General features: G+C 43.9%; 56 protein-coding genes, 1 tRNA gene and 1 riboswitch (2 of these 58 only partly in view). Of the genes, 53 read left to right on the forward strand and 4 right to left on the reverse strand.

Annotated elements, in window-relative coordinates; translation table 11 throughout:
• Positions 1 to 1,341, forward strand: partial view of a bifunctional 4-hydroxy-3-methylbut-2-enyl diphosphate reductase/30S ribosomal protein S1 gene (locus tag DXB91_RS08795; RefSeq protein WP_055222594.1) — the 3' portion only. Its footprint begins 609 nt before the window's first position; only the last 1,341 of its 1,950 coding nucleotides appear in the window; the start codon falls outside the window, past its left edge; the stop codon is at positions 1,339 to 1,341.
• A 71-nt stretch (positions 1,342 to 1,412) separates the two neighbouring features.
• Here DXB91_RS08795 and DXB91_RS08800 read toward each other — a convergent pair whose 3' ends face one another.
• Positions 1,413 to 2,471, reverse strand: a complete 1,059-nt coding sequence (locus tag DXB91_RS08800) for a ribonuclease H-like domain-containing protein (protein ID WP_118017567.1) — start codon at positions 2,469 to 2,471, stop codon at positions 1,413 to 1,415.
• A gap of 202 nt (positions 2,472 to 2,673) precedes the next feature.
• On the opposite strand from DXB91_RS08800, the gene ruvA reads away from it, so the two are divergent.
• From ruvA to DXB91_RS08850, 10 genes are all read left to right on the forward strand, one after another.
• Positions 2,674 to 3,276: a Holliday junction branch migration protein RuvA gene (gene ruvA / locus DXB91_RS08805; protein WP_022216514.1), complete on the forward strand. Its 603-nt coding sequence runs from the start codon at positions 2,674 to 2,676 to the stop codon at positions 3,274 to 3,276.
• A gap of 25 nt (positions 3,277 to 3,301) precedes the next feature.
• A complete protein-coding gene (gene ruvB / locus DXB91_RS08810; protein WP_022216513.1) occupies positions 3,302 to 4,309 on the forward strand; it encodes a Holliday junction branch migration DNA helicase RuvB in 1,008 nt (335 codons plus the stop codon).
• A gap of 13 nt (positions 4,310 to 4,322) precedes the next feature.
• Entirely contained in the window at positions 4,323 to 4,724 is a 402-nt protein-coding gene (locus DXB91_RS08815; protein ID WP_015534892.1) for a cell division protein ZapA, read from the forward strand.
• On the forward strand, positions 4,714 to 7,068 hold the full coding sequence (locus DXB91_RS08820; protein WP_118017569.1) for a peptidase U32 family protein: 2,355 nt from the start codon (positions 4,714 to 4,716) through the stop codon (positions 7,066 to 7,068). Before DXB91_RS08815 ends, DXB91_RS08820 begins: the two co-directional genes overlap by 11 nt.
• A 23-nt stretch (positions 7,069 to 7,091) precedes the next feature.
• Complete coding sequence (locus DXB91_RS08825; RefSeq protein WP_118017571.1) at positions 7,092 to 8,591, forward strand: FtsW/RodA/SpoVE family cell cycle protein; 1,500 nt, start codon at positions 7,092 to 7,094, stop codon at positions 8,589 to 8,591.
• On the forward strand, positions 8,572 to 10,023 hold the full coding sequence (locus tag DXB91_RS08830) for a peptidoglycan D,D-transpeptidase FtsI family protein (protein WP_118017573.1): 1,452 nt from the start codon (positions 8,572 to 8,574) through the stop codon (positions 10,021 to 10,023). The genes DXB91_RS08825 and DXB91_RS08830 overlap by 20 nt, the downstream gene beginning before the upstream one ends.
• A 121-nt stretch (positions 10,024 to 10,144) precedes the next feature.
• Positions 10,145 to 10,597, forward strand: coding sequence for an NUDIX hydrolase (locus tag DXB91_RS08835; protein ID WP_022216509.1), 453 nt, complete (start codon positions 10,145 to 10,147; stop codon positions 10,595 to 10,597).
• A 63-nt stretch (positions 10,598 to 10,660) separates the two neighbouring features.
• Positions 10,661 to 11,515 carry a class B sortase gene (locus DXB91_RS08840; RefSeq protein WP_118017575.1) on the forward strand — a complete coding sequence of 285 codons (855 nt, stop codon included), beginning with the start codon at positions 10,661 to 10,663 and terminating at the stop codon, positions 11,513 to 11,515.
• Positions 11,516 to 11,560: 45 nt separating this feature from the next.
• Positions 11,561 to 11,644, forward strand: a tRNA-Leu gene (locus DXB91_RS08845).
• A gap of 96 nt (positions 11,645 to 11,740) precedes the next feature.
• On the forward strand, positions 11,741 to 11,962 hold the full coding sequence (locus DXB91_RS08850; RefSeq protein WP_015534896.1) for a hypothetical protein: 222 nt from the start codon (positions 11,741 to 11,743) through the stop codon (positions 11,960 to 11,962).
• A gap of 102 nt (positions 11,963 to 12,064) precedes the next feature.
• Here the strand turns inward: DXB91_RS08850 and sigE are convergent, their stop codons facing one another.
• The gene (gene sigE, locus DXB91_RS08855; protein WP_015534897.1) at positions 12,065 to 12,802 is read right to left on the reverse strand and encodes an RNA polymerase sporulation sigma factor SigE; all 738 of its coding nucleotides are present in this window, start codon (positions 12,800 to 12,802) and stop codon (positions 12,065 to 12,067) included.
• Entirely contained in the window at positions 12,780 to 13,235 is a 456-nt protein-coding gene (locus tag DXB91_RS08860; RefSeq protein ID WP_022216507.1) for a sigma-E processing peptidase SpoIIGA, read from the reverse strand. Before DXB91_RS08860 ends, sigE begins: the two co-directional genes overlap by 23 nt.
• A gap of 292 nt (positions 13,236 to 13,527) precedes the next feature.
• On the opposite strand from DXB91_RS08860, the gene DXB91_RS08865 reads away from it, so the two are divergent.
• The 3 genes from DXB91_RS08865 (at position 13,528) to DXB91_RS08875 (ending at position 16,989) form a co-directional block, all read left to right on the forward strand.
• On the forward strand, positions 13,528 to 15,222 hold the full coding sequence (locus DXB91_RS08865; RefSeq protein WP_158547577.1) for a S8 family peptidase: 1,695 nt from the start codon (positions 13,528 to 13,530) through the stop codon (positions 15,220 to 15,222).
• A gap of 102 nt (positions 15,223 to 15,324) precedes the next feature.
• On the forward strand, positions 15,325 to 16,017 hold the full coding sequence (locus DXB91_RS08870) for a CDP-alcohol phosphatidyltransferase family protein (RefSeq protein WP_118017577.1): 693 nt from the start codon (positions 15,325 to 15,327) through the stop codon (positions 16,015 to 16,017).
• An 87-nt stretch (positions 16,018 to 16,104) separates the two neighbouring features.
• Positions 16,105 to 16,989: a phosphatidylserine decarboxylase gene (locus DXB91_RS08875; protein WP_118017579.1), complete on the forward strand. Its 885-nt coding sequence runs from the start codon at positions 16,105 to 16,107 to the stop codon at positions 16,987 to 16,989.
• A 113-nt stretch (positions 16,990 to 17,102) separates the two neighbouring features.
• Here DXB91_RS08875 and DXB91_RS08880 read toward each other — a convergent pair whose 3' ends face one another.
• The gene (locus tag DXB91_RS08880; RefSeq protein WP_173794552.1) at positions 17,103 to 17,477 is read right to left on the reverse strand and encodes a metal-dependent transcriptional regulator; all 375 of its coding nucleotides are present in this window, start codon (positions 17,475 to 17,477) and stop codon (positions 17,103 to 17,105) included.
• A gap of 267 nt (positions 17,478 to 17,744) precedes the next feature.
• On the opposite strand from DXB91_RS08880, the gene DXB91_RS08885 reads away from it, so the two are divergent.
• The 39 genes from DXB91_RS08885 to mreC all read left to right on the forward strand — a co-directional run.
• Positions 17,745 to 17,954: a FeoA family protein gene (locus DXB91_RS08885; RefSeq protein ID WP_004851067.1), complete on the forward strand. Its 210-nt coding sequence runs from the start codon at positions 17,745 to 17,747 to the stop codon at positions 17,952 to 17,954.
• A gap of 53 nt (positions 17,955 to 18,007) precedes the next feature.
• Positions 18,008 to 18,229, forward strand: coding sequence for a FeoA family protein (locus DXB91_RS08890; protein WP_022216503.1), 222 nt, complete (start codon positions 18,008 to 18,010; stop codon positions 18,227 to 18,229).
• Between the two features lie 131 nt (positions 18,230 to 18,360).
• Complete coding sequence (gene feoB, locus DXB91_RS08895) at positions 18,361 to 20,850, forward strand: ferrous iron transporter B (RefSeq protein ID WP_117548987.1); 2,490 nt, start codon at positions 18,361 to 18,363, stop codon at positions 20,848 to 20,850.
• A 41-nt stretch (positions 20,851 to 20,891) separates the two neighbouring features.
• A complete protein-coding gene (locus DXB91_RS08900; RefSeq protein ID WP_022216501.1) occupies positions 20,892 to 21,047 on the forward strand; it encodes a FeoB-associated Cys-rich membrane protein in 156 nt (51 codons plus the stop codon).
• Positions 21,048 to 21,158: 111 nt separating this feature from the next.
• Positions 21,159 to 21,254: riboswitch (ZMP/ZTP riboswitch) on the forward strand.
• Positions 21,255 to 21,366: 112 nt separating this feature from the next.
• Positions 21,367 to 22,080 carry an IMP cyclohydrolase gene (locus tag DXB91_RS08905; protein WP_022216500.1) on the forward strand — a complete coding sequence of 238 codons (714 nt, stop codon included), beginning with the start codon at positions 21,367 to 21,369 and terminating at the stop codon, positions 22,078 to 22,080.
• Between the two features lie 26 nt (positions 22,081 to 22,106).
• Complete coding sequence (locus DXB91_RS08910; RefSeq protein ID WP_118017581.1) at positions 22,107 to 23,285, forward strand: phosphoribosylaminoimidazolecarboxamide formyltransferase; 1,179 nt, start codon at positions 22,107 to 22,109, stop codon at positions 23,283 to 23,285.
• A gap of 186 nt (positions 23,286 to 23,471) precedes the next feature.
• A complete protein-coding gene (locus DXB91_RS08915) occupies positions 23,472 to 24,290 on the forward strand; it encodes a tetratricopeptide repeat protein (protein ID WP_118017583.1) in 819 nt (272 codons plus the stop codon).
• 27 nt (positions 24,291 to 24,317) lie between these two features.
• Positions 24,318 to 25,121, forward strand: coding sequence for a GTP pyrophosphokinase (locus DXB91_RS08920; protein ID WP_022216499.1), 804 nt, complete (start codon positions 24,318 to 24,320; stop codon positions 25,119 to 25,121).
• Positions 25,122 to 25,132: 11 nt separating this feature from the next.
• Entirely contained in the window at positions 25,133 to 26,518 is a 1,386-nt protein-coding gene (locus DXB91_RS08925; protein WP_118017585.1) for an RsmF rRNA methyltransferase first C-terminal domain-containing protein, read from the forward strand.
• Positions 26,515 to 27,282 (forward strand): SDR family NAD(P)-dependent oxidoreductase, encoded by a 768-nt coding sequence (locus DXB91_RS08930; RefSeq protein WP_243003551.1) that lies wholly within the window; start codon positions 26,515 to 26,517, stop codon positions 27,280 to 27,282. Before DXB91_RS08925 ends, DXB91_RS08930 begins: the two co-directional genes overlap by 4 nt.
• 60 nt (positions 27,283 to 27,342) lie before the next feature.
• On the forward strand, positions 27,343 to 27,912 hold the full coding sequence (locus DXB91_RS08935) for a hypothetical protein (protein WP_118017589.1): 570 nt from the start codon (positions 27,343 to 27,345) through the stop codon (positions 27,910 to 27,912).
• 6 nt (positions 27,913 to 27,918) lie between these two features.
• On the forward strand, positions 27,919 to 28,923 hold the full coding sequence (locus tag DXB91_RS08940; RefSeq protein WP_118017591.1) for an RluA family pseudouridine synthase: 1,005 nt from the start codon (positions 27,919 to 27,921) through the stop codon (positions 28,921 to 28,923).
• Complete coding sequence (locus DXB91_RS08945) at positions 28,924 to 29,457, forward strand: Holliday junction resolvase RecU (RefSeq protein ID WP_118017593.1); 534 nt, start codon at positions 28,924 to 28,926, stop codon at positions 29,455 to 29,457.
• Positions 29,458 to 29,588: 131 nt separating this feature from the next.
• Positions 29,589 to 30,839 (forward strand): ATP phosphoribosyltransferase regulatory subunit, encoded by a 1,251-nt coding sequence (gene hisZ / locus DXB91_RS08950; protein ID WP_117548981.1) that lies wholly within the window; start codon positions 29,589 to 29,591, stop codon positions 30,837 to 30,839.
• 58 nt (positions 30,840 to 30,897) lie between these two features.
• On the forward strand, positions 30,898 to 31,548 hold the full coding sequence (hisG, locus tag DXB91_RS08955) for an ATP phosphoribosyltransferase (RefSeq protein WP_118017595.1): 651 nt from the start codon (positions 30,898 to 30,900) through the stop codon (positions 31,546 to 31,548).
• A 50-nt stretch (positions 31,549 to 31,598) separates the two neighbouring features.
• Complete coding sequence (gene hisD / locus DXB91_RS08960) at positions 31,599 to 32,891, forward strand: histidinol dehydrogenase (RefSeq protein WP_117548980.1); 1,293 nt, start codon at positions 31,599 to 31,601, stop codon at positions 32,889 to 32,891.
• Positions 32,892 to 32,928: 37 nt separating this feature from the next.
• Positions 32,929 to 33,531: an imidazoleglycerol-phosphate dehydratase HisB gene (gene hisB, locus DXB91_RS08965; protein ID WP_118017597.1), complete on the forward strand. Its 603-nt coding sequence runs from the start codon at positions 32,929 to 32,931 to the stop codon at positions 33,529 to 33,531.
• A gap of 17 nt (positions 33,532 to 33,548) precedes the next feature.
• Positions 33,549 to 34,823, forward strand: coding sequence for a bifunctional phosphoribosyl-AMP cyclohydrolase/phosphoribosyl-ATP diphosphatase HisIE (gene hisIE, locus DXB91_RS08970; RefSeq protein WP_117548979.1), 1,275 nt, complete (start codon positions 33,549 to 33,551; stop codon positions 34,821 to 34,823).
• An 18-nt stretch (positions 34,824 to 34,841) separates the two neighbouring features.
• Entirely contained in the window at positions 34,842 to 37,505 is a 2,664-nt protein-coding gene (alaS, locus tag DXB91_RS08975; protein WP_118017599.1) for an alanine--tRNA ligase, read from the forward strand.
• 148 nt (positions 37,506 to 37,653) lie between these two features.
• On the forward strand, positions 37,654 to 37,830 hold the full coding sequence (gene rpsU, locus DXB91_RS08980; RefSeq protein ID WP_004851031.1) for a 30S ribosomal protein S21: 177 nt from the start codon (positions 37,654 to 37,656) through the stop codon (positions 37,828 to 37,830).
• Between the two features lie 112 nt (positions 37,831 to 37,942).
• Positions 37,943 to 38,218: a YabP/YqfC family sporulation protein gene (locus DXB91_RS08985; RefSeq protein ID WP_015534910.1), complete on the forward strand. Its 276-nt coding sequence runs from the start codon at positions 37,943 to 37,945 to the stop codon at positions 38,216 to 38,218.
• A 4-nt stretch (positions 38,219 to 38,222) separates the two neighbouring features.
• Positions 38,223 to 39,494 (forward strand): sporulation protein YqfD, encoded by a 1,272-nt coding sequence (locus tag DXB91_RS08990; protein ID WP_118017601.1) that lies wholly within the window; start codon positions 38,223 to 38,225, stop codon positions 39,492 to 39,494.
• Between the two features lie 28 nt (positions 39,495 to 39,522).
• Positions 39,523 to 40,545, forward strand: coding sequence for a PhoH family protein (locus DXB91_RS08995; RefSeq protein ID WP_022216489.1), 1,023 nt, complete (start codon positions 39,523 to 39,525; stop codon positions 40,543 to 40,545).
• A gap of 1 nt (position 40,546) precedes the next feature.
• A complete protein-coding gene (gene ybeY, locus DXB91_RS09000) occupies positions 40,547 to 41,059 on the forward strand; it encodes an rRNA maturation RNase YbeY (protein WP_015534911.1) in 513 nt (170 codons plus the stop codon).
• Complete coding sequence (locus DXB91_RS09005) at positions 41,046 to 42,143, forward strand: DUF3048 domain-containing protein (RefSeq protein ID WP_015534912.1); 1,098 nt, start codon at positions 41,046 to 41,048, stop codon at positions 42,141 to 42,143. Before ybeY ends, DXB91_RS09005 begins: the two co-directional genes overlap by 14 nt.
• Before the next feature lie 204 nt (positions 42,144 to 42,347).
• Positions 42,348 to 42,641: a hypothetical protein gene (locus DXB91_RS09010; protein ID WP_147343979.1), complete on the forward strand. Its 294-nt coding sequence runs from the start codon at positions 42,348 to 42,350 to the stop codon at positions 42,639 to 42,641.
• 37 nt (positions 42,642 to 42,678) lie between these two features.
• Entirely contained in the window at positions 42,679 to 43,923 is a 1,245-nt protein-coding gene (locus DXB91_RS09015; RefSeq protein ID WP_055222622.1) for an aminoacetone oxidase family FAD-binding enzyme, read from the forward strand.
• On the forward strand, positions 43,910 to 45,553 hold the full coding sequence (locus DXB91_RS09020; RefSeq protein WP_118017603.1) for an NAD(P)/FAD-dependent oxidoreductase: 1,644 nt from the start codon (positions 43,910 to 43,912) through the stop codon (positions 45,551 to 45,553). The genes DXB91_RS09015 and DXB91_RS09020 overlap by 14 nt, the downstream gene beginning before the upstream one ends.
• Entirely contained in the window at positions 45,546 to 46,406 is an 861-nt protein-coding gene (gene proB, locus DXB91_RS09025) for a glutamate 5-kinase (RefSeq protein ID WP_022216486.1), read from the forward strand. The genes DXB91_RS09020 and proB overlap by 8 nt, the downstream gene beginning before the upstream one ends.
• Before the next feature lie 2 nt (positions 46,407 to 46,408).
• Positions 46,409 to 46,642 carry a DUF896 domain-containing protein gene (locus DXB91_RS09030; RefSeq protein ID WP_015534916.1) on the forward strand — a complete coding sequence of 78 codons (234 nt, stop codon included), beginning with the start codon at positions 46,409 to 46,411 and terminating at the stop codon, positions 46,640 to 46,642.
• Between the two features lie 13 nt (positions 46,643 to 46,655).
• Positions 46,656 to 47,228, forward strand: coding sequence for a 5-formyltetrahydrofolate cyclo-ligase (locus DXB91_RS09035; protein ID WP_118017605.1), 573 nt, complete (start codon positions 46,656 to 46,658; stop codon positions 47,226 to 47,228).
• Between the two features lie 10 nt (positions 47,229 to 47,238).
• Complete coding sequence (locus DXB91_RS09040) at positions 47,239 to 48,270, forward strand: patatin-like phospholipase family protein (RefSeq protein ID WP_118017607.1); 1,032 nt, start codon at positions 47,239 to 47,241, stop codon at positions 48,268 to 48,270.
• A gap of 53 nt (positions 48,271 to 48,323) precedes the next feature.
• Positions 48,324 to 49,775 (forward strand): tRNA (N6-isopentenyl adenosine(37)-C2)-methylthiotransferase MiaB, encoded by a 1,452-nt coding sequence (gene miaB / locus DXB91_RS09045; RefSeq protein WP_118017609.1) that lies wholly within the window; start codon positions 48,324 to 48,326, stop codon positions 49,773 to 49,775.
• 29 nt (positions 49,776 to 49,804) lie between these two features.
• A complete protein-coding gene (gene mutS, locus DXB91_RS09050) occupies positions 49,805 to 52,402 on the forward strand; it encodes a DNA mismatch repair protein MutS (protein ID WP_118017631.1) in 2,598 nt (865 codons plus the stop codon).
• A gap of 16 nt (positions 52,403 to 52,418) precedes the next feature.
• Complete coding sequence (mutL, locus tag DXB91_RS09055) at positions 52,419 to 54,620, forward strand: DNA mismatch repair endonuclease MutL (RefSeq protein ID WP_118017611.1); 2,202 nt, start codon at positions 52,419 to 52,421, stop codon at positions 54,618 to 54,620.
• A 12-nt stretch (positions 54,621 to 54,632) separates the two neighbouring features.
• Complete coding sequence (gene miaA, locus DXB91_RS09060; RefSeq protein WP_022216480.1) at positions 54,633 to 55,589, forward strand: tRNA (adenosine(37)-N6)-dimethylallyltransferase MiaA; 957 nt, start codon at positions 54,633 to 54,635, stop codon at positions 55,587 to 55,589.
• Entirely contained in the window at positions 55,586 to 56,872 is a 1,287-nt protein-coding gene (locus DXB91_RS09065; RefSeq protein WP_117548968.1) for a methionine gamma-lyase family protein, read from the forward strand. Before miaA ends, DXB91_RS09065 begins: the two co-directional genes overlap by 4 nt.
• A 59-nt stretch (positions 56,873 to 56,931) precedes the next feature.
• Positions 56,932 to 57,660 (forward strand): RadC family protein, encoded by a 729-nt coding sequence (radC, locus tag DXB91_RS09070; protein WP_015534923.1) that lies wholly within the window; start codon positions 56,932 to 56,934, stop codon positions 57,658 to 57,660.
• Positions 57,660 to 57,671, forward strand: the beginning of a protein-coding gene (mreC, locus tag DXB91_RS09075) for a rod shape-determining protein MreC (RefSeq protein ID WP_242992607.1). Its footprint extends 855 nt past the window's final position; the window shows 12 of its 867 coding nt (coding positions 1-12); the start codon lies at positions 57,660 to 57,662; its stop codon lies beyond the right edge, outside the window. The genes radC and mreC overlap by 1 nt, the downstream gene beginning before the upstream one ends.

Consider the following 57,671-nt stretch of genomic DNA (forward strand, 5'->3'; position numbering starts at 1 on the left):
GTGCGTCAAAGGGAGGCGCAGGAGATTGCATCAAAGGTAGATGCCATGATTGTTATAGGTGGTCGGAACAGCTCTAATACTCAGAAGTTATATGAGATTAGTAAAAAAGAATGTGAGAATACTTACTATATACAGACACTCGTTGATTTGGATTTGACTACTTTTGAATCCGTTAGTAGGGTAGGTATTACAGCTGGGGCATCTACCCCAAACAAAATTATTAAGGAGGTTCATGGTAGGATGGACGAGATGAATTTTGAAGAATTATTAAAGAATGATGAGAGCAGAGTCTCAATCAAGACAGGAGAGATAGTAGAAGGTAGAGTTATCGATGTTAAGCCTGATGAGATTCTGGTAGACATCAGCTACAAGTCAGATGGTATTATTCCTAGAAGCGAGTATACCAACACACCTAATGCAGATCTGACAGAGCTTGTACATGTTGATGATCCGATAACAGCCAAGGTTGTTAAGACAAACGATGGCGAGGGATCAGTTCTTCTCTCATACAAGAGAGTTGCTGCAGAGAAGGCTAATGAGAAGCTTGAGGCTGCTCTTGAGTCAGGAGAGATCCTTACAGGTAAGGTTGTTCAGGTTGTAAGCGGTGGACTTAACGTTATGTACGATGAGACAAGAGTATTTATCCCTGCTAGTCTTGTTTCAGATACATACGAGAAGAATCTTGACAAGTACCTTGATCAGGATATCGAGTTTGTACTCACAGAGTACCAGCCAAAGAAGAGAAGAATAATTGGTAACAGAAAGCAGATCGTTGCAGCAAGAAAGGCAGAGGCTGCAAAGGCTCTGTTTGATAGAATAGAAGTTGGAATGATAGTTGAGGGTGTTGTAAAGAACGTTACAAGCTTCGGTGCATTCATAGATCTCGGTGGAGCAGATGGACTTCTTCACATCTCAGAGATGTCATGGGGAAGAGTTGACGATCCTAAGTCAGTTCTCAAGGTTGGTGATACTGTTAAGGCATTCATCAAGAACATTGACGGCGAGAAGATTGCTCTCAGCCTTAAGTTTGATGATACAAACCCATGGCTTAACGCAGCAGAGAAGTATGCTCCTGGAACAGTAGTTACAGGTAAGGTAGCAAGAATGGCTGATTTCGGTGCATTTATCGAGCTTGAGCCAGGTGTTGACGCACTTCTCCATGTATCACAGATCTCATATGAGCATGTTAACAAGCCAGAGGATGTATACAAGGTAGGCGATGAGGTTGAGGCAGTTGTTGTTGAGTGCAATGCAGATGACAAGAAGATCAGTCTCAGCGTAAAGGAATTACTTCCAGCTCCAGAGTATACAGATGATGTAGCAGAGGACACAGAGGAGTAATCTGATATATAGACAGTTAAGAAAACCGTAGTCGATAATGACTACGGTTTTTTTATGCCAGAATATTTATATCAGAATAGTTTGTTCAGGACTGCAAGGATATAGGCGTGGGATTGATCACATTTTTCGTGTAATTCGGTGCTGTCCGAAAGAAAACGGTTTCCTTTAAGATCTGTATCATAGAATATCTCTCCGTGAAATCCTGGTGGACAGGGTATGAAGCTGCCGGTCTTGATGGTGAAAGCATTGTCCTTTGTCGCTTTTTCCTTGTGGGCATCGTCCACATAAGCCGCCATTGATTTGTGTATGGCCATGTGCTCCATAGGTAGATAGTAATAATTTTTGTAGTCCTTGAAGAAGTATTTCATTTCGGTGTCCCGGGTCTTTGGAACGACCACATGCATATGTGTGTCACATGCATTTACAAGAATTCTATTCAGGGATTCCGTTATGCGGCATGGAAGCTTTGGAATGGAACAGTTGTATGTTATTGAATCGATGGTATCGGATATATCATCTATCTGAAAGTCATCAGGAATATGAGGGATATTCACAAATTCAGATATAGATATAAGCCCTCTTATATCGTCATGGTTATGGGTGAGCATATCGTCAAGCAGAGATTCGTCGTGAGAACTCAGATAATGCTTGTAGGCGGATATAAGATCGCCTCCTGATATAAAAGTATTTCTCTGGAAGTCGATCAGATGCTCTATGTCAAACTGCTTAGCCGAGTCCAGACGCAGAAGCTTTTTGTATTTTCTGGTTGTTCTATATATATCCACGCTCTGTATATTGTCAAGCGTAGTGTCCACGTCGAATTGCTCCATCTTTTTCAGCAAGTAGGGGATGTCAAAGGTATCGCCGTTGTATGACACCAGTATTTTGTGATTCTTTAGGATCTGTTCAAAATGGGACAGCATTTCAGGCTCTGAAGTTCCGTTGTCATTGAATATCAACTGGGTGCGAAATGCACTGTCTGAGAAATATGAACATCCGATCAGATAGAGATCCGAACGTTTGGCGCTGAGGCCGGTTGTTTCTATATCAAAATAGAGTATATCCGACAGCTCGTCCGATATGTGAGCTGTATCTACATTTATATCTTCAGTATATTCAAAAATTTTCATAATGGCTCCTTTTGGTTCCTTGCGTAAGGTACATTATAGAACATGCATTGTTCTGCAATATATATAGTAGCTGTCGTTTTTCAAAAAAGCAAACATATATTCACAATTGATAAATAATATGATATAATTACGAAGATTTAGTGTCGGTTTCTATGCGATTTTGAGATACCGTCATATATTACAGGACAGGAAAAGTTAACGGATGATTTCATATATTCGAGGAGCACTTGAAATAAAGGGTGACAATTATATAGTGATCGAGTGTGGTGGAATAGGGTATCAGCTCATGGTATCCGGAAAGTTTATGGAGAAGCTTCCACCGGTACATTCAGAGATAAAAGTAAGCACATACATGTATATACGCGAGGATGAGATAAGTCTGTTTGGCTTTGAGAACGCAGATGAACTCAATGTGTTCAAGATACTGCTGGGAGTGAGTGGTGTGGGGCCAAAGGTAGCCATGTCTCTTCTGTCAACACTCACCGTGAACGAGCTCAGGCTTGCGGTCATATCTGAGGATGTAAAGGCCATATCAAAGGCTAATGGAATCGGGGCAAAGGGCGCTTCGAGGATCATTCTGGAGCTCAAGGATAAGCTGAGTATGGAGGATATGATAGATGCAGCATACAATGATTCGGTTGCTGTGCAGACCGCTGCAGGCGATGTGAGAACAAATGTCATATCGGCTCTCACAGCACTTGGATATTCAGGTGTTGAGGCGGGACGTGCTGTTTCGCGTGTAGATGGTTCAGCGGATATGGATGAGGAGCAGCTCCTTAAGGCGGCACTCAGATTTATGATATAGAATATTGATCAGATAGGTAGAAAAAATGGGCAGAATTATTTCAACAGAAAGCTTGGACATAGAAGAACAGAAAAGTGAATATAATCTCAGACCTCAGTATCTGTCGGAGTATATTGGACAGAAAAAGGTCAAGGATAATCTGCACATATTCATAGAGGCGGCGAAGAAGAGAAATGAGCCACTGGATCATCTGCTTCTGTATGGACCGCCGGGACTTGGTAAGACGACGCTGTCGACCATTGTGGCAAATGAGATGGGGGTAAATATCAAGATCACCTCGGGACCTGCCATAGAAAAGCCCGGTGAGCTTGCCGCGATACTCAACAATCTGTCGGACAACGACATTTTGTTTATCGATGAGATACACAGACTCAGCACACAGGTTGAGGAGGTGCTCTATCCGGCTATGGAGGATTACGCAATAGATGTTGTGATAGGCAAGGGCGCAGGTGCAAGGTCGATCAGACTTGATCTGCCAAGATTTACACTGATAGGTGCAACGACGAGGGTCGGAATGTTGTCGGCTCCCCTAAGGGACAGATTTGGAATGGTGGACAAGCTGGAATTTTATACCCATGACGATCTGAGAGAGATAGTGATGAGGTCAGCGGAGGTTCTTGGAGTTGACATAGACGAGGAGGGTGCACTTGAGATCGCAAGAAGATCAAGAGGTACACCGAGACTTGCGAACAGACTTCTCAAGCGCTGCAGGGATTATGCTGAGGTGTGTCATGACGGCCATATAGATCACGATGTTGCTAAGGCCGCTCTGGACAAGCTTCAGGTCGATTCCATGGGACTGGACGTGAACGATAGAAATATATTAATGACAATGATAGAGAAATTTGCAGGAGGGCCTGTCGGTCTGGATACACTGGCGGCTGCCGTCGGTGAGGATCCGGGCACGATAGAGGATGTGTATGAGCCGTATTTCATAATGAATGGATTCATAAACAGAACTCCCCGGGGAAGAGTTGTCACTGATCTATGTTACAGACATTTTGGACTGGATGCATTTATAAAGGATAAGTAAAGGAGAATGGGATATGGCACAGAAGAATGATATCAAGGTGGTAATCAACAATAAAGTATATACATTGAGCGGCCAGGAGAGCGAGGACTATCTCCAGAATGTGGCGACATATATCAATGGCAAGATAGCAGAATGTCAGTCGTCTGAGGCGTACAGGAGATTTAACGCAGAGTATCAGAATGTTCTGCTTGCACTGAATATAGCCGATGACTACTTTAAGGCAAAGGATCAGGTCAATCAGATGCTCACCGAGGATGACGACAAGGATAAGCAGATATATGATCTGAGACATGAGGTTATCGAGGTGCAGATAAAGTATGAGTCTGCACAGAAGATGATAGAGGAATACAAAGAGAAGATAAGTGAACTTCAGAGACAGATCATAAAACTTGAAGCGGAGAAAAATGTTAAATAAGACTGAAATTTTGGCACCGGCGGGCAACACGGAGGCGGTGAAAGCTGCAGTCAATGCATATGCAGACGCAGTATATCTTGGAGGCAGTATGTTCAGTGCCCGGGCATTTGCCGGTAATTTTGATGAAAAAGAATTGCTTGATACCATAGACTATTGTCACAGATTCGGAGTGAAGGTCTATATGGCGATCAACACACTGCTTAAGAATGAAGAGATTCAAAGGCTCCCATCATATGTGGAGCCTTATTACAGGCAGGGCGTGGATGGGATAATTGTACAGGATATGGGAGTTGTCTCCGTTCTGGGCAAGTCGTTTCCAGACCTTCCACTGCACGGAAGTACACAGCTCAGCGTGTCCAGTTCACAGGGCGCTGCGTTTCTGAAAAGCATAGGCATGACCAGATTTGTGCCATCGAGAGAATTGTCATTGTCAGAAATCACAGAGATCAAGAAAAATGTTGATATAGAGGTGGAGACATTTGTCCACGGAGCGATGTGTTACAGCTATTCCGGAAGGTGCCTGATGAGCAGCTTTGCCGGAGGAAGAAGCGGTAACAGGGGAAGGTGCGCCCAGCCGTGCAGAAAGCAGTATGACTCAAATGGTGTAAATGAGTATATGCTCAGCTTGAAGGATATGTGCATGTTAAAGAGTCTGGGAAAGCTCATAGATGCGGGAATTGATTCTTTCAAGATAGAGGGAAGAATGAAAAAGCCAGAGTATGTGGCTGCAACCGTGACTGCGTACCGTGAGGTCAGAGATGCTTATCTGGCGGGCGAATCAGTGGAGAAACTGGCAGAGGAGCAGGAGAAGAAGCTTCTCGATATATATAACAGGGGCGGATTCTACTCAGGTTATTATTACACATCCAATGGCAAAAAGATGCTTGCGAACAGCAGACCGAACCACACAGGAATTAAGGTTGGGCGTGTGAATGCGGTAGAAAAGCCATATGTGGATATAAAACTTGACGAGAATGTATCCGCAGGCGATGTCCTTGAGATAAGAGGCAGAAATGGTGATGTGGAGCTCACATGCAATGTGGCGGCAAAAGCGGGAAAGAATGTCAGACTTAAGGCGAAGTCATTCAGGAGCATTGCAAAGTTCAATGATGTATACCGTACAAGAAACGGTAAGCTTCTGGAAGATATACAGAATAATATAATAAATGCCGACAGGAAGATAGAGCTCGCTGCACATGTCAGTGCGTATGCGGATCAGCCATTAGAGCTTAAGCTTTCAACTGTAGAAGGAAAGTGTTCTGTCTCAGTCGAGGGGCCTGTGTGTACACAGGCACTTAACAAGCCTGTCACGAAGTCGCAGATAGTTGACAAGATCAAAAAGACAGGCGGTACAGATTATGTGCTCGGGGATATAACTGCTGATGTATCTGACAACCTGTTTGTACAGATAAGCGCAGTGAACAACCTGAGGCGGGAGGCGCTTGAACAGCTTGGACTGCAGATCTCACAGAGTTACAGGCGGGATGGCGGTGCAGTAAGAACTGGCCTGCCTGGCGCTGAAAGACCTCTTGAAAATGTAAAAAACAACACTGTTCACGGTGTTACAGTTGGAGTGTCGGACGCTGACCATGTAAATATTGTTAAGAATTATAAATGGGTCAGCAATGTAATAGTAGATTATAATGTCAGAAAATATGCAGATGAATTGAAGCAGGCCGGATTCAGAGTGATCCTTGCTCTGCCTGAGGTATTGCGGCAGAGAGAGCTTGACAGATATTCAGGCCTTTCCGGTGAACTTGGTTCATTTGACGGTGTGATGATCAGAAATTATGACGAGCTGGGAATTCTAAAGAAGTTGGACTATAAGGGACTCGTGATCGCGGATGCCAGTCTCTATGCGTATAATGATAATGCGTTTGATTTCTATAGAGAGAATATGGGTGATGTGTGCTTTATGTGCTCAAACGAGCTCACACTTGATGAGATACATGGTCTTTCATATGATACACTCATAAAGCTCTATGGTCATCAGAAGGTTATGATCACTGCAAACTGTATAGCAGGCAATTACATGAACGGTTGTGCCTCAAGGAAGATGTCCAGGAATGTCCTGACGGATGACAGGGGAAACAGATTCTATGTCAGAAATGACTGTGCGCACTGCTATAACATTATATATAATGGTGTTCCTACAAATATGATAGACAGACTGGCTGAAACCGGTATTTCAGATAAAGACTGTTATATTGAATTTACTATTGAGGATACTAATAAAGTGAAGGATATAATGGACAGTCTGGAGATTGCCCTGTCAGGGGGGAAAGCGGTATCCATGTCTGTAGATCAGTATACCAGGGGACATTATTACAAAGGAATCGATTAAGACTTTTTGATAAAGGTGGAAACATGATAACAATAGTAACGGAGATAGCGAAGTATTTGATCATATTTTTTATGGTTTTATACACCGTAAAATGCTTTACGGTTTTAAAGCCTGTGCCTGCCGATAAGAAACGGCGGGCGCTTAATGTGCAGATATTTTATGTGTTCATGATACACTTTCTTTGCTATCTGACATTATATCTGCATTATGAGAAGAAGAGCATACTTATATTTTATCTGTTGCAGATGATAGTATCCATAACATATATGGTTTCATATCATACCATTTATAAGGGCTCATCGAGACTTATAACGAATAACATGTCATTCCTTCTTCTCATAGGTTATGTCATGCTGACAAGACTTGATTTTGACCTGGCGAAGAAGCAGTTTCTATTTGCCACGATCATGTTGGTGGTGACTGCATTTGTGCCATTGTTTGTGGTCAAGTTCCCGCAGATAAAGAAATGGACTATATTCTATGCGGTGTTTGGTATAGGCTTCCTGTGCACGGTGTTCATCCCGCATGTGGGAGTTGATAAATATGGTTCAAACAACTGGATAAGCATAGGCGGAATATCGATGCAGCCTATGGAGATAGTCAAGATCATATTTGTATTCTTCCTTGCCAGCTCATTTGAAAAGGCAAAGAACTTTAAGGATATGATGAAAACAATCTGTGTAGCAGGACTTTTCATGCTGGTTCTTGTGGCGGAGACGGATCTCGGTGGTGCGGTGATCTTTTTCATGGTATTTGTCATGATGCTGTACCTTGCCACTGGTAAGCACAGCATACTCATAGGCGGAGGCCTCGGAGGTTCGGTTCTTGCTGTGGTTGGATATATGCTTTTGAAGGATCATTTCAGCCATGTCACCATGAGAATCGATGCATGGCTTAACCCGATTGAATATATAGATGGAAGTGGATATCAGGTTGCACAGAGTCTGTTTGCGATAGGCTCGGGCGGATTCGAGGGATCGGGTCTGTGCCAGGGACTTCCGACATCGATACCGGTCGTGTCCAGTGATTTTATATTTGCTGCGATATGTGAGGAGCTTGGAGTTATATTTGGACTCTGCCTGCTTCTTATGTATCTGAGCTGCTTCATATATTTCATCAATATATCGATGAAGATAAGAGATGCTTTTTATAAGAATGTAGCCTTTGGTTTTACAATATGCTTCATATTCCAGATATTCCTGAACGTTGGCGGTGTTGTGAAATTCATACCATCTACGGGTGTGACGCTGCCGCTTGTGAGCTATGGAGTGAGTTCGGTTGTCAGCACACTCATTATATTTGGAATAATTCAGGGTATATGTGTATTAGAGAACAGTGGAGTTGATAAAAATGTCAGACAGGAAAGTATCAGCAGGGAAGAGTGGCCAGAGACCCCAGTCGCGGTCAGGGACCAGTCAAACAGCGGTGAAAAACAACGCAAACAGAAAAAGTCAGTCCAGCGCAAAGCAAAGACAGGATACGACAGGAAAGAGACGAACTCAGATGAATTCTGGGGAGAATAGTGACATTCTTGACAAGAAGACAAATGACAAAAAGAATGTGCCTGTTCTGGTTATAACATATTTTGTTGTCATAATATTTATCTGTATGTTTGCATATATTATCGTGTTTATGGTGAGGGATTCAAGAACATTCATCGCCAATTCATACAATGGGAGACAGTCTCTCTATGCGGAGAAGATAAAGAAGGGAAGCATCATATCCAGCGATGGAAATGTCCTTGCGGAGACATTGACGGATGATGATGGAAACGAGTACAGAAATTATCCATATTCCAATGTGTTCGCACATGTTGTCGGATATGACAGCAACGGACAGGCGGGACTTGAGATGAGCTCCGCGTACTATCTCCTGACATCAAACCAGAACATAATCACGCAGACATACAACAAGCTCAGGAATGAGAAGAGTCTGGGAAACAATGTCATAAGTACACTGAATACCACGCTTCAGAGCACGGCTTACGATGCGCTGGGATATAATGACGGCGCTGTTGTGGTCATGGAACCGAATACTGGAAAGATCCTTGCCATGGTCTCAAAGCCTGATTTTGATCCGAACTATATAGACAGTGTGATAGAGGATTCACAGGATTCTGACAGCTCTTATCTGTTGAATCGTGCAACACAGGGTCTGTATCCACCTGGTTCAACCTTCAAGGTACTCACGGCTCTGGAGTATATTCATGAGAACAGCAATTATCAGAAATATTCGTATGAGTGCGAGGGCGAGGATATATTTGACGGAGTACAGATACACTGCTCAGATTATGCGGTTCATGGAACTGTGGATCTGGCGGACTCACTGGCGAAATCATGTAACACTTCATTTGCCAATATAGGAATGAAGCTCAACAAGCAGTCGTACAAGGATCTGTGTGAGAAGTTTCTGTTCAACAAGGATCTTCCTTATGACGGATATTACAGAAAATCAGTATTCGAGTTAAATGCAACCTCAGATGATTCGGAGATACCGCAGACAGCCATAGGACAGGGCGACACACTTATAACACCTCTGCACAGTGCCATGATCATGAGCACCATAGCAAACGGAGGAGTCATGATGTCCCCATATCTCATCGACAGGATAGAGACATGCGATGGCAATCTTGTAAAGACATTCAAGCCGAACACCTACGGTAAGATCATATCTGCATCTGATGCAAGACTTCTGAAGGATCTGATGCTTGGCGTAACATCATATGGTACGGCATCGGATGCATTTGCAGATTGTTCATATACCATAGCCGGAAAGACAGGTACTGCGGAGTTCAACGACAACATGGATTCACATTCGTGGTTTGTTGGATTCTCAAATGTTGATGATCCGGATATTGTCGTATGTGTCATAGTTGAGAATGCAAGCTCAACTGGAGCTTCAGCAAAGTATATTGCCAGACAGCTCTTTGACGCATACTATAATTATGTGAAATAATTGCACAAAATGATGCGTATGCCCTTAATACGTGATCATATTTACTTTAAAAATAATTTGACATATGATATACTGACTTCAAGTTTTAATTACACACCCGGAAGAAACAGGAGGAATTGCAGTGATAGAAGCAACAAGCTGTGGAGGGGTGGTAATCTTCAGAGGAAAAGTATTGTTGTTGTATAAGAATTACAAGAACAAATACGAAGGATGGGTTCTCCCCAAGGGAACTGTTGAAAAGGGCGAGGAGCACGATGAGACCGCCTTGCGAGAAGTGAAAGAGGAGACAGGTGTAAGCGCATCTATAATCAAATACGTGGGAAAGAGCAATTACACTTTTAACACGGCATTTGATGTGGTAAATAAGGATGTTCATTGGTATCTCATGATGTCTGACAGCTATTACAGCAAGCCACAGAGAGAAGAGTATTTCGTGGATTCCGGTTACTACAAATACCATGAAGCCTACCACCTTCTGAAATTTCCTAACGAGAAGCAGATACTTGAACAGGCATATTCAGAGTATGTTGATCTTAAGAAAAAGAATCTGTGGGGAAACAAGAAGTATTATTAATCAACAAAAGGACTTCTGTATGCAGGTACAGAAGCCTTTTTAGTTTTCTTTTGAGGGTAAGACATGAACAGAAATAATGCAGACAGATCAAAACAAAAGAAAAAGAGAACAGCAAAGGATATAGTTTTGGACATACTGCTGGTCGTTTTTTTACTTATAGCAGTTGGGAGCGGTGCGTATCTTGGAAGGTATTATTATATTGCGAAGAATGCGCAGAATAACTTCAATGATCTTAAAGGAATGCTCGATACCGATGGGGATGATACCGAAAAGGTTACGGTGGAGGTCTCGGATAAAAGTAAGGACAATGGCGAGAAGAAGATACTCAAGAAATTCGAGAAGTTATACGAGAAGAACAGTGATATTGCAGGATGGCTCACGATCGATGGCACGACCATAGATTATCCGGTCATGTACACTCCCGATGACAACGATTATTATCTGCATCTGGACTTCGATAAGAACTGGAGTGATCCGGGTACACCGTTCATAGATACGAACTGCAGACCGTTTGATGACAGAACGGACAATGTTCTCATATACGGACATAACATGAAGTCGGGAATAATGTTCAGAGAGCTGCTTCAGTATGAGGACGAGAGCTTTTATAAGAAGCATAAGAATATCAAGTTTGACACGTTGTATGGGACCGGAACATACGAGGTCATCGGTGCATTCCGATCGGAGATATATCCTGACGATGACACGGAGCACTATCATTATTATGAGTTCTTTAACGCTGCGGATAAGGCGGAATTTGATGAATATATTGATTTTGTCAAGTCAAACACATCATATGACAGCGGTGTTACGGCTGAGTACGGTGATGAACTCATCACACTTTCAACATGTGCTTCACACACTGAGGATGGCAGATTTGTCGTGGTTGCGCGAAGGATAACAGGGGATGATAAGTAGTTGACACTAAATGGGGCATGTGTTAATATAACAAATGTCGCAAGCGCCGGCTTGTCGGAATTGGCAGACGAGGCAGACTCAAAATCTGTTGGTGGCAACATCGTGCGGGTTCAAGTCCCGCAGCCGGCATTATATTGAGCCTGAAACCTGAGTATAATCAAGGGTTTCAGGCTCTTTTGGTATACATGGGAATAAGATCTTGAAATGAATGGGCGGTGATATATTATGATGAGTAGAAAGGTAAAACAGCAGGTGAATTCGGCTGTGAATGAGTTGGATATGAATCTGGCGAACAATTACAAGGATCTGGCGCATAAAGCCTTGAAGGAACTTGATGAGCTGGTTACGAAGCTTAATGAGGAGGGGCAGCTCAAGGAAAAGGACTACACCAAACTGAGGGATAAAGTGGATGATTACAAGAGACGTATGGCGGGATATCATCACTGACAGTATGTCATAATGACATAATATCGTCACTGAAAGATTATGACCGGGAGACTGCAGAACAACGGATGTATGTAGCTTCCCGGTCATATTTGTCTGTGTGTATCAGTATTGCTTCATTATCTCTCTGCGAAGCTTCTTGATTATTCTTTTTTCCAGCCTGGATATGTAGGACTGGGATATTCCCAGGAGATCAGCTACCTCCTTCTGAGTCTTTTCTACCCCACCTATGGTGTTTATTCCATACCGCAGTTCTATGATGGTGCGTTCCTTTTCACAGAGCTTTGATATGGCATTGTCGAGGAGATTGTAGTCTACCTCTGTCTCCAGATCACGGTAGACTACGTCCTCATCCGTTCCCAGAATGTCGGACAGAAGCAGTTCGTTGCCGTCCCAGTCAACATTCAGCGGTTCATCGATGGACACCTCTGTTCTGAGCTTGCTGTTGCGACGGAGAAACATGAGTATCTCATTTTCAATACATCTTGATGCGTAGGTGGCAAGCTTTATGTTTTTGTCATTTTTGAAGGTGTTTATGGCCTTGATGAGACCGATCGTGCCTATGGATATTAGATCCTCAATTCCGACACCCGTGTTGTCAAATTTTTTAGCAATGTATACGACAAGTCGCAGATTTCGCTCTATCAGCATTTTCTTTGCGGAATCCGACTGGTTGTTTGTGAGTTCGTTTATGACCACGGCCTCCTCGTGTGGCTCCAGCGGGGCGGGAAGTACCTCGGTTCCTCCAATATAATATATATCTTTGCCGCTTTTCAGGGAGCGCAGTGAAATATTGCTGGCAACAGTAAATTTGAAGTCGTTACCCCTTATTGTGTTTAACATGTCTTTTGCCTCTTTTCATATAATATTTGCTTAAAAGAATACATTTGTCTGTGTGAAGTATATTAAATGTATTTGGGCTGATACCGATCAGTGGTCTGTGTTCCATGTATGAGCTGTCGATGAACATGTAGTCAATGTCCATGGCGAGCATAAGCTGATTTCCGGAGCATATTGTATTGTAGGGAATTATGTGTATTCCGGCCGGAATGTCATCACGGTAATCATATTCATATATGGAAGACGGTTTTTTGATGTAGTCATCGAGCAGTGGAGTCAGTTCCGGTGGAGCCAGTTCGATGGCTACGGCGTATGTAGTCACGGCGACGTTGCGTCCTGTGAGATTGCATCTTAGCGTGTTACCTGTGTCCAGGTAACCGATAGCATTGGTGATCCTTGAATGTCTGCCTAGTAATACATTTGTCAGAAAGTTCAAATAATTCACTTCTTTTCATGTAGTGCAATTGGAATTATATATGTGGGCTGGTAAGAAAATGGTCGTATTACAATAAATGAAGCATCGATATTTCGATTGAATTTTTAATTTGTTGATGGAAATGTGGTTAAGTTTTTCAATATACGACTATATATTTGAAAAATGTGTATAAATCTGTGGATAATGTGGAAAAGTGCTAAAATATCCTAAAAAGTGCGAAATAAGCAAACAATTTGCGACATAGAGCGATATTTTGTGCAATATAATGATAAAAAATGAGAAATGTATATGTATGGATGACAAAATAAGTCCTGAACTTAAACTTGCCATGGATGCGGATGGTTACATGCCGTACAGCAGTCTTTATCTTGGATATAACGCATCCGATGATTCGTGGATGCTGATAATCAGACATTCCGGTGACATAGATGATCTTGAGGGAGATATTCTGAATAGCTGCGTTTATCTGCTCGGGGGATATGCCATAGTGAACGTGTATTCCTACAATATAAAAAGGCTTCAGGAGGAGCCGAGGGTACTTTATATCGATAAAGCTCAATATTACAGTTATGGTGCGGGTGTCGCCTATGACAGATACGTATCCTGCATAACGGAAAATTTCATGTCGAAGTATGGGCTCACAGGCGAAGGCGTATGTATCGGAATTATAGATAGCGGCGTGAATATCCTCAACCGGGAATTTGCAGATGACGCCGGCTCCAGGATAGTCATGTATTGGAACCAGAATACAGATTATGAAAGGACTTACCCAAACCGCTATGGTCTTGGACGGATATATGATCAAAGTGAGATCGGGCAAATGTATGAGGACAGGCGGCTGCCCGGTGTCATGGGAGAGCAGCACGGCACGGAGGTTGCATCTGTGGCCGCCGGGAGCAATATAGGAGTGGCGGGAAAAGCCCGGATCATTGTCGTTGAACAGTCGCTTGAACGCGCGCTGCCGGACACGATAGGTATAATGATGGGGATAGATCTGCTTGTGAGATACAGCATGGAGACTGGAACTCCGGTAGTGATAAATCTTTCATATGGAAATAACTTTGGAGCCCATGATGGCACGTCGACACTTGAGCTGTTTGTTAATTCTGTGGCCCAGATGGCTAAGGTGTGTGTTGTCACGGGTTCAGGAAATGACGGTGGAAGACAACTGCATACCAGCGGTATGCTTGGAAATGTAAGCTATGCGAGTATTGACATTGCGGTGGCGGCCGGTGTGAAAAACTTTGGCCTGCAGATATGGAAAAACTATATCGACAGCTTCGATGTGCTCGTCTATTCGCCGTCCTACGACCTTGTGGCGTATCTCACGGAGGGACAGATAGTATCCGGGGCGTATTATGGGAGCACGGAGGTGCTTGGTATATTCCAGGGACCTTCACCTTACAATGTCAAGCAGCTCATATATGTATTTTTCCAGTCTGAGCCCGGGGATATAGAGCAGGGAATATGGCATGTGAGGATTGCACCGAAGAGCATTGCAAATGGGATATTCAATGCGTATCTACCCGGTGACAGTTATGTGACGGGGCAGGTTGCATTTGAGAATCCTTCGGTGTATGGAACCCTCACGATCCCGGGTACGGCATCAAATATAATAACGGTGGCTGCCTATGATCAGGTAAATGCATCCATAACGGGATTTTCTGGCAGGGGTTTTACGTCGGATAATGCCATAAAACCGGATATTGCAGCTCCGGGTGTCGGAGTGACTGTCAGCTATGGTGAGTATGGATACGGAAATGCCGATGGCACATCGCTGGCGGCGGCATTTGTGTCTGGCTGTGCGGCACTTATCATGGAATGGGGGATAGTCCTGGGGAACGATCCATATATGTACGGAGAGAGGGTTAAGGCTCAGCTTATAAGGGGAGCAAAGCCTCTCGGTTCACTGGGCAGTTACCCGAACAGATATACAGGCTGGGGGACCGTGTGTATGGAAAACAGCTTCAAAGGATTAATTGTATGAAAGATTTGCAAAAAGATGTGGTTTTATGTCAAGTAATTGTGTATAATTTAATTCGTACGTGTTTTTTGCAAGTATAAAAGAAAAAAACGGGGTATTTCACACATGGTAGGATTTTATAATTATACAGTTATTTTGACATATATGAGCCTGGTGTCATCTATCACAGGCATGTTCTTTACATTTACCGGACACCTTAGCATAGGAATATTGTGTCTTGCACTTTCTGGTCTGTTTGATGCATTTGACGGAAAAGTCGCAAGGAGCAAGAAGGATAGGACTATGGATGAGAAGAGATTTGGTATCCAGATAGATTCTCTCTGTGACCTGGTGAGTTTTGGAGTTTTTCCTGTTGTATTGTGCTGGTATTCAGGAATGAACACGCCGTTTGGAATGGTTATTCTTGCACTGTACTGTCTGGCTGGAATGATAAGACTTGCATACTATAACGTGCTCGAGGAGAAGAAGAACAATGACGATGATGATGCTGAGGTCATAGAGCAGTCGGATGGAAGAAAGTATTTCCATGGAATGCCGATCACCGCAATATCGGTGGGGCTTCCTATAATATACGTTACGTCACCTTTGCTTGGGTCCTCTTTCCCAATTCTGCTTCATGGAATCATGATACTTGCAATGATACTTTTCATAACAGATTTCAGATTCCCTAAGCCAACCACAAAGGAACTTATGGTGATAATTGTCATTGTGGCAGTTGCCGTAGTTTGGCTTATGATAAGATACATGGTCAGACGTCATATCATAACTATTCCTTATTTTATATCCCTTCTATTATAAGTGTATAGGAGCTATGGAAAATAAAAGATATAGAAGTAATTTGGCTATACCGGATATACAGAAGCGATGAAGGATGATGTATAAGATATGATAAAGAACAAATATGCAATATACAAAAGATCAAAACATAATGAGTGTGTATCGACACAGGACAGAGTCTTGCGCCTGTTATATGGCAACGGAGCGGGACGTATGGTGCTGGGATGGCTGATCAGACCAGAGGTGTCAAAGCTTGTGGGAAGATTCATGGACACTGGATTATCCAGAATCATGATCAATCCATTCATTAAGAAAAATGATATTGATATATCTGTGTGTCAGAAGAATGAGTTTGACTCATATAACGATTTCTTCAAGAGAAAGCTGGTGCCGGGAGCAAGGGCCATAGATATTACCGATGAAGGTTTTGTGAGTCCATGTGACAGCAGGCTTACGGTATATGATATAGAAGACACAGAACGACAGACTTTCAATATAAAGGATTCAGAGTACACGGTGGCATCCCTCCTCAGGGACAAAAAGCTTGCGAGACACTACAGAGGTGGAAAATTGTGGCTGTTCAGACTGTGTGTCGATGATTATCACAGATACATATATAACGTGTCTGGAAAGCAGTCTGATGTCAGACGTATAGAAGGCTTATATCACACAGTTAACCCTATAGCCAGTGAATATTACGACATTTACAAAGAAAATACCAGAGAGTATTGTCTTATAAGGACGCAGGATGCGGGAACCATCATTGATATGGAGGTTGGAGCACTTCTGGTTGGTCGTATAGTTAACAGGTATGTGGATTCCACGGATGTCAGAAGAGGAGAGGAAAAGGGATATTTTGAGTTTGGTGGCTCAACAATCATTCTTCTCATCCAGAAAGACAAAGTCGCTCCTTTAGACAGAATAGTTGAGAATTCTAGAAAAGATATTGAGACCAGAGTCAGACAGGGCGAGCTGGTTGGATATGTACGTTAAGAGCAATATTATATATTCCATATAAAACAGGAACAGCGTATAGCTTGCTATGGAGCTATACGCTGTTCCTGTTTTGTTGTTTATCCAGTCTGTGTCAGAACTTATATTCTATATTATTCATTTATAGAATTCACATGCCTCTTGATGGCCTCAAAAGTCTCCTGGCTTATAACGTGTTCGATCTTGCAGGCATCCTCGGCTGCGGTCTCTTTTGCAACGCCGAGACTTGTGAACCATGAAGACAGAAGCTGGTGCCTCTCATATATCATCTCTGCAATTTTTTTACCGGCTGTAGTGAGAGTTATGTATCCTGAGTCGCTTACTTCTATATAACACATCTCCCTGAGATTCTTCATAGCAACGCTTACACTTGATTTCTTATAGCCAGTCTCGTTGGCAACATCAACGCTTCGGACGACCGGAAGCTTCTGGCTGAGGACGAGAATGGTTTCAAGATAATTCTCTACTGATTCATTCGTGGTCAACATTATTATATATCCCCCTTATATTTAACATTATAAATGTATCTGTATCAATGTAGCAATTATAAATAATATATCATAAATGAATTTTTTATTCAATTTGATAATTGAAATACGAATTTCGACAAATAGGCACTTTTTGTCAATAAAAGAGCCGTGTTTTGTTCAATTAGTCCAAAATGATTAATATTATTGACATCTAATTAATGTTAGTATATACTAACCACGATATGAAAATCAGTGGTTTAAGCTGCTAGTTAAGGAGGTGCAATTATGCCATTAACATTTGCAAAACCGGGAGAAGCCAATGTGATCAAAAAGGTTGGCGGGAGAGAGAAAACACGATTGTTTCTTGAAAAGCTGGGCTTTGTTGAAGGTAGTGTTGTAACTGTCGTGGCAGAGAATGCAGGAAATCTTATAGTTAATATCAAAGATTCCCGTGTTGCCATTGATAAAGATATGGCCAGCAAGATACTTGTATAGGTACGATTACATGTATCTGACTGACGACAAAAGTATGTAAAAGGAGTAAGATCATGAGCACATTAAAAGATGTCAAGGTTGGCAGTACTGTCACTGTCAAGAAGATTGCAGGCGAGGGTCCTGTAAAGAGACGTATCATGGACATGGGCATCACAAAGGGTGTACAGGTTTATGTTCGTAAGGTTGCCCCTCTCGGTGATCCTGTAGAGGTTACTGTAAGAGGCTATGAGTTATCAATACGTAAAGCTGATGCTGAGATCATAGAGGTAGAGTAACAGCTTATTTTTTTGTTCATACGTTAGTATATGCTAACATATGATAGAAAAGGCTAATATGAAGTACGCAGACGCCGTGCGTAAGCACCTTTAAATGCGTCTGCACAATACAATAGGAAAGAGGGTAAACAATGTCAGTAAAGATTGCACTTGCAGGAAATCCTAACTGCGGTAAAACAACATTATTCAATGCTTTAACTGGCGCTAACCAGTACGTAGGTAACTGGCCAGGTGTTACAGTTGAGAAGAAAGAGGGTAAGCTTAAGGGTAACAAGGATGTTATCATAACTGACCTTCCTGGTATCTATTCACTTTCTCCATACACTCTTGAGGAAGTTGTTGCCAGAAATTATCTTATTCAGGAATATCCTGATGCCATCATCAACATTATCGATGGTACTAACATAGAGAGAAACCTTTATCTCTCAACACAGCTTATTGAGCTCGGAATCCCTGTTGTCATGGCTGTCAACATGATGGATCTTGTAAAGAAGAACGGTGATTCCATCAACATCAAGAACCTGAAGGAAGCTCTTGGATGTGAGGTCGTTGAGATCTCAGCTCTCAAGGGTACAGGTATCGATGAGGTTAAAGAGAAAGCTATCGCTGCAGCAAAGTCAAAGTCAGCAAATGCAAGAGTCCACAGCTTTGATGAGGCTGTTGAGACTGCAATCGAGAGCGTAAGCACTAAGCTTGACATGGAGGAGAACAGAAAGAGATTCTTCGCGATCAAGCTCATCGAGAAGGATAGCAAGATCATAGAGCAGATGAAGAATGCTCCAGACTGCTCAGCAGAGATCAAGAAGCTTGAGGATGACTTCGATGATGACACAGAGAGTATCATCACAAGTGAGAGATATTCATATATTTCATCGATCATTGACAAGTGTGTAAAGAAGGCTGCTAAGGGGCAGAAGCTTACAGTATCAGATAAGATCGACCGTGTTGTAACAAACCGTATCCTTGCACTTCCTATATTCGTGCTCATCATGTGGCTCGTATATTATATAGCAATGTCAACAGTAGGTGCATGGTGCACAGACTGGACAAATGATAACCTGTTCGGCGATGGTTTCCATCTCTTCGGAATTGGAAGCTCAGCTTATGAAGATGCATCAGGTGACTATGATGCAGCAACAACAGCACTCGATGCATATGGCGTACTCGTAACAGATGACGAGGATGCAGTTGATGTAGATGCCACAAAGGCAGCTATCGAGGCAAATACAAACACAGAGGCAAGCGTTAAGTATGAGATGGAAGATGAGGAGACACTCGATACATACGATATCGATGTTTACTACTCAGAGGTTCCTGCAAATGCTAATAAAAAGACAACAAACGCAATGTCATATCTTGATGCAGTTGATTACTTCAACGAGACACAGATGGCAGAGATTGATCCTGCTGATTATGGCGTATTTGTTCCTTCAATCCCAGATCTCATCTCTGCAGGACTTGACAAGATTGGATGTGCAGACTGGTTACATGGACTTATCATCGATGGTATTGTAGCCGGTGTTGGTGCTGTACTTGGTTTCGTACCTCAGATGCTCGTACTGTTCATCTTACTTGCAATCCTTGAGTACTGTGGATATATGGCACGTATCGCCTTCATCATGGATCGTATCTTCAGAAAGTTCGGTCTCTCAGGAAAGTCATTCATACCTATCCTTGTAGGTACAGGTTGTGGTGTGCCAGGTATCATGGCTTCACGTACAATTGAGAATGAGAAAGACCGTCGTATGACAGTCATGACAACAACATTTATACCATGTGGTGCTAAGGTTCCATTTATCGCCATGATCGCCGGTGCTATATTCGGTGGTTCATCAATAGTTGCAACAAGTGCTTACTTCATCGGTATTGCAGCAATTATATGTTCTGGTATAATACTTAAAAAGACAAAGATGTTCGCCGGAGATCCATCACCATTCGTTATGGAGCTTCCACCTTATCATATCCCAACAGTAGGTTCTGTACTCAGAAGCATGTGGGAGCGTGGTTGGTCATTCATCAAGAAGGCTGGTACAATAATCACACTTTCAACAATCGCTGTATGGTTCACAACATACTTTGGATTTGTTGATGGTTCATTCCAGATGCTTGATGAGAGCCAGATCGATTACAGTATCCTTGCAAAGATCGGTAATGCGATAGCATGGATCTTCGTTCCACAGGGCTGGGGCAACTGGCAGGCAACTGTAGCATCTATCACAGGTCTTGTTGCCAAGGAGAACATCGTTGGTACAATGGGTATCCTCTACGGTGGTGGAGACGGTACAGTTTACCAGGCACTTGCAGGCGCATTCACAACAGCAAGCGGATTCTCATTCCTTGTATTCAACCTTCTCTGCGCACCATGTTTCGCAGCTATGGGTGCTATCAAGAGAGAGATGAACAGTGCTAAGTGGTTCTGGTTCGCAATCGGATATCAGTGTGGATTTGCTTACCTTGTAGCACTTGTTGTATACAGAATCGCAGGTCTCTTCACAGGAGCTTGTACATTCGGTGTATGGTCAGTAGTAGCAATTGCACTTGTTGTTCTGTTCTTCTTCATGCTGTTCCGTCCGGATCCAAACAAGAAGGTAAAGACAAGCAAGGAGTTCCTCAACGCTTAATATAAGATATAGAGGAAAATATATAAAAGGAGTGGTGACTTATGTCAGAGTATCTTGGTACAATCATTGTGGCGGCCATAATCGTTCTGATGGTGTTCTTCATTGTCAGAGGTATGGTAAAGGATAGAAAAAAGGGCAAACACATATGTGGTGGCGACTGTTCGAACTGTCATGGCGGATGTAGTCACAAGCTCTAATTAAATAACAGTTGTAGTAATATATATGGGGTGCGCTGTAAGTTATGACAACGCACCTTTTTATGTGAGATAACACTTGAAATAACAAAAGATTTACTATATTATAAAAACATGTTGGTACACGACTGGCGGAGACAGCCGATGGCTGGTAGGAATTACCTACAGGGAGTGTACTGTTAAGACAAGCCGACCGCCTGGGCAAGCAAATATATCAAGACATGTATTTGTGTGCGCAGGTGGTTGGCTTTCTTTTTTAGGATGCTTTGCAGCATAACATCAGCTCACAGGTACGAGAAAACACATGGAGGTACAACAGAAAATGGAAATGTTATCACTTGAGAAGGAACTTAGCGAAAATGCATATCCAGGACGCGGAATCGTTATCGGTGTGTCCGAGGATGGTAAGAAGGCAGTGACAGCTTATTTCATCATGGGAAGAAGCTCAAACAGCCGTAACAGAGTATTTGTGACAGAGGGCGAAGGAATCAGAACAGAGGCGTTTGATCCATCAAAGCTTGAGGATCCAAGCCTTATCATCTATGCACCTGTAAGAGTTCTTGGCAACAAGACTATAGTTACAAATGGCGATCAGACAGACACTATATATGACGGACTTGACGATGAGCTCACATTTGAGCAGTCACTCAGAAGCAGACAGTTTGAGCCTGACGGCCCTAACTACACACCTAGAATCTCAGGTGTCATGCACATAAAGAATGGCGTGTTCGACTATTCAATGTCCATACTTAAGAGCAACAACGGCAACCCTGCTGCAAATAACAGATACACATTCTCATACGAGAACCCTGTAGCCGGTGAGGGACATTTCATTCACACATATATGCATGATGGTAATCCGCTCCCAAGCTTTGAGGGTGAGCCAAAGTGGGTTAAGATATCCGGTGATATCGATGAGTTCACAGACAAGGTATGGAACAGCCTCAATGAGGACAACAAGGTGTCACTGTTCGTCAGATATATTGACATCGCAACAGGTGAGTACGAGACAAAGATCGTGAACAAGAATAAGTAATTAAAGAATAAAGGAGATATTTGATCATGAACGAGATTCAGTTAAAGTACGGTTGTAATCCAAATCAGAAGCCATCAAGAATATATATGGGGGATGGCAGTGATCTTCCTGTCAAGGTTTTAAACGGCAAGCCTGGATACATCAACTTCCTTGATGCATTTAACGGATGGCAGCTCGTAAAGGAACTCAAGGCGGCAACAGGACTTCCAGCAGCAACATCATTCAAGCATGTTTCACCAGCAGGCGCTGCAGTTGGACTTCCACTTAACGATACACTTGCAAAGATCTACTGGGTAGATGATCTCGGAGAGCTCTCACCACTTGCATGCGCATATGCAAGAGCAAGAGGTGCTGACAGAATGTCATCATTTGGTGATTTCATCGCACTTTCAGATGTATGTGACGCAGACACAGCACGCCTTATCAAGAGAGAGGTATCAGATGGTGTTATCGCTCCTGGATACACAGATGAGGCTATGGAACTTCTCCTTGCAAAGAAGAAGGGAAATTACAACATCATCCAGATAGATGAGAACTATGTTCCTGCTGAGATCGAGAGAAAGCAGGTATACGGTGTTACATTTGAGCAGGGAAGAAATGAGCTCAAGATCGACAAGGATCTTCTGTCAAACTTTGTTACAAAGAACAAGGATCTTCCAGAGCAGGCTGAGATCGATATGAAGATCGCGCTCATAACACTCAAGTATACACAGTCTAACTCTGTATGTTATGTAAAGGGTGGACAGGCTATAGGTATCGGAGCCGGACAGCAGTCAAGAATCCACTGTACAAGACTTGCAGGACAGAAGGCAGACAACTGGTTCCTTCGTCAGTCACCACAGGTTATGGAACTTCAGTTTGTTGACGGACTTGGAAGAGCCGACAGAGACAATGCCATCGACGTATACATGGGTGATGAGTATGAGGACGTTCTTAAGGAAGGCGAGTGGCAGAAGAGATTCAAGGTTAAGCCTGAGGTGTTCACAGCAGAGCAGAAGAAGGCATGGCTTGCGCAGAACACAGATGTTGTCCTTGGATCAGATGCATTCTTCCCATTCTCAGACAATATAGAGAGAGCTCACAAGAGCGGTGTCAAGTACATTGCACAGCCTGGCGGATCAGTTCGTGACGATCTTGTTATCGAGTGTGCTGACAAGTACGATATGGTCATGGTATTTACAGGAATCAGATTATTCCATCACTAATCTGCCAGGCCTGTCGGCGTCAGATATTGTATTTATAGAAGAATTGAGGGCGGTTTTGCTGATGAAAATCAGCAAAGCCGCTTTTTTACTTTATATTATTGTTGGATTGTGCTAATATAAAATGATGTATAAACTGCGGTAGCTATGCCGTGTAATAAAAATACTGTGATTCAAAGGAGATAACATATGTCTAGACGTAAACGCAGCATATTTAAAGAGAGAAGAAAGATCAACTATAAACTTATTTTTACATTGGTGATACTTGCATGTGTGGCTGTATTGCTGATCTCTTACGCCATATCGGCAATAGTGTCACAGAAGGATGAACTTTACGATCAGGGCGTAAAATATTACAAGTCAGGTTCGTATCAGGAGGCAATAGATTCATTTGACAATGCCCTGACAGAGAATCAATTGTTCTCAAAGAAAAAGGATCAGAATATAAAGCTGTATCTGGCTGATGCGTATCTCAAGAGCGCGCAGTACACAGAGGCTGCAAATACATACAACGAATTGATACAGGATTCATTTACCGGTTCTAATGTAAAAGATTTGAAGGAGCTGGCAACTGCACTCAGTGATTTCTCACAGGGAAATTATGGCGGGGCTCTCGATGTGCTTCTGAAGCAGGCGGAGACATATCCGGAGCTTTATATGTACATAGGAACATGCTACGCAGTTACTGATGAATCCGATAAGATGTTTGAGAGCTATGAAAAATATGTCCAGACATTTGGATTCAACTCGTATGTATATGCCATGTACGGTTCATATTATCTGAATAACGGTGATATGGAGTCTGCGATCGCATATATTACAAATGGACTTGACAGTGGAGACAAGATATACAGAAAAGAGCTCCTGATGCTTGAGATAACATATTATGAGAAGAACGAGGATTACGATAAGGCTTATGAGATAGCGGGACAGCTTGTGTCTGAGTATCCGGATTATGAGAAAGGACAGAAGGAGTTTACATTCCTGAGCACAAGAGTGTCACAGTAGTATTTGTATTGGGAGGAGTTATTTTATATGGAGATTCAGCTTTGGAAGGAGATACTGTCTCCTTACGAGCAGGCGGTTGATGAGCTTCTCGTGAAGTTCAACCACATAATAATGCAGTACAAGAGTATGGGAAAATACTCACCTATAGAGAGTGTGACCGGAAGGGTGAAAACGGTCTCCAGTATTATCGATAAGCTTCAGAAGAAGAATATTCCTATGGACCGGATCGTTGAGGAGATGGATGACATAGCCGGAATCAGGATCATGTGCCAGTTCACCGAGGATATCAGCAAGGTGGTTGAGATCATACGTGGCAGACAGGACATGAGGATACGCGAGGAGAAGGATTATATAGCAAATGCCAAGGCCAGCGGCTATCAGAGCTATCACATCATACTTGATTACGATGTATATACGGTAAATGGATGCACCACCATACAGGCGGAGATCCAGATAAGGACAATGGCGATGAACTTTTGGGCAACCATAGAACATTCATTGCAGTACAAGTACAGGAAGGGAATTCCAGAGGATATAAGGGCGAAGCTCAAGAACGCTGCGGATGCCACCGTTGCACTTGACAGGGAGATGTCTTATGTCCGCGGAGAGATCATGGATGCACAGAATTCGTTCAATATCAAGGCGAATATAGTTTCGGAGATCATTGTGAATATCCAGAATCTGTACAAGGTGGGAAATCCAAGAGAGATCCAGAAGATTCAGGATGAGTTTTATTCTATATATAAGAAGGATGATATGGAGCTGCTTGAGAATTTTGCAAAGCAGCTTGACATAATAGCTGAGGGTTACAAGGCCCAGAGCGTAAGATAAAGGAGTTTGTTATGGCTTTACCAAAGGCGTTTGACGAGAGGATCAGAATACAGCTTGGCGATGAATACGAGGATTATATAAAGTGTTTTGACAGTGATATGTATCATGGAATCAGGGTGAATACATCCAAGATATCCGTGGAGGACTTTCTGAAGATAAGTCCTTTCGAGTTGGAGCCTGTGCCGTGGACTAAGAATGGTTTTTACTATGATCACAGGAAGTATACGCCGTCCAAGCATCCATACTATTATGCGGGGCTCTATTATATACAGGAGCCAAGTGCCATGACACCTGCCAGCGTTCTGGATATAGAGGATGGAGATGTGGTACTAGATATATGCGCGGCACCGGGAGGCAAATCCACCGAGCTTGCGGCGAAGCTTAATGGCACAGGAATACTTATATCCAATGATATAAGCAATTCAAGAGCCAAGGCGCTTCTGAAGAACCTGGAACTTTTCGGAATAGGAAACATGTGTGTGGTAAGTGAACCTCCAAATAATCTGTCAAAGGCATTTGAGGATACATTCGATAAGATACTTATAGATGCACCGTGTTCCGGAGAGGGCATGTTCAGAAAATCCTCATCGATGATGACTGCATGGGAGAACAACGGAACTGAACTTTTTGCCGGACTGCAGAGAGGAATATTAAATGAAGCGTGCAAGATGCTGAAACCAGGCGGAAAGCTGCTTTATTCCACATGTACATTTTCCCCCGAGGAGGATGAGAGGTCGGTGGAGTATCTGCTGTCGATAGATGACAGTATGCATCTTGTGGATTTTCCTAAATATGAGAAATTTGATGACGGTAATCCGGCCTGGGGAGAGACCGGCAATCCTGAGCTTGTGAAGTGTTCAAGACTGTGGCCTCATCACGTGAAGGGCGAAGGTCATTTCATAGCTCTGTTTGAAAAGGATCAGGATGACTCATATAGAGGAAACTTAACATACTCGTTCAAGTCGTACAGGCCGGATGAGGATTTCATCGCATTTATAAAGCATGTATCTGAGTCTGCGGGTATAAAGACAGACAGGATAGAGGAAAATAAGGGAAGACTTTATTATATATCAGAGGGAATGCCTGATGTTAAGGGACTCAGGCTTTTGAGGCATGGACTGTTCCTCGGTGAGGTCAAGAAGAACAGATTTGAACCGAGTCAGTCACTTGCGATGTATCTCAAGTCAGATCAGTTTGACAATGTTGTGAGTTTTTCGGCGGATGACATAAGGGTCATAAAGTATTTAAAGGGAGAGACCGTCGAGCTGGAAGATGATCAGGATATAGAGAATGGGTATGTGCTTGTCTGCGTGGATGGATATCCGCTCGGGTGGGCCAAGAACAACAGAGGAGTATTAAAAAACAAATATTTATCGGGATGGAGGATGATGTCATGAGAAAGGTAGCTATAATCACAGGAGCATCTTCAGGGATTGGAAGAGAATTTGCAATTCAGATAGCACAGAAATACAGAACTGTCGACGAGATATGGCTTATCGCCAGAAGAAAGGACAGGCTTGCAGAGGTAAAGGCTGAGATAAATGCGGTCAGCGGAAAGCTTGTCAGGATACTTGCGCTTGACCTCACAAAGGAAGCAGATATCAAATTCTACAGAAATCTTCTCGAGAGACAGGATCCGTCAATAAGAGTCCTGGTCAATGCGGCCGGATATGGAATAGCGGGACATTTTGAGAATATGACAGTGGACGATGTCACGGGAATGCTTGACCTCAACTGCAAGGCGCTGGCAGCCATAACTCATATTTCATTGCCATATATGGCAGGCCCATCAAATATAATCAATCTTGCTTCGTCAGCGGCGTTCCTGCCTCAGCCATCATTTGCAATATATGCGGCATCAAAGTCGATGGTTTTAAGCTTTTCAAGGGCACTTAACAGAGAGCTTGCAGGCAGGGGAATCACAGTTACGGCTGTATGTCCGGGACCTGTCAAGACAGAGTTCTTTGACGTTGCCCAGAAGTATACCAAGTCAAAGCCTTACAAGATGGTGCTCAGAGCAAATCCTGTCAAGGTCGTAAAAAGAGCATTATTTGACGCATATTACATGAGTGATATATCAGTTTATTCACCGCTCATGAAGGCGTTCAGACTTGTGAGCAAATACCTGCCTCACAATTTGCTGATCAGATTTATGAAGTAGATATATGGGCTGCAGGCGGACATAGCTCTACAGCCAGACCAGAGATAAATGGAGGATGATATGGAAAAAGGACAACACGGATACATGAACAGGCATAAGAGAAATGTTCTTATAAGTATCATTGTACTTGGATTGTTTGTTATAGCCGGAGTATTCTTTACTGTGGCTATGTTTGACACAAGAAAGACTGTATTTATAGTCATACCGATACTCGTCGCCCTGCCGCTCGCAAAACAGCTTGTGGCATACATAATGTGTGCGGGGTTCAAGGAACTCACGAAGAATGAGTACGCTAAAATTGAGAAGTTATCATACTTTGGGGATCCGTCACTTGTATATGATGTGTCGATAAGCAGGTACGAGGGAATATTGTATTTCCCTGCTGCGGTCATAAGAGATGGCAGAATGTTGTTTTACTACAATGGTGGATATGGCAAAAAGATACCTGATGAGGCAGCACTCAAGAAGATCATTACAGAGGCTCTGGCAGACCAGAAAAAATATGTTGTGATCATAACCACAGACATTGATGGTTTTGTGGCAAAGGCCGAGAAGATCAAAGCACCTTCAGATGAATTTGTCGGTGCCGATGAGAAGATCAGAAACAGATTATATGAGCTGGGAATATAGAAAAAAATGAGAGAGATAGTTATTTCAAAGAACGAAGCCGGCCAGAGGCTTAACAAGCTGGTCATGAAGTACCTTAACAAGGCTCCTTCAAGCTTCGTCTACAGGATGATAAGAAAGAAAAACATAAAACTTAATAATGGCAAGGCGGTTGGAAATGAGATCGTGTATGTGGGGGATGTGATACAGCTCTACCTGTCGGATGAGACCATAGATTCATTCAGGGATGACAGCGTGAGAGCCGGTGCTTCCACAGGTGGAAACAGGTTCAAACCGGAGATCATATATCACGACCACAACATACTTATAGTCAATAAACCGGCGGGTGTATTGTCACAGAAGGCATCGAAGGACGATTACTCGATCAATGAGAGTGTCATCGATTATCTGCTTGACAATGAGTATATAACTGAGACTCAGCTCAGAACCTTCAAGCCTTCTGTATGCAACAGGCTGGACAGGAATACCTCCGGCCTTGTTCTGTGTGGAGTGTCACTTATGGGAAGCCAGGAGCTTTCGAGGATCATAAGGGAGAGACGCATAGACAAATATTACTACACCATAGTCAAGGGTAATATGACGGAGACGCAGGATATTACGGCATATCTCGTGAAGGATGATAAGAAGAACACTGTGACAATACGTGACAGCGTGGAGGAGATACGCAGGGCTGCCGGGGACTTGGGCTATGATAAGATCCATACTATATTCCAGCCGGTCAGAACAAATGGAAAATATACAGAGCTTAAGGTAAAGCTCATAACGGGTAAGACCCACCAGATAAGGGCACAGCTCCAGCACATGGGGTATCCGGTGATCGGTGACCAGAAGTATGGTGACAGGGAGACAAACATACATTTCAGACAGACATACAAGCTTAGAAACCAGATTCTGCACTGCGGCGAGGTGGAGTTTACCGATGTTGTCGGTGGACTGGACTATCTGACGGGCAAGAGCTTCTCAGCATTCAAGCCTGATATGTATAAAAGAATAGAAAAGGATTTGTTTGAATAGATGGCTACATGGAATTCGCGAGGACTTCGTGGCTCCACACTGGAGGATATGATAAACCACACAAATGAATATTACAGACAGAAGAACCTTGCGCTGGTCCAGAAGATCCCGACACCTATCACGCCGATAAAGATTGACAAGGACAGCAGCCAGATCACTCTGGCGTATTTCGAGAAGGATTCAACCGTCGACTATATAGGTGTTGTCCAGGGAGTTCCGGTATGTTTCGATGCAAAGGAATGTGCCACTGACACATTTACAATGCGCAACATTCATGAGCATCAGATAAGGTTCATGGAGGATTTCGAGAGACAGAACGGTGTAAGCTTCCTTATCATAATGTTCTCGGGACGAAATGAACTGTATTATATGAGATTCGAGGAGCTTAAGGGATATCTTGAGAGAGCCGAGAATGGGCATGCCAATAACTTCAAGTACAATGAACTTGATACAAATTTCTTTATAAGAGCCAAGGGTGGTGCATTGGTACATTATCTTGAACCTCTAAGCAGGGATCTTGATGATAGAGGTTGACAAATACAATGCGCTTTAATATAATGTGCACGTTGACATGCTACCAAAGTAGCAAATTATCACTTTAATGTGATGAAGTAAAATGAAGAACGTGAAGCATGGCAAAGTTTAATTGACAAGGAGACATGATTATGCAGGACAAACTGTTACAGACCCCGGATGGAGTGAGAGACACCTACGATGTAGAATGTAAGAAGAAGAGAAAGGTTATGCATGAACTCCATCATATTCTGGAGTTATACAGCTATCACGATATAGAGACACCTACATTTGAGTTTTTTGATATATTTAACAGAGACAAGGGCTCAGCACCTTCCAATGAGATGTACAAGTTCTTTGACAGGGACAACAATACTCTGGTGCTCAGACCTGATATAACACCTTCGATAGCAAGATGTGTTGCAAAGTATTATGCAGATGAGGAGCTTCCGGTCAGACTCTGCTATACGGGTAACACATATACCAATACACTTAAGCTTCAGGGTAAGCTTAAGGAAGTTACACAGATCGGTGCCGAGCTTGTAAATGATGATTCATCCGCTGCTGACGCTGAGATAATCGCAACTGTGATAGACTGCTTCAACGAGATCGGGATCAGTGATTTCCAGATCGAGATAGGCCAGATCGACTACTTCAAGGGGCTTGTGGCTGAGTCGGGAATCAGTGAGGACGAGGAGAATCAGATAAAGGAGTATATCCACATCAAGAACTTCTTCGGACTTGAGGAATATGTGGATGCGCTTGATATAAGTGAATCTCTTAAGAAAGCATTTGTTGCATTTGACTCTCTGTTCGGCGGAATATCCATGCTTGACAAGGCAGAGGGATATGTGTCAAATGAGACATCACTTGAAGCTGTGAAGAGACTCAGAAGAGTATATGCAGCCCTTGAGTGCTATGGATATCAGGATCACATAAGCTTTGATCTCGGTATGCTTGACGGATACAACTACTATACAGGAATCATATTCCGCGGATATACTTACGGAACCGGTGACGCTGTTGTCAAGGGCGGCCGTTACAATAACCTCCTTAAACAGTTTGGAAAGGATGCACCGTCTATCGGTTTTGCCTTCACTGTTGAGGAGCTCATAATGGCCATGAACAGACAGAATATAGACATAGATGTGGATTATTCCAATACGATCATCCTCTATGATATAGAGAATCAGGGCAAGGCGATCAAGGCCGGCATGAAGCTCAGAAGTGAGGGACGGAAGATAGAACTCATAAGAAAGTCACAGAAGAAATCTGTTGACGACTATATTGAGTATGCGGGAAGAGAACATTTCTCAGGCCTTATATATTTTGAGCAGTCAGGCGATGCGGTGGCATACGATCTGATAAGCCGATCACACTCCAAGTGGGATGGCAATTTATAGAAGAAACTTTTACGGCTTGATTGAGAATAGATTGAATTAGATGAAAGGTTATGGAGAGATGAGATATTTAACATTTGCCCTTGCTAAGGGGCGACTTGCAAAAAAGACACTTGCGCTGCTTGAACAGATAGGTATAACATGTGAGGAGATGAAGGATCCCGACACAAGAAAGCTTATATTTGTGAACGAGGAGCTTAAGATGAAGTTCTTCCTGTCAAAGGCCACAGATGTTCCTACTTATGTAGAATATGGTGCGGCCGATATAGGCGTTGTAGGTAAGGACACAATACTTGAGGAGGGAAGAAACCTGTATGAGGTCATGGATCTTGGCTTTGGAAAGTGCCACATGTGTGTATGCGGACCGGCATCTGCCAGAGAGCTTCTCAAGAAGAATGAGATCATAAGAGTTGCAAGTAAGTATCCGGTGATCGCAAAGGATTACTTCAACAACCGTAAGCACCAGACAGTTGAGATAATCAAGCTCAATGGTTCAGTGGAGCTCGCTCCTATAGTTGGACTTTCAGAGGTGATCGTAGATATAGTTGAGACAGGAAGCACACTCAGGGAGAATGGACTTGAGGTGCTTGAGGAAGTTTGTCCACTCTCAGCCCGCATGGTTGTGAACCAGGTAAGTCTCAAGATGGAGAATGAGAGGATACACAAGCTGTTGGAAGATCTCAACAGACTTATAAAGGAAGAGAACAAGTAACATATATAGATAATATAACAAATTGATAATCACACGGAGGCATAACAGAGATGAGAATCGTAAAGCTTAATGCAGAGACAAAGAAGGATCTTCTGAAGAATCTTCTAAAGAGAAGTCCAAGTAATTTCGGTAATTATGCAGAGACTGTACAGGGAATAGTTGACGATGTGAGGGATAACGGTGATGCCGCACTCTTCTCATACACAAAGAAGTTCGACAAGGCAGAAATAACAGCAGATAACGTGAAGGTTACACAGGAGGAGATAGACTACGCATATACACAGGTCAGCCCTGAGCTCCTGGACGTTATCAGAAAAGCCAAGAAGAACATTTGGGAGTACCATGAGAAGCAGAAGCAGTATAGCTGGTTTGACTCCAAGCCAAATGGAACTCTTCTCGGACAGAAGGTTACAGCACTTGCATCTGTAGGTGTCTATGTTCCGGGTGGAAAGGCTGTTTACCCTTCATCAGTTCTGATGAATGTTATGCCGGCAAAGGTTGCAGGCGTTGAGAAGATAGTCATGACAACTCCATGTAATGCTGAGGGTGAGGTGTACGCCACAACACTCGTTGCAGCAAAGGAAGCAGGAGTGGATGAGATATACAAGGCAGGCGGCGCGCAGGCCATAGCTGCCCTTGCATACGGAACAGAGTCAGTACCTAAGGTTGACAAGATAGTTGGCCCTGGAAACATATTTGTCGCTCTTGCAAAGCGTGCCGTATACGGACATGTCAGCATAGATTCCATAGCCGGCCCATCAGAGGTAATGGTACTTGCCGATGAGACTGCCAATTCTAGATACGTGGCTGCAGATCTGCTGTCACAGGCAGAGCATGACGAGATGGCATCAGCCATACTTGTGACCACATCAGAGGAGCTTGCCGAGAAGGTATCAGTTCAGGTTGACAAGTTCATCGATGAGCTTTCAAGAAAAGAGATAATGAGAAAGTCTATAGACAATTACGGGTATATTCTTCTTGCAGACAACATGAGCGATGCCATAGATGCTGTCAACGACATTGCATCAGAGCATCTCGAGATCGTCACAGCCAATCCATTTGACGTGATGACAAGAGTGAAGAATGCTGGAGCTATATTTATCGGAGAATACTCATCAGAGCCTCTTGGAGATTACTTTGCAGGCCCTAACCATGTACTTCCAACAAACGGTACAGCAAAGTTCTTCTCACCGCTTTCAGTAGACGATTTCATCAAGAAATCCAGCATAATCTACTATTCAAGAGAGGCACTTGAGGCAGTTCACACTGACATTGAAGCATTTGCCAAGGCTGAGCAGCTCACAGCACATGCCAATTCAATAGCAGTAAGATTTGAAAAATAAGACATAATGATATAGAATATGGGAAGGAGACAGGGATATGGCAGAGAAAGCAGCTAGAATCGCCAAATGTACAAGAACGACAAACGAGACAGACATAACCCTCGAGTTTAATATAGATGGAAAAGGACAGTCAAAGATCGACACAGGAATCGGTTTCTTTGACCACATGCTCACAAGTTTTGCGAGGCATGGTTTCTTTGATCTCAACGTTACAGTCAAGGGAGATCTGTATGTGGATTGTCACCACACCATTGAGGATGTGGGAATTGTGCTGGGCAAGGCCATCAAGGAGGCTCTTGGAGACAAGAAGGCCATCAAGAGATTTGGCAATTTCTTCCTGCCGATGGACGAGACTCTCGTAATGTGTGCCATAGATCTGTCGGGAAGACCATATCTTGTCTATGATCTGAACCTCCGCACAGAGAGGGTTGGATACTTCGACACACAGATGGTCAAGGAATTCTTCTATGCAGTATCATACGCTGCTGAGATGAATCTCAATATTAAGCAGTTCTCAGGGGAGAACGATCACCACATCATAGAGGCCGCATTCAAGGCATTTGCGAAGGCTCTTGATGAGGCGACAACTTATGACAGAAGATTAAACGGAAAGGTGCTTTCTACCAAGGGCACACTTTAAGGAGGTGCTGGTTCACTATGGATAATGATATGATCTGCAAAAAGATAATTCCATGTCTGGATCTGAACAATGCGGTCGAGATGGCAAAATATTACAATGATGCCGGAGCTGATGAGATAGCTTATTTTGACAGCAAGGCAACAAAAGATGGCAGAGAACCCAATGTTGCCATTATAAGACAGATATGTGACAGTGTTGATATTCCACTTATTGCCTGTGGCGGTGTGAGGGAGCTTGAAGATGTCAAGAAGCTTCTGTATGCAGGTGCATCCAAGGTATGTATGAAATCTGCGGCACTGAACACGCCGGAGCTTGTCACTGAGGCTTCTGACAGATTTGGTTCAGAGCGAATAATCTGTACTATAGATCTGAGTGAGTGTGATGATCCTGTCGGATATGCCAGAAAACTGAAGGCGCTTGGAGCGGGAGAACTTCTGCTGCTTCACAACAACATGGTGCCGGAATATCTGGATATAGTAAAATCCATAAGAGAAAATGTTGCACTTCCTGTTATAGTTTCTACATATTCCACTAACGGGGAAGCTGTGGCAGAGATGCTCAATGAGACAAATGCTGAATCAATTTCTCTGTACAATCTCCAGAAGATGGATATAATGGAGATTAAACAGCGTTGCCGTGAGGCAAATATAGATGTGGATCTGTTTGAATCGTCCATGCCTTTTGAGGCGTTCAAACTCAATTCGGATGGACTTATTCCATGTGTTACACAGCACTATAAGACCGGTGAAGTGCTCATGGTTGCTTATATGAACAAGGAGTCGTATGAGAAGACCATCAGAACAGGACGCATGACATACTGGAGCCGCAGCCGCAATGAGTTGTGGACCAAGGGTGATACATCCGGTCATTATCAGTTTGTCAAATCTCTTACGATAGACTGTGACAAGGACACCATACTTGCCAAGGTGTCACAAATAGGAGCTGCGTGTCATACAGGCAGCCGTACTTGTTTCTTTACAGATCTGGTGAGAAAGGAGTACAATGATACCAATCCTATGAAGGTATTCGAGGAGGTATACAATACCATACGCGACAGAAAGGATCAGCCAGGAGATGATTCTTATACCAATTATCTGTTCGGCAAGGGTATTGACAAGATCCTGAAGAAGGTCGGTGAGGGAGCTACGGAGATAGTCATAGCTGCCAAGAATCCTGATTCAGAGGATATAAAATATGAAATATCTGACTTCCTTTATCATCTCATGTGTCTGATGGTAGAGAGAGGAATCAGCTGGAAAGATATTACAGAAGAACTGGCTGACAGAAGATAGAGTGGAGGATATTAGACAATGCAAAATTATGGCGTGAACGAACTGAGAAAAATGTTCCTGGAATTCATGGAGAGCAAGGGTCATCTTAGAATGAAGAGCTTTTCACTTATTCCACACAATGACAACAGCTTACTGCTGATCAATTCAGGTATGGCACCACTTAAGCCTTACTTTACAGGTCAGGAGGTACCACCTAGAAGACGTGTGACAACATGTCAGAAGTGTATCAGAACAGGAGATATCGAGAATGTAGGTAAGACAGCCCGTCATGGTACATTCTTTGAGATGCTGGGTAATTTCTCATTTGGCGATTATTTCAAGCATGAGGCTATATCATGGACATGGGAGTTCCTCACAGAGGTTGTAGGACTTGACAAGAACAGACTCTATCCATCGGTTTACCAGGATGACGATGAGGCATTTGATATATGGAATAAGGAGATCGGTGTCGATGCTGACCGTATATTCAGATTCGGCAAGGAGGACAACTTCTGGGAGCACGGAGCTGGTCCTTGTGGTCCTTGTTCAGAGGTTTACTATGACAGAGGTGAGAAGTATGGCTGCGGTAAGCCCGGCTGTACTGTAGGCTGTGACTGTGACAGATACATGGAGGTTTGGAACAATGTATTTACACAGTTCAACAATGACGGACACAACAACTACACAGAGCTTGAGCAGAAGAACATAGATACAGGTATGGGTCTTGAGAGACTCGCAGTTATTGTTCAGGATGTTGATTCTATATTTGATGTTGATACGATCAAGGCTCTCCGCGACAAGGTATGTGAGATGGCAGGCGTGGAATATGAGACAGATCATGAGAAGGATGTATCGATTAGACTTATAACTGATCATATCCGTTCAGTTACATTTATGACATCAGATGGTATCGTTCCATCGAACGAGGGCCGTGGTTATGTTCTTAGACGTCTTCTCAGACGTGCTGCAAGACACGGAAGACTTCTCGGCATCAAGGGCAAGTTCCTGTCAGAGCTTGCAAAGACAGTTATCGAGGTGTCAGAGGGTGCATATCCTGAGCTCGGTGAGAAGAAGGAATATATCTTCAATAAGATAGACAAGGAAGAGGAGAGCTTCAATAAGACCATAGATACAGGTCTTGCGATCCTCAAGGATTATATAGACGAGACTAAGGCTGCAGGTGAGAAGGTTCTCTCAGGTGACAAAGCATTCAAGCTCTATGACACCTATGGATTCCCTCTTGATCTCACAAAGGAGATTCTCGAGGAGGAGGGTATCGAGGTTGATGAGGACAGATTCACCGAGTGCATGAATATCCAGAAGGAGACTGCAAGAAAGGCCAGAAAGACCACAACATACATGGGTGCAGACGCAACCGTATATGAGCAGCTTCCTGTTGACATGACATCTGAGTTTGTCGGATATGACAAGCTGACATACAAGTCAACTATATCAGCCATCACAACAGAGGTTGGTGAGGGTGATGATAAGAAGTCAGTTCTTGCAGATACTGTATCTGAGGGAGCACAGGCTTCAGTTATAGTTCCTGAGACACCTTTCTACGCTACCATGGGTGGTCAGATCGGTGATAAGGGAATCATCAAGACAGAGAACGGTACATTTGTTGTTGAGGATACTGTCAAGGTTGTAGGCGGCAAGATCGCACATATCGGTTATGTTGAGTCAGGCGAACTCAATGTTGGTGATGAGGCAGAACTCACAGTTGATGCTGAGAACAGAGCACTCATATGTAACAACCATTCCGCAACACATCTTCTTCAGAGAGCACTCAAGATGGTTCTCGGAGATCATATAGAGCAGGCAGGTTCACTCGTTGAGCCGGGAAGACTGAGATTTGACTTCTCACATGATCAGGCGATGACTAAGGAAGAGATCAAGAAGGTTGAGGATATTGTAAATGAGCAGATCCAGCTCGATATACCTGTATGCACGGATGTAATGTCTGTAGATGAGGCTAAGGAGACCGGAGCCATGGCTCTGTTTGGTGAGAAGTATGGTGAGAAGGTCCGTGTGGTATCAATGGGAGACTTCTCAAAGGAGCTCTGCGGTGGTACACATGTTGCCAGCACAGGAGCTATAAAAACATTCAAGATCATATCAGAGGCAGGTGTGGCCGCAGGTACAAGACGTATCGAGGCACTTACATCTGTCGGAGCACTTGATTACTACAGAAATGTAGAGCAGGAGCTCATGGATGCTGCAAAGGCAGCTAAGACTGATATCTATGGTGTGGCATCAAGAATAGAACAGCTTCTTGCAGAGGTTAAGGAACTTACGAATGAGAATAAGAAGCTCAAGGATAAGATGGCAAAGGAGGCAGCTGGAGACGTTCTTTCAAGTGCTATAGACAAGGACGGAATCAAGATCCTCACAGCGGCTATCCCGGATACAGATATGAATTCACTGAGGAACCTCGGAGATGACTTCAAGAGCAAGCTTGGTGACAGCGTTGTTGTTCTTGCATCTGCAAAGGATGGCAAAGTAAATCTCATTGCCATGGCTACAGACGGCGCAGTTGCTAAGGGAGCCCATGCCGGTAATATCATCAAGGCCGTGGCTGGCCTTGTAGGTGGTGGCGGCGGTGGTCGTCCTAACATGGCTCAGGCCGGTGGAAAGAATCCTGACGGAATCGAAGCAGCTCTTGCCCAGGCGGTTACAGAGGCTCAGAATCAGATAGCTTAAGGTTTCGTGACAGATATTTTATTAATTTGTCATTTTCCTGTTGACGATTAGGAATTTTATGTATATAATACATTTTGTGCTTAAAAATACCCAATCAGTTGTTATTTGGTAGCATAATTTTACAACTGGAGGGAGGTCAGGTGAGAGAATGTCAAGTGTAATAGTTAAAGAGAACGAAAACTTAGATAGCGCTCTTCGCAGATTTAAGAGAAATTGTGCGAAGGCTGGTATTCAGCAGGAGATTCGTAAGAGAGAGCATTACGAAAAGCCTAGTGTAAAGCGTAAGAAGAAGTCAGAGGCAGCTAGAAAGCGCAAGTACAAATAAATCATAGTATATATATTTGATTTTAAATTGATTTCTAAGAGTACCGAGTTTATTCGGTACTCTTTTTTTATGTGTATTCATATAATGTTCCAAAAGCGTTATGGTGGTATTCATGAAAGACAGAGCGAAAAAAGTTATAGCATTTGAACCTCCGTGCTGGTGTCCGGACTCGGCGGGAACGACCTCCAGACTCACCATGTTCAACAATGATGAGCTGGTGATAGAGAATTTCAGACATGTGATCTACTCTGACGACGAGAGAGTGTCTGTTAAGACCCGGAAAGGGATATTGAATATATATGGGGAAAGATTACAGATCGCTTACTACGCATCCTATGAAGTGAAAATATGCGGTTCGATAAACAGTGTAGATTGGCTGACAGTGTGACTGCATGAATATTAGAAGGGAAATAAGAGGTGTGTGCTATGTGAGCTGTGACAGCCGCGCAGCTCTGCGCCTGATGAATATATGCAGCCATAAAGGAATACGTACATGGTGCGAGAGGGATGTAAAGAAGAACAGAAAAAAGAATGGCAGTATACAGAATGACAGTAAATGGAATGGCAAGGCAGAAAACTTCTGCATATACTCCGATGACAGAAAAAGACTTGAAGAGATAGCGGACAAATGTATGATAGATATCCGAATAGCTGAGAAGAAGACTTTGAGAACCGGTTTGCTGGGCAATAGGAAGAGGATCTCGATATTACTCGGAGTTTTATTATTTTTGCTGTTTGTATACTGGGAATCAGGGTATGTATGGTACATAGAAATTGACGGATGTGAGGATTATACAAGTGAGGAAATTGCAGATCTTATCGAGATGGAGTATCCGTGCTATGGACATAGAAAAAAGAGTATTGATCTGAGTGAACTGACAGACATGCTGACGGATAATCTTGGGGAGATATGTTGGGCATCCTGCAGCATCAGTGGGACAAAGCTTACAGTTGCGCTCAAGGAGTCCGTGGATGTCTTTACAGTTCCGGAAGATGGCAGACCGTGTGATCTCGTGGCCACAATGGATTGTACGATCTATTCCCTTGTTGCATCGGTGGGGACGCCTGTTGCATCGGTTGGAGATGAAGTAAAAAAAGGGGATACTCTTATATCGGGAACAGTTAACATATACAATGATGACAGTGAGGTTGTGGATACGGTGTTTGTACCTGCTTCCGGAGAGATATATGGTCTTTGTGATGTAGAGTACAGAGATGTGGTTGAGAGTGAGCTCCAGGAAAAGGAGACTACAGATAGGAAGGTAAACAAAGTAGATATAAAAATTGGACGCCGGGTATTTACTCCGTATAGAACTGCTGCCTCCGACGGCTCATACGACCTTTCCGCCGAGGAAAAACGGCTGCATATCGGCGATATGTATTTTCCGTTATCCGTGAATATAGAGCGAAAAGTGTTCTATAAAGTAAATACACGTAAGCTTACGGATAAGGAGCAGAAAGACAGACTTAACCAGCATCTGCATGTTTATATTGGCAAAATGCAAGAAAAAGGGGTGCAAATTGTCCGAAAAAATGTTATTATTACTAATGAACGCGGTGAGGCTTCGGCTGAAGGCGATATCAGTATCAGACTCCCGGTTGCTGTGCCGAGATATATTGACGTAAACAATACATCGGGAAGCGAAGAGGTGGAGCCTGACTGACAAATAATAATGACAGGGGATACAAGTATTGAGCGAATATTCAGAATCCGTAACTGTTGCATCAAACTATATACAGACTGTGTTTGGACAGTTTGATGCCAATATAAAAAAGATTGAGAAAGAATACAGTGTGTCAATGATACTTCGCGATGACAAGCTTAAGGTCAGCGGCTCCGAGGAAGGCGTGAAGAAGTCTATTCAGGTTATAGAACAGCTCTTCCAGATGGCAGACCGTGGCTCGTCCATCGATGAACAGAAGGTAGACTACACTATATCGATAGTCAATGAACACCCGCAGGAGGCTAAGGAGAGTCTTGCTGAGCTTGACAGGGACATAATCTGTCACACGATGAGCGGCAAGCCGATCAAACCGAAGACTGTCGGACAGAGAACATATGTCAATTCAATAGAAAAGTCCATGATAGTATTCGGAGTGGGCCCTGCCGGAACAGGAAAGACTTATCTTGCCATGGCAAAAGCCATAACGGCATTTAAGAATAATGAGGTTGGAAGGATCATACTTACAAGGCCGGCCATAGAGGCCGGTGAGAAACTGGGATTTCTTCCGGGTGACCTTCAGAGCAAGGTTGATCCTTATCTTAGGCCGCTCTATGATGCATTGTATGAGATAATGGGTGCTGATGCATTTATGAAGAATATGGAAAAGGGACTGATCGAGGTTGCTCCTCTTGCCTACATGAGAGGAAGAACTCTTGATAATGCGTATATTGTGCTGGATGAGGCCCAGAATACCACTCCTGCCCAGATGAAGATGTTCCTTACCAGAATAGGATTTGGCTCAAAGGCCATAATAACAGGAGACCTTTCACAGAAGGATCTTCCACACGACGCGCAGTCAGGTCTTGATGTTGCACTCAAGGTGTTAAAGGATATTGATGACATAAGCATTTGCCATCTGACGAGTCTTGATGTTGTGAGACATCCTTTGGTGCAGAAGATCGTAAATGCGTATGAGAAATATGAGGATAAGAGGAGCAGACAGGCAAAGCCTAGAAAAACCACAACTGCTCAGAAAAACAGAGGAAAATAATATGTCAGTTAATATTGAGAATGAGTATGGAGATATTGATATTAAGAATTATGAGGATGTCATAACAAGTATCGTCCAGGCTTCGCTGGAATTCGTTGGGTGTCCATATCCCTGCGAGGTGAACGTGCTGCTCACGGACAATGACTCCATACATGAAATCAATAACCAGCAGAGGAATATAGACAGGGCGACAGATGTTCTGTCATTTCCACTGATTGATTATACAATTCCTGGAAACTTTGATGGTCTCGAGGATAGCCGGTGTGACTACTTTGATCTTACTACAGATGAACTGCTATTGGGAGATATCGTTATATCTATTGATAAGGTGTATGAGCAGGCAACTGAGTACAATCACTCAAAGACGAGAGAGCTGGCTTTTCTTGTAGCCCACAGCATGCTCCATTTGTCAGGATATGACCATATGGAGGACGATGAGCGCAGGGTCATGGAAGAGATGCAGGAAAAAATACTTACAATGAAAGGATATACAAGAGACTATGAGGAGAATTAAGACGGGATTAGTTCTGGCAACCGCTCTTGTGATGGGATTATCACTTTTTGGATGCGGCTCGAAGAAAACGGAGGAGAATGTCACTACAACGGAGGCTAAGGCAGAGGTGGATGTATCACAGGCCGATATGATGAAGTCTGCCACAGCGGTTGATGAGACTTACCATGAGGGAGTATATAATGATCTTACAGGCGAGTGGAACACCGACAGAAAGGAAGAGTACGGAAGACCGATCGCTATAATGATCAACAATATTGAGAATGCGATTCCTCAGTCAGGCATAGGCCAGGCTGATGTTTTATATGAGTTTGTCGTTGAGGGCGGAATAACAAGAATGCTTGCAATATTCAACGACTATGACAATCTTGAGAAGGTCGGTTCGATCAGAAGCTGCAGACCTTACTATGTTACAACTGCCATGGAGTTTGATGCTATATACATGCATTATGGTCAGTCTCCACAGGGACAGGAGGAGCTTGACAGGACAGGAATAGATCATATAAGCGGACTTGGTGGAGAAGGATCTGTATCTTTCTACAGATCATCAGACCGCGAGGCTCCACACAATGTGTACACAAACAGCGATATGATCAAGGCTGGTCTTGATTATCTTGGATGCTCAACTACCCACAACAAGGGATACAAGAGCAAGTTTGAGTTCAATGAGGAAGATACGGTTCCTGAGGGCGAGTCTGTAAACAAGCTCACACTCAACATGTCAGTTTACACACAGCCTTGGTTTGAATATGATTCAAAGAATAAGGTATATAACAGATTCCAGTATGGTGACAAGCAGATCGATGACCTCACAGGAAAGCAGCTCACATTCAAGAATATCATCATACAGTTTGCTCACTACACCAGCATTGATGATCACGACAGACAGATGATCGATCTCGTTGGCACAGGAGACGGATACTATGTTTCAGATGGAAAGATCGTTCCTATCACATGGACAAAGTCAACCGATGACTCCGTGACAAAGTATTCAACAGCAGATGGAAAAGAACTTCAACTCAATCCGGGCAAGACATATGTCACAGTATTTGAGAGTGATAATAAGGCCGGAGTTGTATGGGAATAATACAGACATAAACCACATATATTAACAAGGACAGAAGATGGGATGGAATATCCTGTCTTCTGTTTTTTGTTATGAAGAGAAGGTGTGGTAATGTTTAAAAGAATTATATATTTTTTTGTTATCATTATAGCGGTATTTGTGTTATCTTTTATAACTAGAGAGATTGTGGTGAGCACGGCGTGCAGATCCGGAGACAGTAAAAGTGTGTATAGAGAATTTGACGGTATGGATAGCGGGCATATATTACCCATATCAAATGAGAGTGAACCGGAGCTTTACGGAGGGCTCGTGATTGCTGCTGAGGGTGGAACACCACATGGCAGTTTCTATGTGAGCACTTATAATGGACATGTGGCGGTGTACAACAGATTTGGCAGTCTTTGCAGGGAGACGACTCGTACAGTGGATTCATTGGACAAACGTATAAGAGAACTGATCCACAAGCACGTGTATTTCAATGATATAGATGACATGAACAGGTTTATTGACAGCCTGTAAAACGTATGATAAATGATTATGGGAAAGGTGTATCGGAATGATTTATGATATTATAGTTATCGGCGGTGGCCCGGCTGGGATGACAGCCGCAATAAAAGCAAAAGAGACAGCACCATCGGCTTCGGTAAAGCTTATAGATAAAAACAAAAAACTCGGAAAGAAGCTGTATGCGACGGGAAATGGCAAATGTAACATTGCAAATACGAAGCTTGATCTGTCGTGCTATTCCAGTGCAAATGAATTTTTCCCATTTCAGTTCGTAACAACGGACAGTCATAATGATGTCATGGATTTTTTTGAAAGTCTTGGTGTTTCCAGCTATGATGATAATGGATATATATATCCTGCATCGCTGCAGGCATCTACCATAGTGTGGGCACTGACGGACAGGCTCAAAATTCTTGGTATAGAAAACAGCACATCGGAAGAAGTCCTGAGTATAAAACAGGGAAAAGATGGTACATATATTGTAGACACAGACAAAGGCGGGTATAGGACGACCCAGGTGATACTTGCACCCGGAGGTGCGGCTGCGCCAAAGCTTGGCGGATCTGATAGAGTATACAGACTTCTGGATGATCTGAATGTACGGTTTGTGAAACCGCATCCGGCTCTGTGTAAATTAAAATGCCATGAATATATATCTGATATGTCAGGGGTACGTGCAAAGGCTGTTGTCCGCCTAATGTGTGATGGCGAGGAGTATGACCACGAGAGAGGCGAGGTTCAGTTTGCATCGGGATATCTTTCGGGTATAGCGGTTTTTAATATGAGTATACAGTGTATAGACCTGATGGAGACTGGCAAGAAGCCATACATAGAACTTGAACTTGTTCCGGACATCAGTGATGATATGCTGGCGGACAGGATGAGACGATTTGCCGAGGTAAATGGCAGACGGAGAGTCGAGGCGATGCTCAATGGTATTGTCAACGAGAAGATCGCCGGGTATATTATAAAAAGTCTTGGTATCAAAGCTTCTGAAGCGGCCGGACTTGACGCGGCTGATATAACATCCATATGTGATATGCTCAAACATATGAGATTCAACATAGATGGATTCGGCAGCTATGAGGACAGCCAGGCGGCAAGCGGTGGAGTTGACACATTGCAGCTCAGGGCAGATAACCTGGAACTTGCTGGACACAGAGGCTTATACGCCGCTGGAGAGTATGTCGATGTGACCGGCAAATGTGGTGGATATAATATAATGTGGGCTGTTATAAGCGGCATGAGAGCCGGGGAGTCTGCAGGAAAGAGAATAAAAGATGATCAGAATTAACAATGTAAAACTGCAGCTTGGATTTACAGAGGCAGATGTTAGAAGTGTTATTAAAAAGACGCTGAAGACAGATAAGGAGTTTGAGTATATTTTTTTCAAGCTGTCTCTTGATGACAGGCGGAGAAACCAGGTGAAATATATTGCATCCATAGATGTGGATGTTCCGAATCCGGAAAAATTATTGAAAAGACTTCACAATAATAATGTTATGTTAACAAATACTGCCCAATATAGATTTCCTGAGCCGGGAAATGTCAAAATGACCTATAGGCCTGTGGTGATAGGAACAGGACCGGGTGGCTTATTTGCTGCAATGTATCTTGCCAGAGCCGGATACAGACCGGTTGTTTTTGAGCGCGGCATGGATGTTGACAGGAGAATGGAGCATATAGAGAGATTCTGGAAGGGTGAGGAAGGACTTGATCCAAATTGTAATGTACAGTTTGGAGAGGGCGGCGCAGGAACCTTTTCGGACGGCAAGCTGAATACGGTCATAAAGGATGGCTCGGGCAGACGCACTGAGGTCATGCGGACATTTGTGGAGTATGGTGCAGAACCGTCCATAATGTATATAAATAAGCCACATGTGGGCACTGATGTGCTGTCTGGTATTGTAAGGAATATGCGTGAGGATATAAAGAGACTTGGCGGAGAGGTACATTTTGATTCACTTTTTACCGGTTATGATCAGATCACACAGGATGAGGTGTGTGTACATATAAAGAACCTTTCAGATGGCAGTGAGAAGGAATACAGGACAAATGCCCTTGTTCTGGCACTTGGACACAGCTCAAGGGATACTGTGGAGATGCTTTACAAAAAAGGTGTTCCGATGGAGCCAAAGCCATTTGCCATGGGACTTCGTATCGAACACAAGCGAGCAGATATAGATGTCATGAAGTATGGCGATGATCCGGCGTATGCAAAGCTGCTGCCGGCGGCAGACTACAAGATGACGCATCAGGCGTCAAATGGCAGGGCTGTATATTCATTCTGTATGTGCCCTGGAGGTTACGTGGTGAATGCATCATCCGAGCACGGTGAGACGTGTGTGAATGGTATGAGCTACAGCGGCAGGGATGGTGAGAATTCCAACAGCGCCATTGTGGTAAATGTTACCCCGGAGGATTACGGATCAGATCATCCTCTTGCGGGAATGAAGTTTCAGAGAAGATGGGAGAAGGCCGCATACGAGGCCGGACAGGGGGCTGTTCCGGTGCAGCTCTTCGGAGATTACAGAAGGGACATTCCTACGGAAAAGCTGGGCGGTGTTAAGCCTCAGATTAAGGGTAAGTACAGGCTTACAAGCCTCAAATGCTGTTTGCCAGAGTATATAAAGGATGCTATAATAGAAGGAGTTGTGTCCTTTGATAAGAGGATGCCGGGATATTCATCTGACGATGCAGTTCTCTCAGGAATCGAGGCCAGAACCTCATCACCTGTTCGTATGATACGAGGCGATGAGCTGCGCTGTGAGGGGACATGTATATACCCGTGCGGGGAAGGCGCGGGCTATGCAGGGGGAATAACCTCAGCCGCTGTCGATGGTATGAAGGTGGCCGAGGCCATAGCATCCAGATTCAGCAATGAGGCAATAACAGACGGTACACAGGAGAATATAAATGGATAGAGAGTATTTGAAAGACAAGAAAAAGATAGTAATAAAGATTGGTTCATCTTCACTTATTCACGAGGAGACGGGTGGACTTGACTATACAAAGCTTGAGAAGCTGGTGCGCATCATATGTGATCTGAGAAATCAGGACAAGGATGTGGTCCTCGTATCATCGGGAGCCATCGGAGTCGGAGTACAGGCGCTGGGACTTGCCAGAAGACCTAAGACGACCTCGCTCAGACAGGCGTGTGCTGCAGTGGGACAGGGACAGCTAATGATGATATATCAGAAGCTTTTTCAAGAGTATCACAGCACAGCAGCTCAGGTTCTGCTAACATTTGATGTTATATCGTCGGATGAGAGGAGAAAGAATGCCATCAACACATTCAACGAGCTTCTTCAGCTCGGTGTCGTACCGATCGTCAATGAGAACGATACGGTTGCCATCGATGAGCTGGATGACAGCGTGGCATTTGGCGACAATGATACATTGTCTGCCATAGTTGCATCCATGATCCATGCAGATCTCCTGATACTTCTCACGGATATAGACGGTCTGTACACTGATGATCCACACAATAACCCTGATGCAAAGCTTATACCAGAGGTGAACTGTATAGACGACCATATAATGGATATGGGTAAAGGTGCAGGCTCCAAGTACGGAACCGGCGGAATGACGACCAAGATCGCAGCCGCCAGGATAGCAACCAACTCCAACTCGGATATGGTCATAGTATCCGGAGCGGATATGGACAATATTGTTAAGGTAATGAACGGAGAAAGTATAGGAACTCTGTTCACAGAATATAAGGATCATGACTTTGACGTTGTCAGATTTATTTTGAATAAGGAGTATCTTATATAGTTATGAAAGAGACGATAATCGATGCGGCAAAGATCGCACGTATAAATGAGTTATATCACAAGTCCAAGGCTGAGGGGCTCACCGACGCTGAGAAGAAAGAGCAACAGCAGTTAAGGCAGGAATATATATTTGCTGTGAAGAATAATCTCAGGAGCACGCTCAACAATATAGATATCAAAGAGAAGGACGGCTCCATAACCAGACTTCAGGACCTTGATCCTACAAGAAAGGCGTAGGCACGACTGTATTATGAATAGCGAAGACAGGGTAAAACCCGGCAGCAAAGCCGATATAAGGAAAACAATAAAAGCGGTTAGAAATGCCATGGACAGGGGTGACTGTGCATGGAGATCTGAACTTATATGCAGACGTCTGTCTGAGCTTCCTGAATACGAGAATGCTCTCAATATATGTGCATATATTTCCAAAGGGAATGAAGTGGATACAAAGCTTATAATTGAGAAGGCGTGGTCGGACGGAAAGCAAGTATATGTTCCAAAGGTTTATGGACAAAACATGGAGTTTATTGAGATAACAGACTACGGAGAACTTACATCCGGAAACTTTGGGATACTCGAACCGGTTTCTGATGATTTTGAGGAGATCGAAGATGGGCTTATGTTCATGCCTGGGATTGCATTTGATTACAGCCGCAATCGCATAGGTTTTGGCGGAGGGTATTACGACAGATATCTGGCGAGGCATGCAGGGCTTGTCACGGTGGCACTGGCGTATGAATTCCAGATAGTTGATAAGATAGACAGTGAACCTACAGATATCAGACCACATATCATAGTAACAGAATCGGAAGTTATATCATAATGGAGGGTCAATGAACAGAGACGAGATAACAGCAAAGATCGCTGAACTTGAAAATAAGATACAGATGGATAAGCTGCAAAATGCCGGGGCGGATGATGCCGGAAAAGTTGCAGGACGCACTCAGTCCGGTGATATGGCTGACAGCTATGCGCTGTGCCTTGGCGGTGGCGGCGGTAAAGGAGCGTACCAGCTCGGGGTGTACAGAGCACTTGCAGAGTATGGACTTATGGACAAGGTTACAGCCATATCAGGAACTTCCATAGGTGCGATAAATGCCGTGCTTTTCGCGTGCAATGATCCTGACAGAAGCGAGGAGGCATGGAAGAAGATACATTTTGAGACGGTGTTTGACGTTGATCCTGATCTGATGTTCAACGACAAATCGGGATTCATGTCGCGCAGGGAGATGATAAAGCTCATGGACAGCTATGTGGATTACGGAAAGCTGTCTGATGGGCATGTCACCGTGTATGCAGCCATAGCTGAGTGCGCGCAGGAGGGTGAAAGACAGGCTGAGTATATAAGCCTTGCAGGAATGGATGCGGAGGAGATCAGGACAGTCGTCATGGCATCATCCACCTTGCCTATGCTCTATGAGTCTGTGACTTATAACGGTAAGGAGTATTGTGATGGCGGTCTCGCCGACAATGTTCCGGTGAAACCTCTGTATGATATGGGATACAGAAATATAGTTGTGTGCGGCCTTAATCCCGACTCAAAGAAAGACATATCTGCATATACAGATGCGGATATCATAGAGATATATCCAAGTGTAAGCCTGGGAGATCTGATAGATGGAACCTTGAATTTCTCTGCAAATTCAGTAAAATTCAGAAGCCTGCTCGGTTATAAGGATGCCATGAGGGCACTTAAGGTTCATTTTGAGAATGATCCTGATTACATCGCGGCGCTGGATCATTACAGGGATATTGATCTTGCGGATATACAGACTCAGATGAGGATGGATGCCGCGGATTCCAGCGTGAAAAATACTATGGATAACATAGGCAGGATACTTGGTAAGCTAGGCATAGAGGAATAACTCCAGTCGGATTTACGCAGCTTTAAAGAAATAGATAAGGATACATAGAGATTATGAATGATTTGGAAAAATTTATTGATGGCATAGATCTGGGGCTTCCAGCTCCGTTTGAGGAACCGGAGAGGCAGTATTATTTTATAAAAAAGGGCAGGGAGTATGTCACAGCAAGAAGCAAAGAGCTGGGACGTGACCTTACCTGTTCCATACAGACATTTGGCTGTCAGATGAACGTCCGGGATTCTGAGAAGCTTGCCGGAATACTTGAGCAGATGGGATATGTTAGGACCGAGTCCGAACATGCGGACTTTATAATATATAACACATGTACGGTCAGGGAGAATGCCAACAGAAAGGTTTATGGTCACCTTGGTCTCATGAAGCACCTCAAGGAGAAAAATCCTGAGATGAAGATAGCTCTGTGCGGATGCATGATGCAGGAGCAGCATGTGGTGACAACCATAAGCAAGAGCTATAGGTTTGTCGATATGGTATTTGGAACACACAATGTATATAAGCTTGCTGAGATATTTGTGAGCAGGATAGAATCCGGAAGCATGGTCATAGATATCTGGAAAGATGCCAAGGAGGTCGTGGAGGATCTTCCTGCGGTGAGGGAATTCCCATTCAAATCAGGTGTAAATATCATGTTTGGATGCAACAATTTCTGTACCTACTGTATAGTTCCATATGTAAGAGGAAGGGAGCGAAGCAGAAATCCGGAGGATATCATAGCTGAGTGCGAGAGGCTTGCTGACGACGGAGTGGTGGAGATCATGCTCCTCGGGCAGAATGTCAATTCATATGGCAAGAACCTTGAGCATCCGATCACATTTGCGGAACTGCTGAGGCGTGTGTGTGCCATAGAGAAGATACAGAGAGTAAGATTCATGACCTCACATCCAAAGGATCTGTCGGATGAACTGATAGATGTCATCGCGGAGAATCAAAAGATCTGCAGACATCTCCATCTGCCGGTACAGTCGGGCTCGACAAAGATACTGAATGCGATGAACAGACGGTACACAAAGGAGTCATATCTTGCACTGGTTGACCGCATAAGGGCAAAGGTTCCGGAGATATCACTCACCACTGATATAATCGTGGGATTCCCTGGTGAGACCGAGGAGGATTTCCTTGAAACCATGGACGTGGTTGAGAAAGTACAGTATGACACCGCATTTACATTTATATATTCAAAGAGAACAGGAACTCCTGCCGCCGGAATGGAGAATGGTTCCACAAAGGAAGAGATACAGGATAGATATAACAGGCTTTTAAGGCGTGTGCAGGAGATAAGTGATGTGAAGACCATTGCGATAAAGGGACAGACACAGCCGGTTCTGGTTGAGGGCTTTGACGAGAAGGGCGACGGCCTTCTGACCGGAAGACTCTCCAACAACATACTTGTCCATTTCCCTGGGTGTGCGGAGATGGTTGGAAAGATCCTGAATGTAAAGCTTGTTGAGTGTAAGGGATTTTATTACATGGGTGAATTAGCAGAATAGGAGTAGTTGAAGTGGCAGCATTAACACCAATGATGGCTCAGTATATGGAAGTTAAGAATCAGTATAAGGACTGTATTCTCTTTTACAGACTGGGAGATTTCTACGAGATGTTCTTCGACGATGCCCTGACGGCATCCAGGGAACTTGAGATAACACTGACCGGCAGGGACTGTGGTCAGGAGGAGCGGGCACCGATGTGTGGTGTTCCGTATCATGCTTGTGACATATACCTGAACAAGCTGATAGAGAAGGGCTACAAGGTAGCCATATGTGAGCAGATGGAAGATCCGAAGCTCGCAAAGGGTATAGTAAAAAGAGAAGTTATACGTATAGTTACGCCTGGTACAAATATGTCCCAGGCTATTCTTGATGAGACGAGGAATAACTATCTCATGTGTATATTTGGCTGTAATGATGAGTATGGTGTGGCCGTATGCGATATCACAACAGGGGAGTTCCGTTCCTGTCATATCTCATCTACATCCAAGCTGTACGACGAGATAAACAAATATTCCCCGACGGAGATCATAGGAAATGGCACATTCCTGTCATGCGATCTGAACTTTGATTACATGAAGGAGAAGATGAAGATAACGATATCGGAGGCTCCGTCTCATTATTTTAACGATGACACCTGTGAGGATTTCATTAAAAGACAGTTTAAGGTCGGATCAATAGATGGTCTCGGCATAGATGAGCAGGAGGATATGCTGCTGTCAGCGGGCGCACTTCTCCAGTATCTACATGAGACACAGAAGAACTCACTGGATCATATCAACAGGATAGAGATATATTCCATAGAGGACTTCATGATCATAGACAGCTCATCCAGAAGAAATCTGGAGCTGACAGAGACACTCAGGGATAAGCAGAAGAGAGGCTCACTACTCTGGGTGCTTGACAAGACCAAAACGGCCATGGGAGCGAGAATGCTCAGAAATATGATAGAGCAGCCCCTTATCCACAAAGATGATATAGAAGCCAGACTTGATGCGATAACAGAGCTCAACGATTCTGTTATAACCAGGGATGAACTTCGAGAGTATATGAATACAATATATGATCTCGAGAGACTTATGACGAGGATATCGTTAAGAACAGCAAATCCGAGAGATCTTTTGGCATTTAAGACGTCCATACAGCTACTGCCGTTTATCATACAGCTTCTCGGAGAGTTTCATTCGGAAGAACTCACCGAGATCAGGGATGGAATAGATGATCTGCAGGATCTCTATGACCTTCTTGACCGCGCCATAGTTGATGAGCCGCCAATACTTATCAGGGAGGGCGGAATATTCAAGGATGGCTATCTTGAGGACATAGATACTCTGAAGAACGCCACAACTGATGGCAAGAACTGGATAGCAGAACTCGAGGCCAGAGAGAAGGAAAAGACAGGCATCAAGAATCTTAAGATAAAGTTCAACAAGGTGTTCGGATATTATTTTGATGTAACCAATTCATATAAGAGTCTTGTGCCGGATTATTTCATCAGAAAGCAGACACTTGCCAATTCTGAGAGATACACAACCGAGGAGCTTGACAGACTGGCTGGAGTTATACTCGGATCATCCGACAAGCTTGTTGCGCTGGAGTACAACACATATGTTGAGCTCAGGGACACCCTTGCTGCAGAGCTCACAAGGGTACAGAGAACAGCACACAGCATAGCCATGCTCGATGCTCTGTGTTCACTCTCATATGTGGCTGTTGCAAATGGGTATGTTAGACCTGAGATCAATACAGATGGAGTCATCGACATAAAGGACGGACGTCATCCGGTCGTTGAGAAGATGCTGAACAACGATATGTTCATCACAAACGACACATATTTGAACAACCATGAGAGCAGGATATCTATCATCACCGGTCCTAACATGGCTGGTAAATCCACATATATGAGACAGACTGCGCTCATAGTTCTCATGGCTCAGGTTGGAAGCTTTGTCCCTGCGGCATCTGCCAATATAGGCATATGCGACAGGATATTTACAAGAGTGGGAGCTTCCGACGACCTTGCATCAGGACAGTCCACATTTATGGTGGAGATGAGCGAGGTCGCAAATATACTCAGAAATGCCACGAAGAACAGCCTTCTCATCCTTGATGAGATAGGTCGAGGAACAAGCACATATGACGGTCTGGCGATCGCCTGGGCTGTCGTTGAATATATAAGCAACAGTGAACTGCTCGGAGCAAAAACTCTGTTTGCGACACATTACCATGAGCTCACGGAGCTTGAGGGTAAGCTGTCGGCAGTCAACAACTACTGTATAGCGGTCAAGGAAGACGGAGACGACATAGTGTTCCTCAGAAAGATCGTCAAGGGCGGTGCCGACAGAAGCTACGGTATACAGGTTGCAAAGCTTGCCGGTGTGCCGGATGTCGTTATAGCGAGAGCAAATGAGATATGTAATCAGCTTATAGACAAGGACATAACCACCAAGCTGAAGGAGATAAAGGTTACAAATGATTTCAAGCCGAAGAAAGAAGACACCCAGATGTCAATGTTCGGCTCACTTGCCGAATCACAGGTGATCGAGGACATAAAGTGTGTTGATCTGTCCAACATGACACCTATGAAGGCGTTGCTTTATTTAAATGAATTGCAGGAGCGACTTAAATAATAAGGAGCGATAAGTAATGATAAAAGTATTAGACCAAAATACGATTAACAAGATAGCAGCCGGTGAGGTTATAGAGAAGCCGAGCTCGGTCATCAAGGAGCTTGTGGAAAATTCCATAGACTCAGGTGCCACAGCGGTAACCGTCGAGGTAAAGGGAGGCGGACTGTCATTTCTCAGAGTCACCGACAACGGAGCAGGCATAAAGAAGGATGAGGTCAAGCTTGCATTTCTCAGACATGCCACAAGTAAGCTTGTGACAGTCGAGGATCTCCTGAGTATCTCTTCTCTTGGTTTCCGTGGTGAGGCACTTGCAAGTATAGCGGCGGTTGCACAGGTTGAGATGATCACCAAGACCGCTGATGATGTGACCGGTCTCAGATACCAGATACATGGAGGTAAGGAGATATCCAGCGAGGAGATAGGTGCTCCGGGTGGAACAACCATAATTGTCAGAAATCTTTTCTACAATACACCGGCGAGAAAGAAGTTCATGAAGACTGATGCCACGGAGACAAGCTATATCTACGATTTGATGTGCCGTATATGCATGTCACACCCGGAGATCTCATTTAAGTTCATTGCAAATGGAACAGACAAGCTGTTCACATCAGGCAATGGCAAACTCAGAGACATAATCTACCATATCTATGGAAGAGACATCACCTCAAATCTTCTTGAGATAAATGCGGAAAATGACTATATGAAGATCTCCGGATATATAGCAAGACCTTGTATATCAAGGGGCAACAGATCATTTGAGGGCTATTATGTAAATCACAGATATATAAAGAGTGCGGTGCTCACCAAGGCGATCGAGGATGCTTTCAGGACATTTGTCATGATACACAAGTTTCCATTCACCGAGATCAATTTCCAGGTGAGACCTGATCTCCTCGATGTAAATGTACATCCGACCAAGATGGAGTTGAAATTCGCCAACAGTCAGGATATATACAGCTTCACCTACAATGCCATAAGGGAGACACTGTTATTCAAAGAGCTCATTCCTGATGTGGCGCCGGGTAAAGATCCAAAGCCTGAGACCTTCAAGCAGAGGGATGTTGGCAAGGCACCGGAGGCGTTCGAGAATAAGAGGCGTGAGGCGATAGTCAGGGCGGAGGAGCGTACTGTACCGCAGAGTCAGCCTGAGCAGCATCGTCCGGCAGAACCGCAGAGTCAGCCTGAGCAGCATCGTCCGGCAGAACCGCAGAGTCAGCCTGAGCAGCTTAGCTCGGCGGAGACGCAGACATCACCACAGCAGCTTTGCCCGATCGAACCACAGACATCATCACAGCCGGTCCGCCCGGTTATAGAGATCATAGATGAGACTAGCAGCTCAAACAATAAAGGATCAGACGTCATAGATAATAATAAGACGGAGAAGCCGGCAGGAAACTACATATATGCGGATAGGAATAATGATCTTGAGAGAGCTATAGTACAAAACAGGAATGTGGTAAACGAGAGTCCGGCATATACAGCTCTGGCACCTGCTAGACCTTCGGTCACAGCGGCGACACCAGACTCAACAGTATCTGCAGTTTCAGATGAAGCTTCAGATACTGACTACGATGAAGAAGCCAGAAAAAAGTACGTCCAGCAGGATATGTTCCAGGAGAAGTTCCTGACAAAGGAGGCACGTGCTAAGCATAGACTCATAGGACAGCTGTTCAAGACATACTGGCTCATAGAGTACGATGGTAAGTTCTTCATAATGGATCAGCATGCCGCCCATGAGAAGGTTAAGTACGAAGAGCTTATGGAGAATTACAAGAATAAGAAGATATACTCACAGTATCTTATGCCTCCAGCGGTCGTTACACTCAGTGCCGCAGAGATAGAGTTTCTTCATGAGAACATGGAGATGTTCGAGGCACTGGGATATCAGATAGAGAACTTCGGAGGCAGGGAGTTCAAGCTGAACGCTGTTCCTGACAACCTGTTTGGCCTTGATGGCAGAGAGCTTTTCATAGACTTCATATCGGATGCAAGCAGCAGTGCTAAAAAGGTGACCATAGATACATTTATACACAAGCTTTCCACCATGGCGTGCAAAGCTGCGATAAAGGGTAACACGGAGATAAGCTTCAAGGAGGCTGACGCACTTATAGATCAGCTATTAAAGCTTGAAAATCCATACACATGTCCTCATGGACGTCCGACTGTCATATCCATGACGGAGGCGGAGATTGAGAAGAAGTTTAAACGAATAGTGTAGGAGATTAACATGATGGATAAGAATATGAAACCACTGATAATCCTCACCGGCCCCACGGCTGTCGGCAAGACGGCACTGTCCATAGGACTGGCAAAGGCGGTGGATGGCGAGATCATATCCGCAGATTCCATGCAGGTATATAGAAAGATGAATATTGGAACGGCGAAGATAGAGCCGGAGGAGATGCAGGGGGTAAGGCATCATCTGATAGATATTCTGGATCCGGCAGAAGAGTTCAACGTTGTGCTTTTCAAGAAATATGCTCTTCGTGCTATGGAGGATATATATTCCCGGGGAAAAATTCCAATCATAGTAGGTGGTACCGGCTTCTATATCCAGGCGCTTTTGTATGATATAGATTTTGAGGAAAATGACAATGATATGTCATACAGGGAAAAGCTGCAGAACCTTGCAGATACCCACGGCAAGACATTTCTTCATGACATGCTAGCGGAGGTCGACCCTGAATCCGCTGAAAAGATACATGAGAACAATGTAAAAAGAGTGATACGGGCTCTTGAATTTTATAAAAAAACAGGTATGAAGATATCTGAACATAACGAGACTGAGTCGCAGAAGAAGTCACCATATAATTTTGAATATTTTGTGTTAAATGATGACAGACAGAAATTATATGATAGAATAGACAGACGGATAGATATCATGCTTGAGGCAGGGCTTCTGGACGAGGTAAAACTGCTTGTGAGCGAGGGTTACAGCAGGGAGCTGGTGTCCATGCAGGGGCTTGGCTACAAGGAGATAATCGATTATATTCAGGGCAGATGCACTCTGGATGAGGCAGTATATACGCTAAAGAGAGATACAAGGCATTTTGCCAAGAGACAGATCACATGGTTCAAGAGGGAAAAACATGTGACCTGGGTTGATAAAAGTGAGTACGACAGCGAGTCTGAAATATTGTCATTTATGCTGGACAGGCTTCGCGAAAAGGAGATTATACAGAGATGAAAGATATGTTAAAGGATTACTACAGATCACTGAATGTGGATGAAAAGGTGTTTGAATACTGCAACAGTGTGGAGGAGAAACTTAAGGATAGATTCGCAGCCATCGATGCTGTGAGTGAGATCAACCAGCTCAAGGTCCTGAAGGCCATGCAGGACAACAGATTGTCCGAGGCGCATTTTGCCGGCTCTTCAGGCTATGGCTATACAGATGACGGAAGAGATGCCCTTGAGAGGATATATGCAGACGTATTCCACACGGAAGATGCTCTTGTCAGGACACAGATAGTGTGCGGAACCCATGCACTCTGCACGGCCATGTTTGGTAATCTGCGCCCGGGAGATGAAATCCTTGCCATAGCGGGAAAACCGTATGACACACTGGATGAGATCATAGGCATCCGTGAGTCCAGGGGGTCACTTGCAGAGTATGGTGTCACATATGCCCAGGTAGATCTGCTACCGAATGGAAACTTTGACATTGACGGAATAAAGAATGCGATCAATAGCCGCACAAGACTTGTGGAGATACAGAGATCTAAGGGATATGCAGTCAGAAAGACGCTGTCTGTACAGCAGATCGGTGAGGCCATAAAGGCGGTCAAGAGTGTAAATCCTGATATCATATGTATGGTAGATAACTGTTACGGAGAATTTGTACAGGATATAGAGCCGTCGGATGTTGGGGCTGATCTGGTAGTCGGCTCTCTTATCAAGAATCCGGGAGGCGGACTTGCACCGATAGGAGGTTATATATGCGGTAAGAAGGAGTATGTGGAGAATGCTTCATACAGACTCACGACTCCGGGACTCGGCAAGGAGGTTGGAGCCTCACTTGGCAATACAAAGGCTCTCACTCAGGGACTTTTCATGGCACCTACAGTTACGGCAAGTGCGCTTAAGGGTGCGATATTTGCAGCAAATGTATACGAGGGACTGGGCTTTAAGGCTGTTCCTGACAGCACAGAGGACAGATACGATATTATTCAGGCTGTTGAGCTTCAGACTCCTGAGAGGGTCGTGGCATTCTGTGAAGGAATCCAGGCTGCAGCGCCGGTTGACAGTTATGTAAGACCTGAGCCTTGGGATATGCCGGGCTATGATTCACCGGTCATCATGGCCGCTGGAGCATTTGTGTCTGGTTCATCCATTGAGCTCTCAGCGGATGCACCTATGCGCCCACCTTATGCGGTATATTTTCAGGGGGGACTTACATATCCCCATGCCAAGTACGGCATAATAATGTCATTACAGAAAATGGTAGAAAAAAACCTTATAGTATGGTAGATTAATTAGTCGGCCATATAAAATTTTCTCTGGAGCTTGGAGAGGCGGAAGGAGGAAATATGGATAAAAATTATTGCAAAGAGAATTTTGCAGGAGGACTTTCGGTCTCCATGAAAGAAATGTCGGAGACTGAGAGACCGTATGAGAAGAGCTTTAAGTATGGAGTTGAGGTTCTCACAGATGCTGAACTTCTGGCAGTCATCCTCAGAACCGGAAGCAGGAAGGCAAATGCGCTGTCCACAGCCTACAGGATACTGGATGCCCATCCGGTCCACAAGGGTATAGTGGGGCTTAATTACCTGACTGTGAGTGAACTTGAAGAGATAAGCGGAGTTGGAAAGGTAAAAGCAATACAGATGAAATGTCTGGCTGAGATATCCAGGAGAATGGCCAGGGCTTCATTTAAGCCGTTTTTGTCGTTCCAGTCCCCACAGAGCATTGCGGATTATTTCATGGAGAACACAAGATATCTCGAAAAGGAATACGTGTATCTCCTCATGTTTGATGCGAAGCATAAGCTCATAAAGGATGTCCGCATTTCAGAGGGAACAGTGAACAGTTCGATGTTATCTCCGAGAGAGGTGTTTGTGGAGGCGCTCAGATACGATGCTGTCTATATCATACTTGTGCATAACCACCCATCCGGAGATCCGACTCCGAGCGGTCAGGATATAGATATCACCAGAGAGATGGACAGAGCCGGGGAACTGATAGGGATAGAGCTTTCAGATCATATTATTTTGGGAAATAACTGCTATGTCAGCTTAGCTGAGCGAGGTATTTTATAATGAAACGAAGA

Origin of the sequence: Coprococcus sp. OM06-34AC (genome assembly GCF_003462545.1) — a bacterium.
GTDB classification, from domain to species: domain Bacteria; phylum Bacillota; class Clostridia; order Lachnospirales; family Lachnospiraceae; genus Coprococcus; species Coprococcus aceti.

Bases quoted from the DNA above. Each gene is read 5' to 3' on its own strand.
- DXB91_RS08800 (WP_118017567.1), bottom strand. From the start codon at position 2,471: ATGAAAATTTTTGAATATACTGAAGATATAAATGTAGATACAGCTCAC.
- ruvA (WP_022216514.1), top strand. From the start codon at position 2,674: ATGATTTCATATATTCGAGGAGCACTTGAAATAAAGGGTGACAATTAT.
- ruvB (WP_022216513.1), top strand. From the start codon at position 3,302: ATGGGCAGAATTATTTCAACAGAAAGCTTGGACATAGAAGAACAGAAA.
- DXB91_RS08815 (WP_015534892.1), top strand. From the start codon at position 4,323: ATGGCACAGAAGAATGATATCAAGGTGGTAATCAACAATAAAGTATAT.
- DXB91_RS08820 (WP_118017569.1), top strand. From the start codon at position 4,714: ATGTTAAATAAGACTGAAATTTTGGCACCGGCGGGCAACACGGAGGCG.
- DXB91_RS08825 (WP_118017571.1), top strand. From the start codon at position 7,092: ATGATAACAATAGTAACGGAGATAGCGAAGTATTTGATCATATTTTTT.
- DXB91_RS08830 (WP_118017573.1), top strand. From the start codon at position 8,572: ATGAATTCTGGGGAGAATAGTGACATTCTTGACAAGAAGACAAATGAC.
- DXB91_RS08840 (WP_118017575.1), top strand. From the start codon at position 10,661: ATGAACAGAAATAATGCAGACAGATCAAAACAAAAGAAAAAGAGAACA.
- DXB91_RS08850 (WP_015534896.1), top strand. From the start codon at position 11,741: ATGATGAGTAGAAAGGTAAAACAGCAGGTGAATTCGGCTGTGAATGAG.
- sigE (WP_015534897.1), bottom strand. From the start codon at position 12,802: ATGTTAAACACAATAAGGGGTAACGACTTCAAATTTACTGTTGCCAGC.
- DXB91_RS08865 (WP_158547577.1), top strand. From the start codon at position 13,528: ATGGATGACAAAATAAGTCCTGAACTTAAACTTGCCATGGATGCGGAT.
- DXB91_RS08870 (WP_118017577.1), top strand. From the start codon at position 15,325: ATGGTAGGATTTTATAATTATACAGTTATTTTGACATATATGAGCCTG.
- DXB91_RS08875 (WP_118017579.1), top strand. From the start codon at position 16,105: ATGATAAAGAACAAATATGCAATATACAAAAGATCAAAACATAATGAG.
- DXB91_RS08880 (WP_173794552.1), bottom strand. From the start codon at position 17,477: ATGTTGACCACGAATGAATCAGTAGAGAATTATCTTGAAACCATTCTC.
- DXB91_RS08885 (WP_004851067.1), top strand. From the start codon at position 17,745: ATGCCATTAACATTTGCAAAACCGGGAGAAGCCAATGTGATCAAAAAG.
- DXB91_RS08890 (WP_022216503.1), top strand. From the start codon at position 18,008: ATGAGCACATTAAAAGATGTCAAGGTTGGCAGTACTGTCACTGTCAAG.
- feoB (WP_117548987.1), top strand. From the start codon at position 18,361: ATGTCAGTAAAGATTGCACTTGCAGGAAATCCTAACTGCGGTAAAACA.
- DXB91_RS08900 (WP_022216501.1), top strand. From the start codon at position 20,892: ATGTCAGAGTATCTTGGTACAATCATTGTGGCGGCCATAATCGTTCTG.
- DXB91_RS08905 (WP_022216500.1), top strand. From the start codon at position 21,367: ATGGAAATGTTATCACTTGAGAAGGAACTTAGCGAAAATGCATATCCA.
- DXB91_RS08910 (WP_118017581.1), top strand. From the start codon at position 22,107: ATGAACGAGATTCAGTTAAAGTACGGTTGTAATCCAAATCAGAAGCCA.
- DXB91_RS08915 (WP_118017583.1), top strand. From the start codon at position 23,472: ATGTCTAGACGTAAACGCAGCATATTTAAAGAGAGAAGAAAGATCAAC.
- DXB91_RS08920 (WP_022216499.1), top strand. From the start codon at position 24,318: ATGGAGATTCAGCTTTGGAAGGAGATACTGTCTCCTTACGAGCAGGCG.
- DXB91_RS08925 (WP_118017585.1), top strand. From the start codon at position 25,133: ATGGCTTTACCAAAGGCGTTTGACGAGAGGATCAGAATACAGCTTGGC.
- DXB91_RS08930 (WP_243003551.1), top strand. From the start codon at position 26,515: ATGAGAAAGGTAGCTATAATCACAGGAGCATCTTCAGGGATTGGAAGA.
- DXB91_RS08935 (WP_118017589.1), top strand. From the start codon at position 27,343: ATGGAAAAAGGACAACACGGATACATGAACAGGCATAAGAGAAATGTT.
- DXB91_RS08940 (WP_118017591.1), top strand. From the start codon at position 27,919: ATGAGAGAGATAGTTATTTCAAAGAACGAAGCCGGCCAGAGGCTTAAC.
- DXB91_RS08945 (WP_118017593.1), top strand. From the start codon at position 28,924: ATGGCTACATGGAATTCGCGAGGACTTCGTGGCTCCACACTGGAGGAT.
- hisZ (WP_117548981.1), top strand. From the start codon at position 29,589: ATGCAGGACAAACTGTTACAGACCCCGGATGGAGTGAGAGACACCTAC.
- hisG (WP_118017595.1), top strand. From the start codon at position 30,898: ATGAGATATTTAACATTTGCCCTTGCTAAGGGGCGACTTGCAAAAAAG.
- hisD (WP_117548980.1), top strand. From the start codon at position 31,599: ATGAGAATCGTAAAGCTTAATGCAGAGACAAAGAAGGATCTTCTGAAG.
- hisB (WP_118017597.1), top strand. From the start codon at position 32,929: ATGGCAGAGAAAGCAGCTAGAATCGCCAAATGTACAAGAACGACAAAC.
- hisIE (WP_117548979.1), top strand. From the start codon at position 33,549: ATGGATAATGATATGATCTGCAAAAAGATAATTCCATGTCTGGATCTG.
- alaS (WP_118017599.1), top strand. From the start codon at position 34,842: ATGCAAAATTATGGCGTGAACGAACTGAGAAAAATGTTCCTGGAATTC.
- rpsU (WP_004851031.1), top strand. From the start codon at position 37,654: ATGTCAAGTGTAATAGTTAAAGAGAACGAAAACTTAGATAGCGCTCTT.
- DXB91_RS08985 (WP_015534910.1), top strand. From the start codon at position 37,943: ATGAAAGACAGAGCGAAAAAAGTTATAGCATTTGAACCTCCGTGCTGG.
- DXB91_RS08990 (WP_118017601.1), top strand. From the start codon at position 38,223: ATGAATATTAGAAGGGAAATAAGAGGTGTGTGCTATGTGAGCTGTGAC.
- ybeY (WP_015534911.1), top strand. From the start codon at position 40,547: ATGTCAGTTAATATTGAGAATGAGTATGGAGATATTGATATTAAGAAT.
- DXB91_RS09005 (WP_015534912.1), top strand. From the start codon at position 41,046: ATGAGGAGAATTAAGACGGGATTAGTTCTGGCAACCGCTCTTGTGATG.
- DXB91_RS09015 (WP_055222622.1), top strand. From the start codon at position 42,679: ATGATTTATGATATTATAGTTATCGGCGGTGGCCCGGCTGGGATGACA.
- DXB91_RS09020 (WP_118017603.1), top strand. From the start codon at position 43,910: ATGATCAGAATTAACAATGTAAAACTGCAGCTTGGATTTACAGAGGCA.
- proB (WP_022216486.1), top strand. From the start codon at position 45,546: ATGGATAGAGAGTATTTGAAAGACAAGAAAAAGATAGTAATAAAGATT.
- DXB91_RS09030 (WP_015534916.1), top strand. From the start codon at position 46,409: ATGAAAGAGACGATAATCGATGCGGCAAAGATCGCACGTATAAATGAG.
- DXB91_RS09035 (WP_118017605.1), top strand. From the start codon at position 46,656: ATGAATAGCGAAGACAGGGTAAAACCCGGCAGCAAAGCCGATATAAGG.
- DXB91_RS09040 (WP_118017607.1), top strand. From the start codon at position 47,239: ATGAACAGAGACGAGATAACAGCAAAGATCGCTGAACTTGAAAATAAG.
- miaB (WP_118017609.1), top strand. From the start codon at position 48,324: ATGAATGATTTGGAAAAATTTATTGATGGCATAGATCTGGGGCTTCCA.
- mutS (WP_118017631.1), top strand. From the start codon at position 49,805: ATGATGGCTCAGTATATGGAAGTTAAGAATCAGTATAAGGACTGTATT.
- mutL (WP_118017611.1), top strand. From the start codon at position 52,419: ATGATAAAAGTATTAGACCAAAATACGATTAACAAGATAGCAGCCGGT.
- miaA (WP_022216480.1), top strand. From the start codon at position 54,633: ATGGATAAGAATATGAAACCACTGATAATCCTCACCGGCCCCACGGCT.
- DXB91_RS09065 (WP_117548968.1), top strand. From the start codon at position 55,586: ATGAAAGATATGTTAAAGGATTACTACAGATCACTGAATGTGGATGAA.
- radC (WP_015534923.1), top strand. From the start codon at position 56,932: ATGGATAAAAATTATTGCAAAGAGAATTTTGCAGGAGGACTTTCGGTC.